General features: G+C 73.5%; 60 protein-coding genes and 1 tRNA gene (1 of these 61 cut by a window edge). 38 read left to right on the top strand and 23 right to left on the bottom strand.

The features are described from left to right. The first annotated feature begins 7 nt into the window (after positions 1 to 7). Positions 8 to 1,267 carry a CoA transferase gene (locus A3CO_RS34310; RefSeq protein ID WP_018335084.1) on the top strand — a complete coding sequence of 420 codons (1,260 nt, stop codon included), beginning with the start codon at positions 8 to 10 and terminating at the stop codon, positions 1,265 to 1,267. Here A3CO_RS34310 and A3CO_RS40265 read toward each other — a convergent pair. Next, entirely contained in the window at positions 1,258 to 1,737 is a 480-nt protein-coding gene (locus A3CO_RS40265; RefSeq protein ID WP_018335083.1) for a VOC family protein, read from the bottom strand. The two genes, A3CO_RS34310 and A3CO_RS40265, sit on opposite strands and share 10 nt — an antisense overlap. A 115-nt stretch (positions 1,738 to 1,852) precedes the next feature. Continuing rightward, entirely contained in the window at positions 1,853 to 3,718 is a 1,866-nt protein-coding gene (locus tag A3CO_RS0125425; RefSeq protein ID WP_018335082.1) for a glycoside hydrolase family 15 protein, read from the bottom strand. Positions 3,719 to 3,784: 66 nt separating this feature from the next. Between A3CO_RS0125425 and A3CO_RS0125420 the strand changes: the two genes are divergently transcribed. Continuing rightward, positions 3,785 to 4,570 carry a siderophore-interacting protein gene (locus A3CO_RS0125420; protein WP_018335081.1) on the top strand — a complete coding sequence of 262 codons (786 nt, stop codon included), beginning with the start codon at positions 3,785 to 3,787 and terminating at the stop codon, positions 4,568 to 4,570. Between the two features lie 463 nt (positions 4,571 to 5,033). Here A3CO_RS0125420 and A3CO_RS0125415 read toward each other — a convergent pair whose 3' ends face one another. Genes A3CO_RS0125415 through A3CO_RS0125405 form a run of 3 tightly spaced genes read right to left on the bottom strand, consistent with a single transcriptional unit; the run spans position 5,034 to position 6,660 of the window. Then, positions 5,034 to 5,885 (bottom strand): alpha/beta fold hydrolase, encoded by an 852-nt coding sequence (locus A3CO_RS0125415; RefSeq protein WP_018335080.1) that lies wholly within the window; start codon positions 5,883 to 5,885, stop codon positions 5,034 to 5,036. 12 nt (positions 5,886 to 5,897) lie between these two features. Beyond that, positions 5,898 to 6,287 (bottom strand): hypothetical protein, encoded by a 390-nt coding sequence (locus A3CO_RS34300; RefSeq protein WP_018335079.1) that lies wholly within the window; start codon positions 6,285 to 6,287, stop codon positions 5,898 to 5,900. Between the two features lies 1 nt (position 6,288). Next, positions 6,289 to 6,660: a hypothetical protein gene (locus tag A3CO_RS0125405; protein ID WP_018335078.1), complete on the bottom strand. Its 372-nt coding sequence runs from the start codon at positions 6,658 to 6,660 to the stop codon at positions 6,289 to 6,291. A 44-nt stretch (positions 6,661 to 6,704) separates the two neighbouring features. On the opposite strand from A3CO_RS0125405, the gene A3CO_RS0125400 reads away from it, so the two are divergent. Continuing rightward, a complete protein-coding gene (locus tag A3CO_RS0125400) occupies positions 6,705 to 8,378 on the top strand; it encodes an ABC-ATPase domain-containing protein (protein ID WP_018335077.1) in 1,674 nt (557 codons plus the stop codon). Positions 8,379 to 8,506: 128 nt separating this feature from the next. After that, positions 8,507 to 8,659 (top strand): hypothetical protein, encoded by a 153-nt coding sequence (locus tag A3CO_RS38455; RefSeq protein WP_018335076.1) that lies wholly within the window; start codon positions 8,507 to 8,509, stop codon positions 8,657 to 8,659. A 4-nt stretch (positions 8,660 to 8,663) separates the two neighbouring features. Here the strand turns inward: A3CO_RS38455 and A3CO_RS0125390 are convergent, their stop codons facing one another. After that, entirely contained in the window at positions 8,664 to 9,512 is an 849-nt protein-coding gene (locus A3CO_RS0125390; RefSeq protein ID WP_245561594.1) for an IclR family transcriptional regulator, read from the bottom strand. A 30-nt stretch (positions 9,513 to 9,542) separates the two neighbouring features. Between A3CO_RS0125390 and A3CO_RS0125385 the strand changes: the two genes are divergently transcribed. Then, complete coding sequence (locus A3CO_RS0125385; RefSeq protein WP_018335074.1) at positions 9,543 to 10,415, top strand: 4-hydroxyphenyl-beta-ketoacyl-CoA hydrolase; 873 nt, start codon at positions 9,543 to 9,545, stop codon at positions 10,413 to 10,415. A gap of 4 nt (positions 10,416 to 10,419) precedes the next feature. Here the strand turns inward: A3CO_RS0125385 and A3CO_RS0125380 are convergent, their stop codons facing one another. After that, positions 10,420 to 11,604 carry a CaiB/BaiF CoA transferase family protein gene (locus A3CO_RS0125380; RefSeq protein WP_026205002.1) on the bottom strand — a complete coding sequence of 395 codons (1,185 nt, stop codon included), beginning with the start codon at positions 11,602 to 11,604 and terminating at the stop codon, positions 10,420 to 10,422. A gap of 24 nt (positions 11,605 to 11,628) precedes the next feature. Here A3CO_RS0125380 and A3CO_RS0125375 point away from each other — a divergent pair, with 24 nt between their 5' ends. The 3 genes from A3CO_RS0125375 to A3CO_RS0125365 all read left to right on the top strand — a co-directional run bounded on the left by A3CO_RS0125375 (position 11,629) and on the right by A3CO_RS0125365 (position 14,107). Further along, on the top strand, positions 11,629 to 12,681 hold the full coding sequence (locus tag A3CO_RS0125375; protein WP_018335072.1) for a CobW family GTP-binding protein: 1,053 nt from the start codon (positions 11,629 to 11,631) through the stop codon (positions 12,679 to 12,681). Between the two features lie 205 nt (positions 12,682 to 12,886). Next, positions 12,887 to 13,843: a DNA polymerase domain-containing protein gene (locus A3CO_RS0125370; protein WP_026205000.1), complete on the top strand. Its 957-nt coding sequence runs from the start codon at positions 12,887 to 12,889 to the stop codon at positions 13,841 to 13,843. A 60-nt stretch (positions 13,844 to 13,903) separates the two neighbouring features. After that, on the top strand, positions 13,904 to 14,107 hold the full coding sequence (locus A3CO_RS0125365; protein WP_018335070.1) for a hypothetical protein: 204 nt from the start codon (positions 13,904 to 13,906) through the stop codon (positions 14,105 to 14,107). Between the two features lie 18 nt (positions 14,108 to 14,125). Here the strand turns inward: A3CO_RS0125365 and A3CO_RS34295 are convergent, their stop codons facing one another. After that, positions 14,126 to 15,028: an SAM-dependent methyltransferase gene (locus A3CO_RS34295; RefSeq protein WP_018335069.1), complete on the bottom strand. Its 903-nt coding sequence runs from the start codon at positions 15,026 to 15,028 to the stop codon at positions 14,126 to 14,128. Positions 15,029 to 15,089: 61 nt separating this feature from the next. Between A3CO_RS34295 and A3CO_RS36330 the strand changes: the two genes are divergently transcribed. Together A3CO_RS36330 and A3CO_RS0125350 are read left to right on the top strand one after the other, a co-directional pair. Next, positions 15,090 to 16,055, top strand: a complete 966-nt coding sequence (locus A3CO_RS36330) for an alpha/beta fold hydrolase (protein ID WP_018335068.1) — start codon at positions 15,090 to 15,092, stop codon at positions 16,053 to 16,055. A 30-nt stretch (positions 16,056 to 16,085) separates the two neighbouring features. After that, complete coding sequence (locus A3CO_RS0125350) at positions 16,086 to 16,520, top strand: PPOX class F420-dependent oxidoreductase (RefSeq protein WP_018335067.1); 435 nt, start codon at positions 16,086 to 16,088, stop codon at positions 16,518 to 16,520. Here the strand turns inward: A3CO_RS0125350 and A3CO_RS0125345 are convergent, their stop codons facing one another. The 11 genes from A3CO_RS0125345 to A3CO_RS34280 all read right to left on the bottom strand — a co-directional run bounded on the left by A3CO_RS0125345 (position 16,521) and on the right by A3CO_RS34280 (position 23,655). Further along, positions 16,521 to 18,263 carry a complex I subunit 5 family protein gene (locus A3CO_RS0125345; RefSeq protein ID WP_018335066.1) on the bottom strand — a complete coding sequence of 581 codons (1,743 nt, stop codon included), beginning with the start codon at positions 18,261 to 18,263 and terminating at the stop codon, positions 16,521 to 16,523. After that, positions 18,260 to 18,619 carry a sodium:proton antiporter gene (locus tag A3CO_RS0125340; RefSeq protein WP_018335065.1) on the bottom strand — a complete coding sequence of 120 codons (360 nt, stop codon included), beginning with the start codon at positions 18,617 to 18,619 and terminating at the stop codon, positions 18,260 to 18,262. The genes A3CO_RS0125345 and A3CO_RS0125340 overlap by 4 nt, the downstream gene beginning before the upstream one ends. After that, entirely contained in the window at positions 18,616 to 19,347 is a 732-nt protein-coding gene (locus tag A3CO_RS0125335) for an MnhB domain-containing protein (protein WP_018335064.1), read from the bottom strand. Before A3CO_RS0125335 ends, A3CO_RS0125340 begins: the two co-directional genes overlap by 4 nt. Beyond that, positions 19,344 to 19,586, bottom strand: a complete 243-nt coding sequence (locus tag A3CO_RS0125330; protein WP_018335063.1) for a DUF4040 domain-containing protein — start codon at positions 19,584 to 19,586, stop codon at positions 19,344 to 19,346. The genes A3CO_RS0125335 and A3CO_RS0125330 overlap by 4 nt, the downstream gene beginning before the upstream one ends. Next, positions 19,583 to 19,852, bottom strand: coding sequence for a monovalent cation/H(+) antiporter subunit G (locus tag A3CO_RS0125325; protein WP_018335062.1), 270 nt, complete (start codon positions 19,850 to 19,852; stop codon positions 19,583 to 19,585). The genes A3CO_RS0125330 and A3CO_RS0125325 overlap by 4 nt, the downstream gene beginning before the upstream one ends. After that, entirely contained in the window at positions 19,849 to 20,103 is a 255-nt protein-coding gene (locus A3CO_RS0125320) for a monovalent cation/H+ antiporter complex subunit F (protein ID WP_018335061.1), read from the bottom strand. The genes A3CO_RS0125325 and A3CO_RS0125320 overlap by 4 nt, the downstream gene beginning before the upstream one ends. Next, positions 20,100 to 20,567, bottom strand: a complete 468-nt coding sequence (locus tag A3CO_RS0125315; RefSeq protein ID WP_157647838.1) for a hypothetical protein — start codon at positions 20,565 to 20,567, stop codon at positions 20,100 to 20,102. Before A3CO_RS0125315 ends, A3CO_RS0125320 begins: the two co-directional genes overlap by 4 nt. 89 nt (positions 20,568 to 20,656) lie before the next feature. After that, positions 20,657 to 21,961 carry a glycosyltransferase gene (locus A3CO_RS36325; RefSeq protein WP_026204998.1) on the bottom strand — a complete coding sequence of 435 codons (1,305 nt, stop codon included), beginning with the start codon at positions 21,959 to 21,961 and terminating at the stop codon, positions 20,657 to 20,659. Positions 21,962 to 21,990: 29 nt separating this feature from the next. Continuing rightward, positions 21,991 to 22,062: transfer RNA gene (locus A3CO_RS0125305), tRNA-Arg, on the bottom strand. 61 nt (positions 22,063 to 22,123) lie between these two features. Beyond that, entirely contained in the window at positions 22,124 to 22,828 is a 705-nt protein-coding gene (locus A3CO_RS0125300; protein ID WP_018335059.1) for a DUF305 domain-containing protein, read from the bottom strand. Beyond that, positions 22,825 to 23,655 carry a thioredoxin-like domain-containing protein gene (locus tag A3CO_RS34280; RefSeq protein ID WP_084682181.1) on the bottom strand — a complete coding sequence of 277 codons (831 nt, stop codon included), beginning with the start codon at positions 23,653 to 23,655 and terminating at the stop codon, positions 22,825 to 22,827. Before A3CO_RS34280 ends, A3CO_RS0125300 begins: the two co-directional genes overlap by 4 nt. Positions 23,656 to 23,758: 103 nt before the next feature. Between A3CO_RS34280 and argS the strand changes: the two genes are divergently transcribed. The 6 genes from argS to rho all read left to right on the top strand — a co-directional run bounded on the left by argS (position 23,759) and on the right by rho (position 32,860). Next, on the top strand, positions 23,759 to 25,411 hold the full coding sequence (gene argS / locus A3CO_RS0125290; protein WP_026204997.1) for an arginine--tRNA ligase: 1,653 nt from the start codon (positions 23,759 to 23,761) through the stop codon (positions 25,409 to 25,411). Between the two features lie 4 nt (positions 25,412 to 25,415). Beyond that, complete coding sequence (gene lysA, locus A3CO_RS0125285; protein WP_018335054.1) at positions 25,416 to 26,873, top strand: diaminopimelate decarboxylase; 1,458 nt, start codon at positions 25,416 to 25,418, stop codon at positions 26,871 to 26,873. Between the two features lie 5 nt (positions 26,874 to 26,878). Then, the gene (locus A3CO_RS0125280) at positions 26,879 to 28,294 is read left to right on the top strand and encodes a homoserine dehydrogenase (protein WP_018335053.1); all 1,416 of its coding nucleotides are present in this window, start codon (positions 26,879 to 26,881) and stop codon (positions 28,292 to 28,294) included. 56 nt (positions 28,295 to 28,350) lie between these two features. After that, positions 28,351 to 29,367, top strand: a complete 1,017-nt coding sequence (gene thrC, locus A3CO_RS0125275; protein ID WP_157647848.1) for a threonine synthase — start codon at positions 28,351 to 28,353, stop codon at positions 29,365 to 29,367. A 54-nt stretch (positions 29,368 to 29,421) separates the two neighbouring features. After that, positions 29,422 to 30,282: a homoserine kinase gene (thrB, locus tag A3CO_RS0125270; RefSeq protein ID WP_245561593.1), complete on the top strand. Its 861-nt coding sequence runs from the start codon at positions 29,422 to 29,424 to the stop codon at positions 30,280 to 30,282. A 403-nt stretch (positions 30,283 to 30,685) separates the two neighbouring features. Beyond that, a complete protein-coding gene (rho, locus tag A3CO_RS0125265) occupies positions 30,686 to 32,860 on the top strand; it encodes a transcription termination factor Rho (protein ID WP_018335050.1) in 2,175 nt (724 codons plus the stop codon). 129 nt (positions 32,861 to 32,989) lie between these two features. Here the strand turns inward: rho and A3CO_RS0125260 are convergent, their stop codons facing one another. After that, positions 32,990 to 33,625, bottom strand: a complete 636-nt coding sequence (locus A3CO_RS0125260) for a class F sortase (protein ID WP_018335049.1) — start codon at positions 33,623 to 33,625, stop codon at positions 32,990 to 32,992. A 70-nt stretch (positions 33,626 to 33,695) separates the two neighbouring features. After that, positions 33,696 to 34,505 carry a hypothetical protein gene (locus A3CO_RS0125255; RefSeq protein ID WP_018335048.1) on the bottom strand — a complete coding sequence of 270 codons (810 nt, stop codon included), beginning with the start codon at positions 34,503 to 34,505 and terminating at the stop codon, positions 33,696 to 33,698. A 282-nt stretch (positions 34,506 to 34,787) separates the two neighbouring features. On the opposite strand from A3CO_RS0125255, the gene rpmE reads away from it, so the two are divergent. From rpmE to A3CO_RS0125155, 20 genes are all read left to right on the top strand, one after another. After that, positions 34,788 to 35,000, top strand: a complete 213-nt coding sequence (gene rpmE / locus A3CO_RS0125250; protein WP_018335047.1) for a 50S ribosomal protein L31 — start codon at positions 34,788 to 34,790, stop codon at positions 34,998 to 35,000. A gap of 102 nt (positions 35,001 to 35,102) precedes the next feature. Next, positions 35,103 to 36,191 carry a peptide chain release factor 1 gene (gene prfA / locus A3CO_RS0125245; RefSeq protein WP_018335046.1) on the top strand — a complete coding sequence of 363 codons (1,089 nt, stop codon included), beginning with the start codon at positions 35,103 to 35,105 and terminating at the stop codon, positions 36,189 to 36,191. Further along, positions 36,188 to 37,039 carry a peptide chain release factor N(5)-glutamine methyltransferase gene (prmC, locus tag A3CO_RS0125240; RefSeq protein ID WP_018335045.1) on the top strand — a complete coding sequence of 284 codons (852 nt, stop codon included), beginning with the start codon at positions 36,188 to 36,190 and terminating at the stop codon, positions 37,037 to 37,039. Before prfA ends, prmC begins: the two co-directional genes overlap by 4 nt. Positions 37,040 to 37,106: 67 nt before the next feature. Beyond that, on the top strand, positions 37,107 to 37,751 hold the full coding sequence (locus tag A3CO_RS0125235; RefSeq protein WP_026204994.1) for an L-threonylcarbamoyladenylate synthase: 645 nt from the start codon (positions 37,107 to 37,109) through the stop codon (positions 37,749 to 37,751). 55 nt (positions 37,752 to 37,806) lie between these two features. Beyond that, positions 37,807 to 38,268 carry a tRNA (adenosine(37)-N6)-threonylcarbamoyltransferase complex ATPase subunit type 1 TsaE gene (tsaE, locus tag A3CO_RS0125230; RefSeq protein WP_018335043.1) on the top strand — a complete coding sequence of 154 codons (462 nt, stop codon included), beginning with the start codon at positions 37,807 to 37,809 and terminating at the stop codon, positions 38,266 to 38,268. Then, positions 38,265 to 39,575, top strand: a complete 1,311-nt coding sequence (locus A3CO_RS37280; protein ID WP_018335042.1) for an L-threonylcarbamoyladenylate synthase — start codon at positions 38,265 to 38,267, stop codon at positions 39,573 to 39,575. The genes tsaE and A3CO_RS37280 overlap by 4 nt, the downstream gene beginning before the upstream one ends. After that, positions 39,568 to 40,578, top strand: coding sequence for a tRNA (adenosine(37)-N6)-threonylcarbamoyltransferase complex transferase subunit TsaD (tsaD, locus tag A3CO_RS0125220; RefSeq protein WP_018335041.1), 1,011 nt, complete (start codon positions 39,568 to 39,570; stop codon positions 40,576 to 40,578). Before A3CO_RS37280 ends, tsaD begins: the two co-directional genes overlap by 8 nt. 99 nt (positions 40,579 to 40,677) lie before the next feature. Next, positions 40,678 to 41,964, top strand: coding sequence for a serine hydroxymethyltransferase (locus tag A3CO_RS0125215; RefSeq protein ID WP_018335040.1), 1,287 nt, complete (start codon positions 40,678 to 40,680; stop codon positions 41,962 to 41,964). A gap of 15 nt (positions 41,965 to 41,979) precedes the next feature. Further along, a complete protein-coding gene (locus A3CO_RS0125210) occupies positions 41,980 to 43,134 on the top strand; it encodes a glycosyltransferase family 4 protein (RefSeq protein ID WP_018335039.1) in 1,155 nt (384 codons plus the stop codon). Between the two features lie 19 nt (positions 43,135 to 43,153). After that, positions 43,154 to 43,615: a Cg1360 family ATP-synthase-associated protein gene (locus A3CO_RS0125205; protein WP_018335038.1), complete on the top strand. Its 462-nt coding sequence runs from the start codon at positions 43,154 to 43,156 to the stop codon at positions 43,613 to 43,615. Between the two features lie 101 nt (positions 43,616 to 43,716). Next, positions 43,717 to 44,034 carry an AtpZ/AtpI family protein gene (locus tag A3CO_RS34270; protein WP_157647837.1) on the top strand — a complete coding sequence of 106 codons (318 nt, stop codon included), beginning with the start codon at positions 43,717 to 43,719 and terminating at the stop codon, positions 44,032 to 44,034. Further along, entirely contained in the window at positions 44,031 to 44,852 is an 822-nt protein-coding gene (atpB, locus tag A3CO_RS0125195) for a F0F1 ATP synthase subunit A (protein WP_018335036.1), read from the top strand. The genes A3CO_RS34270 and atpB overlap by 4 nt, the downstream gene beginning before the upstream one ends. Before the next feature lie 51 nt (positions 44,853 to 44,903). Further along, on the top strand, positions 44,904 to 45,113 hold the full coding sequence (gene atpE, locus A3CO_RS0125190) for an ATP synthase F0 subunit C (protein WP_018335035.1): 210 nt from the start codon (positions 44,904 to 44,906) through the stop codon (positions 45,111 to 45,113). Between the two features lie 50 nt (positions 45,114 to 45,163). Next, positions 45,164 to 45,754, top strand: a complete 591-nt coding sequence (gene atpF, locus A3CO_RS0125185) for a F0F1 ATP synthase subunit B (protein WP_018335034.1) — start codon at positions 45,164 to 45,166, stop codon at positions 45,752 to 45,754. Further along, on the top strand, positions 45,751 to 46,605 hold the full coding sequence (locus A3CO_RS0125180; RefSeq protein WP_018335033.1) for a F0F1 ATP synthase subunit delta: 855 nt from the start codon (positions 45,751 to 45,753) through the stop codon (positions 46,603 to 46,605). Before atpF ends, A3CO_RS0125180 begins: the two co-directional genes overlap by 4 nt. A gap of 64 nt (positions 46,606 to 46,669) precedes the next feature. Beyond that, the gene (atpA, locus tag A3CO_RS0125175; protein WP_018335032.1) at positions 46,670 to 48,307 is read left to right on the top strand and encodes a F0F1 ATP synthase subunit alpha; all 1,638 of its coding nucleotides are present in this window, start codon (positions 46,670 to 46,672) and stop codon (positions 48,305 to 48,307) included. A 4-nt stretch (positions 48,308 to 48,311) separates the two neighbouring features. Then, entirely contained in the window at positions 48,312 to 49,331 is a 1,020-nt protein-coding gene (locus A3CO_RS0125170) for a F0F1 ATP synthase subunit gamma (protein WP_018335031.1), read from the top strand. 25 nt (positions 49,332 to 49,356) lie between these two features. Continuing rightward, positions 49,357 to 50,811, top strand: coding sequence for a F0F1 ATP synthase subunit beta (gene atpD, locus A3CO_RS0125165; protein ID WP_026204990.1), 1,455 nt, complete (start codon positions 49,357 to 49,359; stop codon positions 50,809 to 50,811). A 2-nt stretch (positions 50,812 to 50,813) separates the two neighbouring features. Next, a complete protein-coding gene (locus A3CO_RS0125160) occupies positions 50,814 to 51,218 on the top strand; it encodes a F0F1 ATP synthase subunit epsilon (RefSeq protein WP_018335029.1) in 405 nt (134 codons plus the stop codon). Positions 51,219 to 51,260: 42 nt separating this feature from the next. Beyond that, positions 51,261 to 51,725: a DUF2550 domain-containing protein gene (locus A3CO_RS0125155; RefSeq protein WP_018335028.1), complete on the top strand. Its 465-nt coding sequence runs from the start codon at positions 51,261 to 51,263 to the stop codon at positions 51,723 to 51,725. 98 nt (positions 51,726 to 51,823) lie between these two features. On the opposite strand, the gene A3CO_RS0125150 is transcribed toward A3CO_RS0125155, so the two are convergent. After that, positions 51,824 to 52,423 carry a cob(I)yrinic acid a,c-diamide adenosyltransferase gene (locus A3CO_RS0125150; protein WP_018335027.1) on the bottom strand — a complete coding sequence of 200 codons (600 nt, stop codon included), beginning with the start codon at positions 52,421 to 52,423 and terminating at the stop codon, positions 51,824 to 51,826. 72 nt (positions 52,424 to 52,495) lie between these two features. Between A3CO_RS0125150 and murA the strand changes: the two genes are divergently transcribed. After that, a complete protein-coding gene (gene murA, locus A3CO_RS0125145) occupies positions 52,496 to 53,770 on the top strand; it encodes a UDP-N-acetylglucosamine 1-carboxyvinyltransferase (RefSeq protein ID WP_018335026.1) in 1,275 nt (424 codons plus the stop codon). Positions 53,771 to 53,813: 43 nt separating this feature from the next. On the opposite strand, the gene A3CO_RS0125140 is transcribed toward murA, so the two are convergent. Further along, positions 53,814 to 54,107 (bottom strand): hypothetical protein, encoded by a 294-nt coding sequence (locus A3CO_RS0125140; RefSeq protein ID WP_018335025.1) that lies wholly within the window; start codon positions 54,105 to 54,107, stop codon positions 53,814 to 53,816. Positions 54,108 to 54,206: 99 nt separating this feature from the next. Between A3CO_RS0125140 and A3CO_RS0125135 the strand changes: the two genes are divergently transcribed. Beyond that, a protein-coding gene (locus tag A3CO_RS0125135) for a protein meaA (RefSeq protein ID WP_018335024.1) crosses the window boundary here: on the top strand, positions 54,207 to 54,809 show its beginning. The gene runs 1,497 nt beyond the window's last position; only the first 603 of its 2,100 coding nucleotides appear in the window; the start codon lies at positions 54,207 to 54,209; its stop codon lies off the right edge, out of view.

Raw genomic sequence — 54,809 nt, 5'->3', positions numbered from 1 at the left:
AGCGCCCGTGATCGATGCCGCCGACCGGGCCCTGCACGACCTCTGGCGTGCCCTCGACACCGACCTCCCGGCCCCGGAGCCGCGCTGGACGGGCCCCTCCACCGGCCTCGCCTGCCCGATGCCGGTCGAGGCCCTCGCGCTCGGCGCCGTCGCCGCCGCGGCCGGTGCCGCCGGGCACCGCGCGCCGGACATCGACCCCGCCCGCGTCGGCAGCTCCTTCCGCGCGGACCAGCTCCTGCGCGTCGACGGCACGACGCCGGGCGGCTTCGCCCCGCTCTCCGGTTTCTGGCCCGCCGCCGACGGCTGGGTCCGCACCCACGCGAACTACCCCCACCACCGCGCCCGCCTCCTCGACGCGCTACAGGTTCCCGCCGATGAGGTGGGGCCGGCCATCGCCGCGCGCCCGGCACGCGAGGTGGAGGAGCTCGTCGTCGGGAAGGGCGGGATCGCGGTGGCCGTCCGGGATCGGCCGACCTGGGCCGCCACCGAGCAGGGGAGCGCCGTGGCGGCCGAGCCGCTCGTGACCGTGCAGCGCGCGGAGCGACCCGCACCCGTCGTCGGGACGCCGCGGGTGCTGGACCTGACGCGGGTGATCGCGGGCCCGGTCGCGACCCGGACGCTCGCGCTGACCGGCGCGGACGTGCTGCGCGTCGACCCGCCGTCGATGCCGGAACTGGCCGCGCAGCACCTCGACACCGGGCTCGGGAAGCGCACGACGGTCCTCGACGCGTCCGACCCCCGGCTCCGGGACCTGGCGGACACGGCCGACGTCGTCGTGACCGGGTACCGCCCCGGCGCACTCGACCGGTTCGGCCTCGCCCCGGAGGACCTGCTCGCGCGCCGGCCGGGACTCGTCGTCGTGCGGCTGGACGCCTGGGGCTGGACCGGGCCCTGGGCGGGCCGTCGCGGGTTCGACTCGATCGTCCAGGCCGCGTCGGGCATCGCCGTCGCGTGCGGGACGGACGAGCGGCCGGGCGCCCTGCCCGCGCAGGCGCTCGACCACGCGACCGGTTACCTCGTCGCGGCCGCCGCCCTGCTCGGGCTCGCGGAGCGGTCGACGCGGGGCGGCTCGATCCGGTCGCTGTCGCTGGCGCGCACGGGGGAGTGGCTGTGGGCGCACCCGGAGCTGGTCACCGACGCGCCGCCGGTCGAGCCGGTCCGGCAGACGCTGGGCGCCGTCGAGGTCCCGCCGCCGGTGTTCGGCGGGTCGTGGGCGGCGCCGGCGCACGAGCTCGGTGCCGACGCCCCGCGGTGGCGTCAGGTGTAGAGCTCGGGGCGCAGCTCGTCGACCTTCACCAGCAGCCCGTCGGGCGTGGTGAGCCGCAGCTGGCGCCCGAACGCCTCGTCGGTCGGGTCGACGCCGAGCCGACCGGCCAGGGCGTCGAGGTCGTCGGTCTGGAAGTTGAGCTCGACGGTGCCCTCGTCCTGCTCCGGGTTCGGCGGGTGCGCGAGCAGGCCGAGGCGCGAGCCGCCGAGCTCGAGCAGCACCCAGTCCCCGTCCCGGCTGCCGTGCACCACGGCCGCGCCGAGCTGCTCGTAGAACGCCACGGACGCGGCCATGTCCTCGACGTGCACCATCGGCCGGACCTCCACCCCTTCCCGACGACGGAGGCGGTCCTGCAGGGCCTCCGCCACCAGGTCCGAGAGGGAGAGCTGGACGTCGACGGCGTGGTGCTTCACCGCGCGGACGAGGTCGCGCGGGAGCGTCACGTTGAACTGCTGGCGGTCGTCGGGCACGAAGCTCAACCTAGACTCCTAGGGGCCTAGATCGCCAGGGGTCCCGTTCCGGTGACACCGGAGTGTCGTCGCTGCCACCGGGTGACAGCAACGACGCTCCGCTGTCACGAGGGGACTACCGCCGCGCCGCCCGCTTCTCGGCGCGCACGATGTTCATGACCGCCTGGATCAGACCCAGGTGCGTGAACGCCTGCGGGAAGTTGCCCAGGTGCCGCCCGGAGTGGGGGTCGATCTCCTCGGCGTAGAGGTGCAGCGACGATGCAGCACCGAGGAGCTTCTCGCACAGCGCGGTCGCCCGGTCCACCTCGCCGATCACGGCCAGCGCCGAGACCAGGGCGAACGAGCAGATCGTGAACGTGCCCTCCTCGCCGGAGAGCCCGTCGTCGGTGTCCTCGACGAGGTAGCGCAGCACCAGGTCGTCCTGGGTGAGCTCGTCGGCGATCGCGAGCACGGTCGCCCGGCAGCGCGGGTCGTCGGGGGAGAGGAACCCGACGATCGGCATGAGCAGCAGCGACGCGTCGAGCCCGGTGGTCGCGTAGTGCTGGCAGAGGACGCCGCGGTCGTCGACGGCGTGCGTGAGGACGTCCTCGCGGATCTCCTCGGCCGCCCGGCGCCAGCGGTCCTCGCGCTTCTCGTCCCCGCGCAGCGCGGCGAGTCGGGCACCACGGTCCGCGGCGAGCCAGCAGGCGATCTTCGACGTGGTGAAGTGCTGCGGCTCGCCGCGCACCTCCCACGGCCCGCGGTCGGGTCCGCGCCAGTTCTCCAGCGCCGCCTCGACCTGCGTCACGACGATCGACCACAGCCGGTCGTCGAGCCGGTCCCGGCTCCGGACGTACTGGTAGATCGCGCCGACCGCGGCACCCCAGACGTCGTGCTGGGCCTGGTCGTAGGCGCCGTTGCCGATCCGCACCGGGTAGGCGCCCTCGTACCCGTCGAGGTGGGCGAGCACCTCCTCGTCGAGCTTCGAGCGCCCGTCGACGCCGTACATGATCTGCAGGTGCCCGGCCGCCGCCTCGGCCGCCTCGGCGACGAAGTAGAAGAAGTCGTTGGCCTCCCAGTCGAAGCCCAGGGCGTACAGCGCCCAGAGCGCGAGCGCAGAGTCCCGGATCCACGAGTACCGGTAGTCCCAGTTCCGCTCGCCGCCCGGCGTCTCGGGCAGCGACGTCGTCGCGGCGGCCGCGATCGCGCCCGTCGGGGCGAACGTCAGGCCCTTGAGCGTCAGGGCGGAGCGCTGCAGGTAGGGCAGCCAGCGGTGGTCGGGGAAGTCGCCGCGGTCGAGCCAGTGCCGCCAGTGGTGCTCGGTCCAGGTGAGCCGCTCGAGCGCCTCGTCGACGTTCGCAGGCGGCGCGTGTTCGCTCCACGAGAGCGCGACGTAGCGCCACTCGCCCTCCTTGAGCAGCGTCCGCGACGTGGCGAGCGTCCCCTCGAACCCGATGTTGGTGTCGGTGGTCAGCAGCAGGTCCGAGCCGCCGCCGGACGCGCGCGCCGCGCGGTACCCGCCGTCGGGATAGCTCCACCGCGCGGGCTCGCGGCCGTAGTCGAAGACCGGCGCGCACTCCATCCGCAGCTGCACCTGCCCCGAGAGGCAACGGGCGACCCGCAGCAGGACGTGGTCGGCGTCGTAGTCGGTGGGCGCGCGGCGGTGCGAGCCCGACCGCTCCGTCTCGTGGTGCCACGGGCCCATCAGCAGCACGTCGAGGACCTGCAGCCAGCCCGACCGCGTGCACCACGTCGTCTCCAGCACCATCGTGCCGGGCACGTAGCGCCGGGCGGCGGGGACGTCGGCCCCGTCGGGGTGCAGGCGGAAGGTTCCGGCGTCGCGGTCGAGGATCGCCCCGAACACGCTCGGCGAGTCCATCCGCGGCAGGCACAGCCACTCGACGGCACCGTTCGGCGCCACCAGCGCGGTGGTCTCGCAGTCGGAGAGGAACCCGTAGTCGGCGATCGGCGGGAACGGGCTCCCGGTGCGCTCGTCGCTCATGGAGCGGGATCGTGCCGTACCACCGCTGCGACCGGCGCGGGGAGTCACCGATTACGGTGACCCGACATGGTCGTCCGCAACGCCCCCGTGATCTCCCCGCAGGCCCACGACGACGTCGAGCCGGTGCGGGTCGAGGTCGTCGGCGTGGTCGACCTGACGCCGCGGATGCGCCGGGTGCGGTTCGCCGGCGACGTCGACGGGCTGCCGGTCTCCGGCCCCACCGACCACGCCAAGCTCTTCTTCCCGACGTCGGGTGCCGAGGCCTCCCGCCCCGAGATCGGCCCGCGGGGGCTGGTGGCTCCGCTGCCGGGTCGGCCCCGCCCGTACCGGGAGTACACGCTGCGGTCGGTCGCCGACGGGGTCGTCGAGGTCGACTTCGTCCGGCACGGACACGGGCTCGCGGGCTCGTGGGTGGAGGACCCGGGCGGGGCGCTCTGGCTGTACGGGCCGCGGTCGTCCCTGCGCCACGACCCGCGCGACTGGTACCTCCTCGGCGGCGACGAGACCGCGTTGCCGGCCCTCGGTCGGTGGCTGCGGTCGTTGCCGGCGTCCGCGGTCGGCACCGTGTTCGTCGAGGTCGCGGACGCCGCGGAGGAACAGCCGCTGCCGGGCCCGGCGGGGATGACGGTGCAGTGGCTGCACCGGGAGGGCGCCGAGCCGGGGACGACGACCCTGCTCGGTGACGCGGTGCAGGCCTGGACCCGTCCCGAGGGGGAGGGCCTGGTGTGGATGGGCGCCGAGGCGTCGGCGCTGCGGCCCGTCCGTCGGCGCCTCCGTGACCTGCTGCCCACCGAGTGGATCGACCTCGATGGCTACTGGCGCCGCGGGGTGGAGGGCACCGGGCTCGGCTGATCCCCTGCGCGTGGCGCGCACAGTTCGGCGGGTCGACCGACCAGAGCCGGCGACTCCTACGCGTAGCGCACACATTCCGACGGTCTCGACGAACGACCTTGGCGACCCCTGCGCGTGACGCATACAGCGCGGCGGGTCGGGCGGCGACAGGTGGGTTCGCGAGCTACCACCGCACCAGCAGCACCACCGACCCTGACACTGAGGGTGACGTGGGGCAGGTCCCGGCGGCGGCGCGCCTGCCTGATGTGGACCTCGGCATCTCGGCGGCGGACCGCGACATGTGTCCGCGACGCGTCGGGGTGGCTGGAGTCGATCGTGCGGGGCGCCGGATTGTGTGCGCGACGCGTCGGAGTCGACGGGGTCGCTCGTCGGGTCCGCCGAATTGTGTGCGCGACGCGCAGGGGTGGCCGGAGTCGGTCGTCCGGGACGCCCGAGTGTGTGCGCGACGCGCACCGACCGGCCGTCAGGACCCGAGGACCTCGCGGAGTCGCACGGCGAAGGCCTTGGCCTGTCCCGGCCACGGCGCGTCCTCGGCGGCGAACCCGCCGTGCCCGCCCGGGAAGACGACCACGTCCTGGCCGAGCTGGTCGGCGAGGGCGCGGGTGGTGCGCCCGGTAAAGGTGTCGCCGGTCTCCTCGCCGACCGCGAGGATCACGCGCGTGGGCGCGGCCGCCAGTGCCTCGAGGTCCGGCCGGTACCGGACGATCGCGAGGGCGCGGTCGCTGAGCAGCGGGTCGTCGCGGGACCCGTCGTCGGAGCTCGGCATGCCGAACATCGCCGGGTCGGGGGCGGGCCGCGAGAGGTACTCCTCGGTGTACTCGCCGGACCAGGACGTGTACGCGACGAAGGCCGCCATCCCCGCACCCCAGCCGCGCTCGGCATAGGCGCGCCGGACGGCGTCGTGGCCCCGCTCGGCGGCCTCGGCGTCGGGGAGCACGGTGAGCAGCGGCGGTTCGTGGGCCACGAGCGTCGCGACGTCGTCGGGGTGGGCGGCCACCCACGCCAGGGCGGTCACCGCCCCGCCGCTGGAGGCGAGCACGTCGACCGGGCCGGCATCCAACGACGCGACCAGCCCGTGCAGGTCCTCGGCCTGGACCTCCGGCACCGACGTGTCGTCCCCGTCGGAGCGCACCGACCGGCCGAGCCCGCGGGGGTCATACAGCACGACGCGCCGCTCCGGCAGGTGCCCGGCGAGGGCGTGGAAGCCCTCCGCCGTCATCGGCTGGCCGATCATCACCAGCGGCCGCCCGTCGGCGGCGCCCAGCACGTCGTGGACGAGCTCCACCCCGGGCAGCGACAGCGTGTGCGTGGTCACATCGGTACGGTATCAGGACCGATCGGTGGACCGGAACAACCAGAGCAGGCCCAGCACCGGCAGGATCAGTGGGAAGAGGCCGTAGCCGATCCCGAAGTCGGTCCAGACCGTGTCGTCGGCGAAGTCCTGCGGCGCGAGCAGCGTGAACAGCCCGATGCCGATCACGCCGACCAGCTCGATCCACACCGCGACCAGGGCCAGCCGCCGCCGTCGCCGCCCGATCGCCACCGCGGCGAGGATGTAGACCGCGGCCGAGAACGCGGAGAGCAGGTAGGCGAGCGGGGCGAGCGAGAACTGGGTCGCGATCTGATAGAGCGCCCGGGCGCCCGCCGAGATCGCGAACAGCACGTAGACCGCCAGCAGGACCTTCCCGGGCCCGCTGTTGAGGCGGCGCTCCGTCACCTCAGACACCCGTCACCTCCCACACCTGCGTGGTCCGCAGCACCAGCACCGCGAACGTCACGCCCGCGATCGCGAGCACCACCGAGCCGTACCGGTTGCGCTCGCCGTAGGCCAGGGCCGCGCCGATCGGCAGCACCACGAGCAGGGCGATGAGGTAGCCGACGATCTCCGCGACCGCCCCGGCCGACCGTCCGGGCGCCACCACCAGCAGGACGACCGCGATCACGACCTGCGCCAGCGCGAGCACCTCTAGGGCCACGAGGGCGAGGCGGTGGTAGTACGTCGGCGCCTGGTCCACCAGGGCCGACACCCCGCACCAGAGCGCCCAGCCGAGGCCCGCCACGCCGAGCACCCAGGCGAGGAGAACGATCACGGTCCCCAGTATGGCCGCCGCGGGCGTCGGGCACTCTCGCGCCCATGTCCCGACGTGACCTCGCCGCCACCCTCCGCGACCTCGACGGCCAGAGCTACGGACGGTACAGGTCGCTGGTCGGGAGCTGGGACGTCGACGGCGGGACCCTGGAGGTCCTCCGCGCCCAGGCCGACCCGTTCGCCCCGCCGTCACGCGTCCGGGTCACCCTCCCCGGCGCCGCCCCCGACGAGCTGACCAGCACGGCCGACCGGCGCCGCGCCCACGCGTCGTTCCTGCTCCGCCGCCTCCACCGGCAGCTCCGGGGGACGCCCCTGCAGCTCGACGCGGGCGGCCAGGAGGTGCTCGACCGGACGGCCGGGCGCGTGCACCCCGACGGCACGGTCGTCGTCGAACTCGGCGCGCCCCTGCCCGGCCCGAGACGGCGCATCCTCGGCCGCGAGGCCGCGACGCTGCTCGGGGAGACGTTGCCGGCCGCGGTCGCCACGCTGCGCTGGGAGGGCCTTCCCGACGACGACCGCGGTGCGGCTCGCGCGTTCGCCGCCACGGTCGAGGACGCGGTCGCCCTCCGCGGCGCGCTGGCCGACCGGGGACTGGTCGCGTTCGTCGCCGACGGCGCCGTGCTGCCCCGCCGCTCGGGCATCGACGACCGCCCCCTGGAGCGCGCGGTTCCGATCGCGGCGCCCGAGGGCCTCCGGGTGACGCTGGCGACGCCGAACGCGGGACCCGTCGTCGGGATGGGGATCCCGGAGGGCGTGACGCTGATCGTCGGCGGCGGCTACCACGGGAAGTCGACGCTGCTGCGCGCGATCGAGGCCGGCGTGCACGACCACGGGCCGGGCGACGGGCGCGAGCAGGTCGTCGCGCGGGTCGACGCCGTGAAGGTGCGGGCGGAGGACGGGCGCAGCGTCGTGCGCAGCGACGTGTCCGCGTTCGTCTCGCACCTGCCGTCGGGGGAGCCGACCGACGACTTCTCGACGACGAACGCGTCGGGCTCCACGAGCCAGGCGGCGTCGATGGTGGAGGCGATCGAGGCCGGGGCGGGCGTGCTGCTCGTCGACGAGGACACGTCCGCGACCAACATGATGATCCGCGACGCCCGCATGCAGCAGCTCATCGCGACCGAGCCGCTCGTGCCGTTCGTGGAGCGCATCCGTCCGCTGCACGCCGAGCGCGGGGTGTCGTCGGTGCTGGTGATGGGCGGGTCGGGCGACTACCTCGGGGTGGCCGACACCGTGATCATGATGTCGTCGTACACCGCGAGCGAGGTGACGGCGCGGGCGCACGAGATCGCCGCCGCGACCCCCGGCCGCACGCAGGAGCACTCCGGGTTCCCGGCCGTCGCCGCGCGGGTGGTCGACCCGGGCTCGCTGGACCCGTCCGGGCGGCAGGGGAAGCGGCGCATCACCGCCCGTGGGGTGGACACGCTGACGTTCGGCGAGGACGACGTCGACCTGTCCGCCGTGGAGCAGGTCGTCGACCGCTCGCAGGTGACCGGCATCGGGCGCGCGATGGCACTGCTGGGCGACCACGTCCTCGACGGCGACATCACGCTCGCCGAGGGGCTCGACCTCGTCGACGCCCAGATCGCCCGCGAGGGGGTCGACGCGCTGCGGGACGGCCCGCGGGACCCGGCCGACCTCGCCCTGCCGCGCCGCCACGAGATCGCGGCGGCGCTGAACCGGCTGCGGTCGCTGCGGGTGCACGCCCTGCGTCGATAGACGCTCCGTGGCCGGAAGGTCTGATTGCGATGGGCTGAACGAGTGACGACCGACCAGTAGGGCGCGCGACTGTGGAACGCTCTGCGACGGCGGGGGGCTGCCGAGGGGGAGTGCGGAGGGGGCGGGTCGTGGGCGCGATGCCGATGGAGACCAGGGACGACGAGCGGCGGTGGGAGTTCTACCGCACCGCGATGGCGGCCTGGGTCGAGGCGGCCGGGCGCGCGCCCGTCCCCTCGCCGCGCGAGGCCCCGGAGGAGGCCCTGCGCCACGTCCCGCGGTAGCGGATCAGCCCACCCGCAGCGGGCGCCCGACCGGTCGTGCGGGGGTCGTCCCGACGACGGGTGTGGCCGGCTCCCCGTGCCCCGCGGCCTCGAGGGCGCGCCGGATCCGCGCGGCCACGGCGGTCAGGACGGCGGGCAGCTCGCCCGGTGCGGTCTCGTCGTCGTGCACGACGAGGCTCAGGGCGGCGGTGACGTCGCCCCGTTGGTCGTGGACGGGCACGGCGACCGCGAGGGCACCGTCGGTGAGTTCCCCGCGCAGTACGGCGACGCCGTCGCGGCGGACGCGGGCGAGGCGGGTCCGCAGCAGGTGCGGGTCGACCAGCGTGCGCGCCGTGTAGCGGGCGAGCGGACGGGCGAGGACCTCGTCGACGTCGGCGGGGTCGGCGTGGGCGAGCAGGACCGTGCCCGTCCCGGTCGCGTGCAGCGGCCAGCGGTCGCCGACGCGGCTGGTCACGGGGGCGCTGCGCCGCGAGCGCAGGGTCTCGACGTAGACCACCTCGTGCCCGTCGCGCACGCCGAGGTGGACGTTCCCGACCGTCGCCCGGTGCAGGTCGTCGAGGTGCGGGAACGCGATCTCGCGGAGCCCGAGACCACGCGGGGCGAGGGCGGAGAGCTCGAGCAGGCGCAGGCCGATCGAGAACCGGCCGTCCTCGCCGCGCTCCAGCCCGCCCCACGCGGACAGCTCGCCGACCAGGCGGTGCGTGGTCGACAGCGACAGGCCGGCCCGGCGCCCGATCTCGGAGAGGCTCAGGGCGCGGTGCTCGGGCCCGAAGGCGCCGAGGACGTCCAGGACGCGGCTCGCGGCGGTGCGGTGGGGCATCGCCTGCGATGTGACCACATCGGCGAGGTGCATCACAAGGTTCCTTGATGGTGTGGTGGGCGCATGGACAGCTCCGCCCTCGATGCCCTGGACGCGATCGACGTGCACGTGCACGTCGAGGCCGACGCGCACGGTCACTGCTCGCTCGACCCGGAACTGCTCGACGCGTCGGCCGGCTACTTCAAGGCCGGGGAGAACCGGACCCCGACCGTCGAGGACATCGCCGCGTACTACCGCCAGCGGAACACCGCGGCCGTCGTCTTCACCGTCGACGCGAGCAGCGCGACCGGCCACCCGGCCCTGTCGAGCGAGGAGATCGCCGACCGCGCCGCCGCCCACGCCGACGTGCTGATCCCGTTCGGCTCGGTCGACCCGCACGGCGGGGCCGCCTCGGTCCGGCGCATCCGCACGCTCGTCGCCGACCACGGTGTGCGGGGCTTCAAGTTCCACCCGAGCCTGCAGGGCTTCGAGCCGCACGACCGCCGGTACTACCCGCTCTACGACGCGATCACCGAACTCGGCGTCCCGGTCGTCTTCCACACCGGTCAGACGGGGATCGGTGCGGGCCTGCCGGGCGGGCGCGGCATCAAGCTGCGCTACTCCGACCCGATGCTGCTCGACGACGTCGCGGCCGACTTCGCCGAGCTGACGATCGTCATGGCCCATCCGAGCGTGCCGTGGCAGGACGCCGCCATCTCGATCGCCACGCACAAGGCCAACGTGTTCATCGACCTCTCCGGGTGGTCGCCGACGTACTTCCCGCCGCAGCTCGTCCGCGCGGCCGGACGCTGGTTGGCCGACAAGGTCCTGTTCGGATCCGACTACCCGGTGCTCACGCCCGACCGTTGGCGGCGCGACTTCGCCACGCTCGACCTCCCCGACGAGGTCCGCCCGCGCATCCTCAAGGACAACGCCCGCCGGCTGCTGAGACTGTGAGACCTCAGAAGCGCGCGATCTCGTCGTCGGTGTAGCCGAGCTCACGGAGTACCTCGGACGTGTGCTGCCCCATCGTCGGCGGCGGCCCGGACGGCGCCGGCGGGGTGGCGGCCTCGCCGGAGACGTGGACGGGGAAGCCGGTCCCGACGTACGTGCCGATCCCGGGCTGCTCCAGCGTCACGTGGTGGCCGCGCTCCTGCGACCACGGGTCGGCGTAGAGGTCGTCGAGGGTGTTGATCGGGCCGGACGGCACCCCGGCCGCCTCGAAGCGCTCCGCCCAGTGCGCGACGGGCTGCTGCGTCATGACCTTCTCGACGACGGCCATCAGCTCCTCGCGCCGCCCGGCACGGTCGGCGTTGGTGGCGAAGCGCGGGTCGTCGACCAGTTCATCGAGCGCGAGCACCCCGCAGAACCGCCGCCACAGCCGCTCGCTGCCCACGGCCACCACCAGCGTGCCGTCGGCGCACGCCATCGGCTGGTAGGGCACCACCGTCGGGTGCGCCGCGCCGAGCCGCCGCGCCCGCGGGGCGTCGTGGAAGACGTTCTGCGCGGCCCACGTGTGCCACACGGTCTGCGCGTCGAGCAGGGACACGTCGAGGTACTGGCCGCGTCCCGTGGTGTGCCGGGCGTGCAGGGCCATGAGGACCCCGACGATCGCCCACGTGCCGGCGTTGAGGTCCGCGACGGGCAGCCCGATCTTCGTCGGCGGACCGTCGGGCTCCCCGGTGACGCTCATGATCCCGCCCATGGCCTGGGCGAGGACGTCGTAGCCGGGCTTGTCGCGGTACGGCCCGGTCTGCCCGAACCCCGAGATCGCGAGGTGGATCAGCCGCTCGTTGCGCGCGGTGAGGGTGTCGTAGTCCAGCCCCCATCGCTCCAGGGTGCCGGGGCGGAAGTTCTCGACGAGGACGTCGGCGCGGTCGGCGAGCCGTCGCGCGGCGTCCTGCCCGTGCTCGGTGGACAGGTCGAGCACGATGCCGCGCTTGTTGCGGTTGGTGGACAGGTAGTAGAGCGACAGCCGGTGCTCGTCGTCGCCGAGGAACGGCGGACCCCACCCGCGGGTGTCGTCGCCGTCCGGGGGCTCGACCTTGATGACGTCGGCGCCCATCTCGCCCAGCCACTGCGTGGCGAAGGGGCCCGCCAGCACCCTCGACAGGTCCAGGACACGGATGCCTTCCAGAGGACGCACGATCACCGACCCTATGCTCGATGCATGCAGCACCGAGGGTCCGGCTCCGTTGCGCTGGGCGTCCGGTCCGTCCCCGTGGTCCTCGTCGCGGGCCACCTCGGGGTCGGGAAGTCCTCGCTGGTCAACCACCTGCTGCGCCACGCCGACGGGACACGGATCGGCGTGGTGGTGAACGACTTCGGCGCCCTCGGGATCGACGCGATGCTCGTCGCCGGGCAGGCCTCGTCGGTGACCGCGCTGTCCAACGGCTGCCTGTGCTGCGTGACCGACGCGGACGGGCTCTCCGGGGTGCTCGCCGACCTCGTCGCGCCCGAGACCGGGCTCGACCTCGTCGTCGTGGAGGCCAGCGGTCTCGCCGAGCCGCGCGAACTGGTGCGGCTGCTGCTCGCCTCGCCCGACCCGCACGCCGTGTACGGCGGCCTCGTCGCCGTGCTCGACGCGTGCGCACCGGACCTCGACCACGCCCGCCTCGCCGACCTCGCCGTCGTGAACGGGTTGGACCGGCCCGGGTCCTCGGGCGCCGTCGAGGCCGTCCGCGCCGTGGCGCCGGGCGCCGTCGTCGGGACCTCGCACGGGGCGCTCGACCCGGCCCTGTTCGTCGACCCGGTGCGCCGCCCGCAGCCCGCGCAGCTGACCCTCGACGTCCTGCTCCGCGAGGCCGACGGCGAGCACCCGCACATGGCCGCCTCCAGCGTGTCGTTCGCCGCGGAGCGTCCGCTCGACGCCGGTCGGCTCGCCGCGCTCCTCGAGTCCGGTCCGGCCGGTGTGGTGCGCAGCAAGGGGATCGTGCGGCTTCCCAACGGAGCGACGGGGGAGGAGGAGCGCGGGGGTGGCGTCCTGTCGGAGACCCCGGACGTCTGGGAGGTGCAGACGGTCGGCACCGCGATCCGGGTCCGCCCGGCGCCCGGACGCCTGACCACCCGCGGCGCGCGTCTCGTGTTCATCGGCACCGACCTGGACGAGCCCGCGCTCCGGGCGTCCCTCGAGGCGTGCGTGGTGCGCGAGGACGAGCCGGCGCCCTCCGAACACGCGGCCCTGGCCCTGACCCGCTACCGGATCGACCTGACCTCGGCCTGACCCACGCCGGCCGCAGGGGCGGACCGAGCCGCCCGCCGGAAACGCCCCCGTCCTCCGGAACCCGCCATGATCACGTCGAGTGGACGGTCAGTGCTGACGTCGCTCGCCGCGACAGCACCGACGGTCCACTCGACGTGATCACGGCCGCGGCACCCCGAGGGACCCCGGCTTGACCGGCTCCGCCCCGCCGTCCACCGTCTCCGAGGTGGCGAGCGAACCGGACGAGACGCGCGACGGCGTCGGGCTGACCCATCTCGACCAGGCGCTGCTGGCGGACGACACGGTGACGAAGCGGCAGCTCGTCGACCACCTCGACGCCGTGGCCGACCGCATGCTCCCGCTGCTCGGCAACCGCCCCCTGTCGGTGGTGCGCGCCCGCGGCGACCAGCGGTTCATGCAGAAGAACCTGCCCAAGGGCGCGCCCGACTGGATCCGCTCCGTCACGTTCTGGTCCGAGAGCTCGCAGCGCGACGTCCACTACGCGCTCGCCGGGGACCGGGCGACGCTGCTGTGGTTCGCCAACCAGCGGGCGATCGAGTACCACGTCCCGCTGACCACGGCCGACGAGCCGGGCACGCCGACCCACCTCGTGATCGACCTCGACCCGCCCGAGGGTGCCGACCTCGCGCCGGTCGTCGCGGCCGCCCGCGCGGTGCGGAGCGTGCTGCAGCAGGCCGGGTTCGAGCCCGCCGTCAAGACCTCCGGCGCGAAGGGGCTGCACGTGGTGACGCCGATCCGGCCCGCGGCCATGGAGGACGTGCACGCGGCCACGCGGGCGGTCGCCGCGCGGGCCGAGAAGCTCGAGCCCGACACCACGACCACCGCGTTCATCCGGGCCGACCGCGGCGGCAAGGTGTTCCTCGACGCCACACGGGCGGGCGGGGCGACGGTCGTCGCCGCCTACAGCCCGCGGGTCCGGCCCGGCCTGCCCGTGAGCTGCCCGGTGGACTGGGACGACCTCGACACCGTGATCCCGCGGGAGATCACGGTGCGCACCCCGGAGCGGTTCCTCGAGGGCCCGACCTGGACCGAGCGGCTCGGGGACGCCCGGCCGATCCCGCAGGACCTGATCGACGAGGGGCACACCATCCCCGTCGCCCGCGTTGCGGCGATGCACGAGGGGAAGCGCCGCAAGCGGGCGGCCGAGCGGGGTGACAGCTGACGGAACCCCGAGTATCAGGTACCTTCGGTATCGACTACACCGTCGTACCGAGGAGGAACCGTGCTCGGAGACCTGGCCGGGATCGGCCCCGTCAAGGACGCGCTCATCATCACCAACGCCCTGCTCGAGCGGGTGCTCGCGGAGCTGAAGGTCACCAACGTGACGCAGCTGGAGGCCGTGGTCACCGAGCTGCGGGCCGTCCGCGAGTCGGTGGACCGGCTCGTCGCCCTCCAGGAGCCCGGGCCGCAGGTCGCGGCGGGCTGACCCGACGACGGGTCGGCCTCAGCGGCGGGCCACCACGAACTCGCTGTCCAGCGTCGTCCCCGTCGCCATCGTCGGCAGCGGCCGGCCCCACTGCGCGGCCACGTCGACCGCCGGCGTGACCTTCGTGTCCCAGCCGTCGCGGCGCAGCTCGTCCGCCGGGTGCGGCCGCGGCTCGGTCATGTCGACGAGCCCGACCATCTCGACGCCGAACGGGCGCCCGAAGCGCGGCAGCACCGGGTCGTGCCGGAGCTGGGCGAACGCACTCGCGAAGTTCTCGACGACCACGGTGCTCCCGGGCGCGGTCAGGGTCCCGACGCGGTGCAGCAGGTCGGACTCGGCCGCCGCCGGCAGGAACGGCAGCAGGCCCTCGGCGAGGAACGCGGACGAACGGGTGTCGTCGAAGCCCGCCGCGCGCAGGGCGCCGACCCAGTCGTCGCGCAGGTCGACGGGCACCGCCACGCGCCGGCAGCGCTCCTGCGCCCCCGCCGTCGTCAGGACCTCGTCCTTGAAGGCGAGGACCTGGTCCTGGTCGATCTCGAACACGGTCGTCCCGGCGGGCCAGTCGACGCGGTAGGCCCGGGCGTCGAGACCGGCGGCGAGCAGGACGACCTGGTCGACCCCGGCGTCGAGCAGGGCACGGTCGAAGAAGCGGCTGCGCACGCCCTGGTAGGTCGACATCAGGGCCCAGAACTCGTCGACCCCCGTCGTCTCGTCGCCCACGCGCTCGGGGTCCGGCCACGGCTGGTCGGGCCGCGTGGGCACCGGCTGCGGGGTGTCCGCCCGCGCCACGAAGAGCTCGGCGTAGGGGTCCTCGACCAGGGGGTCGGGGCGGTGGCTCTCGACGGCCCGCCCCGCCGCCACCATGAGCGCGGTCCAGCCCACGCTCGAGACGATGTCCCACCGGTCGTCCGCGGTCCGCATGATCGCGGGATACCCGGTACTTGTGCAGCCTAACAATCTCCCGGACTGGCAGGGTGGGCCGGTGCGCTGGCTGCGACGGATCGGGATCACGCTGCTGACGGTCGTGATCGTGCTCCTCGCGGCGTCCGGGCTCTACCTCGCGTGGGACGACCTCGCCCCCGTGCGGGTGGCGGTCGACGTCCCCGGCGCCACGGTCGACGCGGCCGGCGTGCCCACCCACGTCGAGCACTGGCCGGCGCTGCACCCCTCCGGCAAGGCCCCCCTCGTCCTGGTGCCGGGCTTCGCGGAGTCGACCTACGTGTTCTCCCGGCTGGGCCCGCGCCTCGCCGCCGACCGAGACGTCTACGCCTACGACGTCCGCGGCTACGGCTTCACCGCCCACGTCGGGCCCTACACGCTCGCCTCCGACACCGACCAGCTCGCCGGGCTGATCGGCGCCCTGCACCTGACCCGGCCCGTCGTCCTGGGTCACTCCCTCGGCGCCGCCATCGCCCTCTCGCTCGCACTGCGGAACCCGACGGCACTGGGAGGGGTCGTCGCGGCCAACGGCGACGGCACGCCGTACTTCGGCACCGACCGCAGCAGCCCGGGCGGCGGGGGCCTGCGCACGGCCCTGACCCTGCCGCCGGTGGGACCCGCGGTCGTCACCGCGATCGTGCGGCACCGCGGCCCGGTCCGGAGCCTCGTCGAGAACCAGTGCGGGTCGGGGTGCCCCGTCGACGACGCGGCGATCGACCGCTGGCGCGCACCCTTCCTGACGCCGGGCGGGGTCTCCGCACTGCTCGCGATCGCGCGCCAACCGCTCATCGGGCTGACCGACGACCAGGAGCGGCAGGTCCGCGTCCCGGTCGCGATCGTGTTCTCGTCCCTGGACACGAGCTTCGACCGCGGGAACGCGGCGGCGATGGCGGACCGGGTGCACACGACCCTGGTGACCGAACTGCCCGACGCCCGCCATCTCGCCCTGCTCGGGGAGCCCGACCGCTTCCAGGCGGCCGTCACACCGCTGCTCGATCGGCTCGGGTGAGCGGACGGGTCGGGTGGGCACCCGGGCCGCATGGCTGACACCCGCAACGGTCCCGACCTGCACCCCATGACCAAGGAGCTCGCGTCCGGCGCGAACTTCGCCGCGGTCTCCACGATCCTGCCCAGCGGCCTGATCCAGTCGCAGATCCTGTGGGTCGCGATCAAGGACGGCCGCCTCGTCCTCAACACCGAGACCCACCGGAAGCGCTACCAGAACCTGCAGCGCGACCCGCGGATCACGGTGCTCATCCGGGACGAGAAGGACCCCTACCGCTACGCCGAGGTGCGCGGCGAGGTCACCGAGTTCACCACCGGCGACGAGGCCCGCAAGCACATCGACGAGGTGGCCCGCAAGTACTTCGGCAAGGACTACCCGCCGGAGGCCATCAAGTCCGAGCGCGTCATCCTCTGGATCACCCCGCACCGCCAGACGATCATCGACCAGAACGTCGACACCAGCGACTGATCACCCCAGCAGCACGAGCGCGCCGAGCGCGGTGATCCCGACGAACACCCAGGCGACGTAGTCCCCGACGTGCCCCGAGTGCAGGCGCTCGAGCCCGAGCACCGCGCGGTTCTGCCGGGGCACCCGGCGTCGCAGGACCGTCGGCAGCCGCCCGGCGTACACGGCGCCGAGGGCGAGGAGCACGGCGACGACGGCCGCGGCGGTCCCGACCACGAGTCCCGACGCCGACCACGCGACCTCGGCCGGCGGCGTCGTCGGGGGGACGCCGCCGAGCACGAGGTCCCGGTACCCGGCGCCGTCGACGAGCGCCGTGCCGGCGGCGCCGAGCACACCCGGCGTCAGGAGCCCGACGGCGAGCGAGCCGCCGAGCAGCAGCACCGGCCCGGCGAGCATCGTCACCGGGAGGCGCTCCAGCCGGCGGGTCTCGCGCTCCTCGCCCTCACCGGTCGTGCGTACGTCGTCGGCGCGGTCGGCAGGGAGCGGGCCGATCCCGACGAGGCGCAGCGCCACCCGTAGCACCGCCGCGCCGGTGAGGACCGCGACGAGCGTGAGGACCACGGCGACCGGCACGGGGACGGCCTGCTCGATCAGGCCCTTGCCGAGCGCCGACCCGAAGGGCGGGAGTCCGGCCAGGGCCAGCCCACCCAGGGCCATGAGCGCGGCGATGCCGCGGGACCGACGGCACGACCCGCCGAGCTCGATCTCGTCGACGCTGCCGTGCCGGGCCAGCAGGACCCCCACCAGCAGGAACAGGGCGCCCTTGACGCCGGCGTGGCCCACCACGTCGGTCAGCCAGCCCGCCGACGCCTCCGGGGACGAGACGGCGACGGCCACGACGAACGTGCCGATGTGCGCGATCGTCGAGTAGGCGAGCAGCCGCTTCACGTTGCGCTGGAGCACGCACATCACGGCGCCGAGCACCGCGGTGACGAGGCCGAGCACGGTGAGCGCCACCGTCACGTCGAGCGCGCCGAACACCACCGCGTGCACGCGGGCGAGGCCGTACACGCCCAGCGGCGCCATCACGCCCGAGAAGAGCACGCACACCGGGGTGGGGGCGACGGCGTGGGCGTCGGCGAGCCAGAAGTGGAACGGGACGACCGCGGCCTTGACCAGCCACCCCGTCGACACCAGGACGAAGGCGGCCACGGTCGCGGTGTCGGCCGGCAGGTGCGCCGCGCCGAGCGGGGCGAGCCCGAGCGTGCCGGTGCGGGCGTAGAGCAGGCCGATGCCGCAGAGCGTCAGGTACGCGCCGAGGGAGTTGACGATCCCGAACGTCAGCCCGCCCTGCAGCGAGCGCGCCTCCTCGATCTTGTACGCCGCCAATGCGAACCCGCAGGCGCCCATGAGCTCGAAGAACACGAGCATGTCGAAGAGGTCGCCGGAGAGGGCGAAGCCGCCGAGCCCCGCGACGAACAGCAGGACGAGCCCCTGGAAGTGGGCCTCGACGTCGGAGAAGTAGCGCCACGAGAAGAGCAGGGCGACGGTCGCGAGCGTCCCGACGAGGGTGACGAGCACGCGGGAGGCGCCGTCGACGACGAGCGGGATGCCGACCCCCGCCGGCCAGCCGCCCGCGGTGACCGCACCCGGCGTCAGGAAGGCGCCGGAGACCCCGACGGCGGCCGTGGTGAGGATCGCGACCCCGTCGACGACGGGGCGGGGCAGCCACCGCCCGCACACCAGCAGGAGGGCCGCGACGACGATGGGGCCGGCGACGACGCCCACCGGCGAGAGCGTGGTCATCCCCGCAGCTCGCGCAGCGCGTCCGGGTCGACGGTGCCGTGCCGCTTCGCGATCTGCACGGTGAGGGCGAGCAGGAGCGCGGTGACGGTCGCGGAGACGACGACGTCGGTGAGGGTCATCGCCTGCACCACGGGGTCGACGATCGGCGTGCTGCCGGCGCCGCCCGCGCCGAGGATCGGGATCGTCGCGTCGCGCTGGTAGCCGACGGCCAGCAGCAGGATGTACGTGCCGGACTGCGCGACCGACAGCGACACCACCGCGTGCACCAGGTCGTCGCTGCGCAGGATGCCGTACGCACCCACCACCACCAGCCAGAACGCCGTGCCGAACGCGACGACCGTGAGCAGCGTCGTCACCGGACCAGCACCTCCTGGCGCAGGAACTGGGCGACCAGCACCACGAGCCCGAAGCCGACGCCGATCCCCACCGCGACGTTGAGCAGGATCACGGTCGGGCTCGACAGCGGGTCGCCGAGCGTGCCGAACGGCAGCACCCCGCCGAGGAACCCGACGCCCGCGACCGAGCCCGCGACGCCGAGCCCGACGAAGCCCAGCGCCCCGACGGGCTCGGCGACCGGTGCCCACCGTCGCGGCCGGAGCCGTTCCAGCGCGGCGAAGCTGCCCGCGAGGTAGAGCAGGTGCACCGCCGTGGCGAGCACGACGCCGCCCTGGAACCCCCCGCCGGGCGTCAGGTGGCCGTGGAGCACGACGTCGAGGCCGACGAGCAGGGTCGCCGGGAGCAGGAGCCAGCCGGCGAGTCGGGTCGCGGGGGAGCGGGACCGGACGACGTCGGGTGGGGGCACGTCGACCCGCTCGTCGTCGGCGGGGCGGAGCAGGGCGACGGCGGCGGTCACCGAGGCGAGCAGGATCGTCTCCTCGCCGAGGGTGTCGAGGGCGCGCTGGTCGTAGTTCACGGTGGAGACGACGTTCGCGGTCGCGTGGGCGAGCGCCCCCGCGACGGCCGCGTCGCGGTAGGGGTGGACGTCGGTGCCGACCGGCGGGGCGCCGAGCACCGCGAGCACCCCCGTCGTCAGGAACCCGGCGGCGCCGAGGAGGAACAGCACGAGCCGGACCCGCGGGCTCATCGCTGCCGCCGGCGCACGGTGCGGACGGTCAGCATCACCAGCAGCGGCACGATGGCGGCGCCGATCGCGAGCTGCGAGAGGGCGACGTCGGGCGCGTCGAACAGCACGAACGTGACGCCGAGCAGGAGCCCGAACGCCGAGAGCGTCACGGCCTGCTTCTCGGGGTCCCGGGTCAGGGCGACCACGCCGCCCGCGACCGCGACGCCGAGCAGGGCGACCAGCAGCAGGACCGGGCTCACGACGGCGGATCCGTCCGCGCGAGCGCGACCTGCAGCACGGGAGCGGCGACCGCGAGCAGCACGACGATGACGAGCACGCCGAGCGAGGACGTCGACACCCCGAGGCTGAGCACGCAGGCGAGGCCGAGCAGCGGTCCGGCCACCGTGGTCAGCGGGGTGACCACGTGCAGGCGCTCGGCGGTCGTGGACACGAGAAACGCACCGACGCAGACGCCGATCACCACCAGGCAGGCGAGGGCGACGAGCACCCAGATCACGACGGTCACGAGCGGCGCCGGAGCAGGCGGGTGAACACGAGCGTCCCGGCGAACGCGAGGAGCACCAGGACGAGCGGGACGATGAGCATGCTCGTCTGGCCGAAGGCGACGGACAGCACCGTGAGCAGCAGGACCGTCAGCGCCGTCGCGAGCTGGAGCCCGACGAGCCGCTGGGCGGCGGTGCCGCGCGCGCTCAGCAGCAGGGCGGGGCCGACGAGGGCGAGCAGCAGGACCCCGGCCGCGACCTCGAAGGGGCTCACCGGGCGACCGCCCGCTCCAGCGCGGTGGGCTCGTCGCCCAGCGCGTGCAGCTCGAGGCTGCCCTTCTCGTTCTCCTGCACGTAGCTGCCGGGCGTCGCGCCGATCGCGATCGTGCCGAGCGCCCGCCGGGCGTCGGCCCGCGCGTGGTGCTCCTCGGGCAGCGTGAGCGTGCGCGTCGTCCCCAGCGGCGTCCCGTCGCGCCGGGCCCGGACGATCCCGACGACGAGCCGCCCCAGGTCCCCGACGACGGCTCCCGGCAGGTACCGCAGCCACCCGAGCCACGCCCACCGCGGTCGTTGCGCGATGCCGAGCGTCCGCCGCGTGGCCAGCCCGACGCCCGCGCACACGAGGGCGCAGACCGTTCCGGCGACCAGCTCGACGACGTTGACGGTGGTGAGGGTGGAGACCCACAGCACCACGAGCAGCGCCGTCCCCGTGACCACGCCGGCGCCGGTCCTCAGCATGGGCGCGGACTTGCCCACTCCGGCGTGAGGGGAACCCTCGCGCCACAAGAGCGCTCGGATCCTCCCCTCACGATTCGGGCCGCGCCGGTTCAGCCTCCGGTGAGCCGGTCCACCTCGGTGAGCAGGTCCGAGACCTGCCGGACGACGCTGAACTTCTCCCGGGCGTAGGCCGCGGCCCCCGGGCCCTTCGTGTGCTTCCAGTCCTCGTCGAGCGCGCGGTCGATCGCGGCGACGAGGGAGTCGGCGAGGGCCTGCCGGTCGTCGGTCTCGGGGACGAGGACACCGACCTCGGGGGTGACGAAGTCCCGCGGGCCGCCGGAGTCCGCGCCGATCACCGGGGTGCCGCACGCCATGCACTCCAGGAACACGAGGCCGAACGGCTCGCGGTAGGAGGGGAACACCCCGACGTCGGCGGCGGCGAACATGGTCGCGAGGTCCTCCTGCTGGCGTGGCCCGAGGAACACGACGCGCTGCAGGTCGAGCTCGGCGACGAGGTCGCGCATGGCGCGCTGCTGCTCCTCCGGCCCGCCGCCGGCGACCACCGTGACGATGCGGCGGTCCTCCTGCTCGTACTGTGCCGCGGCGCGCAGCAGGGCGTCCAGACGCTTCCAGTCGGCGAACTTGCCGCAGAAGGCCACGACGGCCTCGAAGTCCGGCACGTCGTCGGCGAGCTGGGCGAGCGCCTGCGCGGGATCGGTGTCGGACTCGCGGAAGACGCGGTCGTTGTAGCCGTTGTGCGAGAGCACGATGCGGTCGCGCGGGAAGTCCGGGAACACGTCGGCGAAGGCGTCGATCTGTTCGGACGAGATCGACGCGACGACGTCCACGCCGCCGGGGAAGATGTGTTCCTGCTGCATGAACGGCAGGAACCGCAGCGGGAACTCCTCGGGTTCCTGTCCGGCCTGCTCCTTGTGGAACATCTTCAGCTCGGTGCCGTGCACGAAGCACACGAGCGGGATGCGAGGCTTGCCCGCCTCGACGCGCGCGGCGATGACGTCCCGCATGACGACGGGGTTCATGAAGGCGTGGTGGGCGATCGCGAGGGTGAACTCGTCGCCGGTCGACGCCTCGACCTCGTCCATGAACGCCGTGACCTCGCGGGTCAGGCGCGCGCGGTAGGCGTCGACCTCGTCCGGGCCCATCCCGTGCCAGCGGTAGCTCGAGACGGGGGAGACCGACTCGCAGATCGGGATGTCGTGGTCGAGTTCGAAGACGCGGACGTCCTCCTCGCGGAACCGCTGCACGCGCGAGGGGTACATCGAGTAGGCGCGGACGCCGTCGATCTCGTTGTAGGCGCGGTGGTGCGCCTCGTGGAGAATTCCCGACCCGGGCGCGAACTCGCCGCCGCGCTGCCAGTTGTTGGTGCCGAGCTGGAAGATCAACCGGTCGCCCATGCGGCGATCGTAGAGAACTGCGGTGTGGGTGCCCCCGGCAGGATTCGAACCTGCGCTCCCGCCTCCGGAGGGCGGTGCTCTATCCCCTGAGCTACGGGGGCGGTACCGGCGTCGACAGTACTGCATCGGCTCCGGTGATCACGCGGGTGGGGCCCGGGCCGATCACATCGGCAGGGGTGCAGCACCCCGCTGCGCGAGCAGCTGCGTCATCGTCGTCGCCTCCGCGGTCTGCGACGCGACCATCGAGGACGACAGCGCCTGGACCGCGGGGACCGACGCCCCGGCCGCCGCGGCCTGCATCATCGACAGCCCGCCCCGGTGGTGGCGCAGCATCAGCTGCAGGAACGCGACGTCGAGCTGCGACCCCGTGGCCGCCCGGAAGCGCTGCAGGTCCGCCTCGGAGGCCATGCCCGGCATGGACGGCACGGGCATGCCCATCCAACCCATGTAGTTCCCGGGCGCCGACTCGGTCGGCTGCGCCCACAACTGCAACCAGCCCTGCATCATGCCCAGCTGCTGGGTCTGCGAGGACTCGATGTCGAAGGCGAGCTGCCGCAGCGCCGGGTCGGTCGTGTTGGACCGCTCCCACACCGCCATCTGGATCGCCTGGCGGTGGTGGACGCTCATGTCCTGCAGGAAGCCGACGTCGATCGAGCCCGCCGCCGGGCCGTAGGTCGGGGCGGTGCGCTGCCCGATCACCGCCCCTGCGAGACCGCCGGCCAGCAGCAGGATCAGCACCACACCGGCGGCGAGCACGCCCTTGGCCCAGCCCGGCGAGTTCGACCACCAGCCGCCGCCGTCGCCCTCGTCGAACTCGTCGTCGACGACGGGCGGCTCGGGCGGGGAGCTCACGGACGAGGCCGTCATCCGGTGCCTCCCATCCCGCCGGCGCCGGAGGTGCCCTGGTAGTTCATCGGCAGCGCGTTCCGCGGGTAGGGCGGCGGGTCGAATGCGGGCGGGTTCGCCGGGTCGAAGTAGCCCGGGCCGAGGGCGTCGCAGCTGGCGCCGACCTCGGGGTACACGCCGTTGGGGTTGCCCTTCAGCGACGTGATGAACTGGTCGATCCGCGGGTCGTTCGCGTCGGTGACCTTGAGCTGGTGGCCCCACGACTGCAGCGAGATCGGCTGGTCGAGGCCGGGGTAGGGCGACATCATCATCTGGTTCTGGCCCTGCACCTTGGCGGTCAGGGTGTCGAGCGCGGCGCCGCTGACCCGCGTCGGGTCGTAGGCGATCCACACCGCGCCGTGCTCCAGGGAGTGCACCATGTTCTCGTTGCGCACCGGCTGCGAGTAGACCTGCCCGTTGCAGGCCGCCCAGTACCCGTCGTGCGGGCCGCCGAACGGGGGCAGCCGGTCGTAGGCGACCCGCTGCTGCGGCGTCACGTGGTGCTGGCCCTGGTAGGACTGCGTGACGATCCCGGGAATGGCCAGCGACGGGTCCTTGTTGTCGCTGCTCGGGCGCCAGGGGCTGATCTGCGCGGACCGGTCGAAGAGGAAGAACCCGATGCCGCCGATGAGGGCGAGGACGACCACGATCGCGCCGATCAGCAGCCAGGGCACCTGCCGGTTCTTCGGCGCCGCCCGCCCGGCCGAGGAGGTCCGCCGCCGCGCCCCCGCGACGGGGTTCTTGCCACGTTGCGGTGGACGACCACCCTTGCCACGCTGCGGGGTCCCCGTGGAGCGTCCACTCGCCATGTCTCCCGAGTCTAGGGATGAGCTGAGCGTGAGTTCCCCCTACCCGGGGTGATCGGCGGCCACCGGCGTACCCGCTGGCAGGCGCTCCCTAGACTCGGTGGACGTGACACCCGCTGCGCTCGCCGATCTCCTGCACGCCGTCGCCGTCGACGTGCTGACCGAGCGCGGGCTGGACACGGGGGCGCTGCCCGACGAGGTGACCGTCGAACGCCCGCGCAACCCCGAGCACGGCGACTACGCCACCAACCTCGCCCTGCGCAGCGCGAAGAAGGCCGGCGTGAAGCCCGCCGACCTCGCCGGATGGCTCGCCGAGCGGCTCGAGTCCACCGACGGGGTCGCCGCCGCGGAGGTCGCCGGCCCCGGCTTCCTCAACCTGCGGCTCGCCGCCGACGCCCAGGCCGGGATCGTCGCGGAGATCCTCGACCAGGGCGAGGGCTACGGCCACGGCGACGCGCTGACCGGGCAGGCGATCAACCTCGAGTTCGTCTCCGCGAACCCCACCGGCCCGATCCACCTCGGCGGCACCCGGTGGGCGGCGGTCGGCGACGCCCTGGGACGCGTGCTCGAGGCCCAGGGCGCGGCCGTGACACGGGAGTACTACGTCAACGACGCGGGAGCGCAGATCGACCGGTTCGCCGAGTCGCTCATCGCCGCCGCCCAGGGTCGTCCGGTGCCGGAGAACGGCTACGGCGGCGCCTACGTCGCCGAGGTCGCGGCCCGGGTCGTCGAGACCGAGCCCGGGATCCTCGAGCAGCCCGAGGACCAGCAGCTCCAGGCGTTCAAGCGGCTCGGCGTCGCGGTGATGCTCGACGAGATGCGCACGTCGCTGGAGTCCTTCGGCACCCACTTCGACGTCTGGTCGTCCGAACTGGCGCTGCACGCCTCCGGCGCGGTCGAGGACTCGGTGCAGAAGCTCAAGGACGACGACGCCCTCTACTTCGCCGACGGCGCCTGGTGGCTGCGCTCCACCGAGCACGGCGACGACAAGGACCGCGTCGTCATCAAGTCCGACGGCCGGCCCGCCTACATCGCGGGTGACATCGCCTATTACCGCGACAAGCGGGCGCGCGGCGCCGACCTCGCCATCTACATGCTCGGCGCCGACCACCACGGCTACATCCACCGCCTCAAGGCCGTGGCCGCCGCGTTCGGCGACGACCCGGCGCGGGTCGAGGTGCTCATCGGGCAGCTGGTGAACCTGCTGCGGGACGGCGAGCCGGTGAAGATGTCGAAGCGGGCGGGCACGATCATCACGCTCGAGGACCTGGTCGACGCGGTCGGCGTCGACGCCGCCCGCTACACGCTGACCCGCTCCAGCGTCGACCAGGTGCTCGACATCGACCTCGACCTCATCAGTCGGCGCACGAACGAGAACCCGGTGTTCTACGTGCAGTACGCGCACGCCCGGCTCTCCGCCCTGGCCCGCAACGCCGCCGACCTGGGGGTGGGCCGCGAGGACCCCGACCTCGCGCTGCTCGTCGAGCCCCGCGAGGGCGACCTCATCCGCACCCTGGGCGAGTTCCCCCGGGTGCTGGCCTCGGCCGCCGCGCTGCGCGAGCCGCACCGGGTCGCGCGCTTCCTCGAGGAGCTCGCCGGCGCCTACCACCGCTTCTACGACACCTGCCGCGTGCTGCCGCAGGGCGACGAGGAGCCCGGCCCGCTGCACACGGCCCGCCTGGCCCTCTGCGAGGCGGCCCGGACGGTGCTCGCGTCCGGGCTCGGCCTGCTCGGTGTCTCCGCCCCGGAACGGATGTGACCGCATGACCCGCGCCCACCCCGCCGGGCCCCGGCACGCCGACGTCCTGCCGGCCCACGACATCCCCGGCCCGGTCCCGCGCACCGGCGCCGACCTCGACCTCATGCCTGAGGTCGTGTGGCCCCGGCACGCGGCCCGGCACGACGACGGGGTCGTGCGGCTCGCCGGCGTCGACGTCCGGGACCTCGCCGAACGCCACGGCACGCCGCTGTTCGTCGTCGACGAGGCCGACTTCCGCTCCCGCTGTCGCGACCACGCCGAGGCCTACGGCGACCCCGCGCTCGTGCACTACGCCTCGAAGGCATTCCTGTGCACCGAGGTCGCCCGCTGGGTGGCCGACGAGGGTCTGGGCCTCGACGTCTGCAGCGAGGGCGAGCTCGCGACGGCGCTGCGGGCCGACTTCCCGCCCGAGCGGATCGCGATGCACGGCAACAACAAGTCGGTCGCCGAGCTCGACGCCGCCCTGGCGGCCGGCGTCGGCAAGATCGTCGTCGACTCGTTCGCCGAGATCGCCCGCCTGGACGACCTCGCCCGTCGTCGGGACGTCACCGCGGACGTGATGGTGCGCGTGACGGTGGGCGTCGAGGCCCACACCCACGAGTTCATCGCGACCGCGCACGAGGACCAGAAGTTCGGCTTCTCGCTCGCGGGTGGGGACGCCGCCGAGGCGGCGCGCCGCGTGCTGAAGTCGCGCGGGCTGCGCCTGGTGGGGCTGCACTCGCACATCGGGTCGCAGATCTTCGACGCCGGCGGCTTCGAGCTCGCCGCACGGCGCGTGGTCGGGCTGCTGGCCGAGATCCGGGCCGAGCACGGGGACCTCGCCGACACCGCGAGCGCGCTGATCGACCTCGGCGGCGGGATGGGCATCGCCTACACCACCGCCGACCAGCCCCGGACGGCGTCGTGGCTGGCCGGCGAGCTGCACGCGATCGTCGGGCGCGAGTGCGAGCGGGCGGGCATCCCGGTGCCGCGGATCGCGGTCGAGCCGGGCCGGGCCATCGCGGGACCGGGGACGGTCACGCTCTACACCGTCGGCACCCTCAAGGACGTCGAGCTGGGCGGAGGAGCGCGCCGCCGCTACGTCTCGGTCGACGGCGGGATGAGCGACAACATCCGCACCGCCCTCTACGACGCCGCCTACGACTGTCGGCTGGTGTCACGGTCCGCGGTGACGGCGGAGCCCGGCGCTGCGAATCCGGGCGGGGACACCCCCGTGCTCTGCCGGGTGGTCGGGAAGCACTGCGAGTCCGGCGACGTCGTGGTCCGCGACTGCTGGCTGCCCGCCGACCTCGCGCCCGGCGACCTGCTGGCCGTCGGCGCGACCGGGGCGTACTGCTACGCGATGGCGAGCGCGTACAACAAGGTCCCGCGGCCGCCCGTCGTCGCGGTCCGCGACGGGGCGGACCGGACGATGCTGCGCCGCGAGACCCTCGACGACCTGGCGCGCCTGGAGGTGCTGTGAGCGGGATGGGACGCAGCGAGGCGAGCGCAGCGACGGGCAGCGTCGCAGCGGAGCGGAGCCGGACCGGTGAGATCGGGGCGGTCAAGGTCGCCCTGCTCGGCTGCGGGGTGGTCGGCTCGCAGGTCGTGCGGCTGCTCGACGAGCAGGCCGAGGAGCTCGCCGCCCGGGTCGGCGCCCCGGTCGAGCTCGCGGGGATCGCGGTCCGCCGTCCCCAGCGTCACCCCGAGGTCCCGTCCGAGCTCCTGACGACGGACCCGGCGAGCCTGGTCTCGCGGCCCGACGTCGACGTCGTCGTGGAGCTCATGGGCGGCATCGAGCCCGCCCGCGACCTGCTGCTGGACGCGTTGAAGAACGGCCGCTCGGTGGTCAGCGCGAACAAGGCCCTGCTCGCGGAGGAGGGCGAGGCGCTGGCCGCGGCCGCCCGCGAGTCCGGGGCCGACCTCTACTACGAGGCCTCGGTCGCGGGCGCGATCCCGCTGCTGCGCCCGATCCAGCAGTCCCTGGCGGGCGACCGCATCCGCCGGGTCGCGGGCATCGTCAACGGCACCACCAACTTCATCCTCTCGGCGATGGAGTCCACGGGCGCGGGCTACGCCGACGCGCTGGAGGAGGCCGGCCGGCTGGGCTACGCCGAGGCCGACCCGACCGCGGACGTCGACGGCTACGACGCCGCGTCCAAGGCGGCCATCCTCGCGAGCCTCGCGTTCCACACCCGGGTGACCGCCGCCGACGTGCACCGCGAGGGCATCCGCGACGTCACGGCCGCCGACATCGCCTCGGCCCGCGCCCTCGGGTGCACCGTGAAGCTGCTGGCGATCTGCGAGCAGGTCGACACCGCCGACGGCCCCGCCGTCTCGGCCCGCGTGTACCCGGCCATGATCCCGCGGTCGCACCCGCTGGCCTCCGTGTCGGGCGCCTTCAACGCGGTGTTCGTCGAGGCGGACGCCGCCGGCCCGCTGATGTTCTACGGCCAGGGGGCGGGCGGCCCGCAGACGGCGAGCGCCGTGCTCGGCGACCTCGTCGCGGCGGCCCGCAACAAGGTGATCGGCGGTCGTGGCCCCCGCGACTCCGCCTACGCCCACCTGCCCGTGCAGCCGATGGGCGACGTCCGCACCCGCTACCACGTCAACCTCGACGTGCACGACCGTGCCGGCGTGCTCGCGGCGGTCGCCGGGGTGTTCTCCGACCACGACGTCTCGATCGCGACCGTCAAGCAGGAGGGCGGACGGCGCGACCCAGGTCATGGCGGCGAGGAGGACACGCCCGCCACACTGGTCGTCGTGACCCACGAGGCCCCCGACGCGGCCCTGCGGGCCACCGTGGAGGCCCTGTCGGGCCTGGAGTCGGTCCGCGGTGTCGCCAGCATCCTGCGCGTGGAGGACCTCGGCCGTCCCGTCAGCGCCCTCGGAGGACCCCAGTGAGTCTGCTCGGTACCCACGTCGAGTGGCCCGGCATCATCCGGGCCTACCGGGACCGCATGCCGCACGTGAAGGACGGCTGGGACGTCGTCACGCTGCGCGAGGGCGGCACGCCGCTGCTCCCCGCGCCGCACCTGTCGGCCCTGACCGGCTGCGAGGTCCACCTCAAGATCGAGGGCGCGAATCCGACCGGGTCGTTCAAGGACCGGGGCATGACGGTCGCGATGACCGAGGCGGCCGCGAGCGGGGCGAAGGCGGTCATCTGCGCCTCCACCGGCAACACGTCCGCGTCGGCGGCCGCCTACTCCGCCCGCACCGACATGACCTGCGCGGTGCTCGTTCCGCAGGGCAAGATCGCGCTGGGCAAGCTCGCCCAGGCCACCGCCCACGGCGCCCGCATCCTGCAGCTCGAGGGCAACTTCGACGCGTGCCTGGAACTCGCCCGCAAGGCGGCCGAGGAGTACCCGATCGCGCTGGTGAACTCCGTGAACCCCGCGCGCATCGAGGGCCAGAAGACGGCGTCGTTCGAGATCTGCGACCAGCTCGGCCGTGCGCCCGACCTGCACGTCCTCCCGGTCGGCAACGCCGGCAACATCACCGCCTACTGGCGCGGCTACACCGAGTACCACCGCGACGGTGTCGTCGAGGCCACCCCCGAGATGCACGGGGTGCAGGCCGAGGGCGCCTCGCCGCTGGTCTCGGGGGCGCCCGTGAAGCACCCGGAGACGATCGCGACCGCGATCCGCATCGGGTCGCCCGCCTCCTGGCACGGGGCGATCGCCGCCCGCGACGAGTCCGGCGGGCGCATCACCGCGGTGGACGACGACGCGATCCTCGCCGCCTATCGGCTGCTGGCCGCCCGGGAGGGCGTCTTCGTGGAGCCCGCCTCGGCCGCGTCGGTGGCGGGCCTGCTCGCGCGCTCCGCGGCCGGCGAGCTGAGCCCGGGCCGGCTGGTGGTCTGCACCGTCACCGGGCACGGCCTGAAGGACCCGGGGACCGCCCTGGCCGACGTGCCCGAGCCCGTCGTCGTCCCGGAGCGGGTCGACGCGGTGGCCGACGCGCTCGGGCTGGGCTGAGTGATCGCGGCGGGCGCAGCGACCGGCGTGGGTGCGGGGAGGGTCAGGGTCCGGGTGCCGGCCACGTCGGCCAACCTCGGGCCGGGCTTCGACTCGCTCGGCCTCGCGCTGGGGCTGCACGACGAGATCGAGCTGGCCGAGCTCGACGCGGGCCCGAGCACCGTCGAGGTGCACGGCGAGGGCGCCGGCCGGGTGCCCCGCGACGAGCGGCACCTCGTGCTCAAGGCGGCCTGCGCGACCTACGACCTCGCCGGGGTCGACCGGCCGCCCCTGCACCTGACCTGCCACAACGTCATCCCGCACAGCCGCGGGCTGGGCTCCTCGGCGTCCGCCGCGGTGGCCGGCATCGTCGCGGCCTGCGCGCTGCTCGGCCCCGGCAAGGCTCCCGACGACGAGGCCGTGCTCGACCTGGCGGCACGCTTCGACGGCCACGCCGACAACGTGGCGGCGTGTCTGTACGGCGGGCTGGTCGTCACGTGGTGCACGGCCGGGTCGTACCGCGCGGCGCACCTCGAGCCGCACCCCGACGTGGTGCCGGTCGCGTTCGTCTCCGAGCACTCCAGCTCCACCGAGGCCACGCGTGGCCTGCTGCCCGACCGGGTGCCGCACGGCGACGCGGCGTTCACCGCCTCGCGGTCCGCCCTCGTGGTGCACGCGCTCACTCGCGCGCCGCACCTGTTGCTCCCGGCCACGGAGGACCGGCTGCACCAGCCCTACCGCCGGCCGGCCTACCCGGCCACCGCCGACCTGGTGGACGCCCTGCGCGCGGCGGGCGTCCCGGCCGCGGTCTCGGGCGCCGGGCCGACGGTGCTCGCGCTCACCACGGGCGAACCGCTCCCGGACGACCTCCCCACCAGCGGGTTCGAGACGGTCCGGCTCCCGATCGACACCGCCGGTGCGGTCGTCACCGACTGATCGGGACCCGATCCCCCTCGTGCGACCCGGTTGTTGCCCACCTGTGTCGCTGGGGCTAGTGTGAGCACCGACAGCGACCAGCGTGATCCGCGCCGGTGCCACGTCCCGGGGATCCCGGGACGGTCTTCCCCGCTCCGCTTCTCGGACGGGTCGTGCACGGTCGTTGCCTCTCAGAAGTTCCGCAACGTGCCTGCTCCGGGGACGCCGATCCACCTCGTTCTGCTCCCTCGACGCGGCGTTGCAGTGGATTCGCGCGCCCGAATGCGTGCGGACACGTCCGCTGGCCCGGGATGAGGAGTCCCCGGCCGGTCCAGGAAGGACCTGCGTGACCGAAACCGACGTCATCACCCCCGACGCCGCCCCCGCCGGCACCGAACGTCGCCGCCGTGGAGGTGTATCCGGGATGGTGCTCGCCGAGCTGCGCGAGCTCGCCGGGACGCTCGGCGTCACCGACACCACCGGCATGCGCCGGGGTGACCTCATCGAGGAGATCAAGAAGCGGCAGGCCGGCGCCGCCCAGCTCCCGCTCGGGGAGGGCCCCGTCGAGCAGGCCGCCGCCGAGGAGGCTCCGGCCGAGGCGGCCCCGGCCGAGGAGAAGCCCGCCCGCCGCCGCGCGAGCCGGCGCCGGGCCGTGACCCCGGACGCCGAGCCGGAGCAGCCCGCCGAGGCGCTGAGCACCGCGGACGCGGTCACCGCCGCCACCGACGCGCCCGCCGCGGACGCCGACGCGGCGCTCGGGCAGCCGGCGGCCGAGCCCGCCGCTGCCGAGCCGGTCGCTGCCGACGCGACCGCCGAGGACGCGCCGTCCGACAAGCCGTCGCGCCGTCGGCGCAGCGCACGACGCGACGCGGGGCCCGCGGCCGGGTCCGAGGACGCCGCCCCGGCAGGGGCCGAGCCCGAGGTGAGCGCCGTCGCGGCACCGGCCGAGGCGCCGGAGCAGGCGCCGCGCGAGGACGAGGGCCGCCAGGACCGTCGTGCGACGGAGCAGGACCGGGGCGACCGGAGCGGCCGCGACCGCCAGCAGGGCCGCGGCGACCGCGGCCAGGGCCGCGACCAGCAGGGCCGCGACCAGCAGCAGGGCCGTGATCAGCAGGGCCAGGACCGCGACCAGGGGCCCGACCGCGACGCCGACGGGGACGACGACGGCGACCGCGGCGGCCGGCGCCGCAACGGCCAGGGCCGCGGCGACCGCCAGCAGAACCGCGACCAGCAGCAGCGGGACCAGCAGGGCCGGGACCAGCAGAACCGGGACCAGCAGGGTCGCGACCAGCAGGGTCGCGACCAGCAGGGCCAGCAGCGCGTGGACGACGACGAGGACGAGGACGGCGGTGGCCGTCGGCGCGGTCGGCGCTTCCGCGACCGTCGCCGCAACCGCAACGAGCGCGGGGGCGGGCAGGACGGCCCGCAGGACACCCGCGAGCCCGAGGTCCGCGACGACGACGTCCTCATTCCGGTCGCGGGCATCCTCGACGTGCTGGACAACTACGCGTTCGTCCGCACGTCGGGCTACATGGCCGGCCCGAACGACGTCTACGTCTCGCTCTCGCTCGTGCGCAAGTACGGGCTGCGCCGCGGCGACGCCGTCACCGGTCAGGTCCGCCAGCAGCGTGAGAACGAGCAGAACCGGCAGAAGTTCAACCCGCTGGTCCGCGTCGACTCGATCAACGGGCTGGACCCGGAGCAGGCGAAGCGCCGTCCCGAGTTCACCAAGCTCACGCCGCTCTACCCCAACGAGCGGCTGCGCCTCGAGACCGAGCCGCACCTGCTGTCCACCCGCGTGATCGACCTGGTCATGCCGGTCGGCAAGGGGCAGCGCGCCCTGATCGTCTCGCCGCCGAAGGCCGGCAAGACGATGGTGCTGCAGGCGATCGCCAACGCGATCACCACGAACAACCCCGAGGTCCACCTCATGGTCGTGCTCGTCGACGAGCGCCCGGAGGAGGTCACCGACATGCAGCGGACGGTGAAGGGCGAGGTCATCGCCTCGACCTTCGACCGGCCGCCGTCGGACCACACCTCGGTCGCGGAGCTGTCGATCGAGCGGGCGAAGCGCCTGGTCGAGCAGGGCCACGACGTCGTCGTGCTGCTCGACTCGATCACCCGCCTCGGCCGGGCCTACAACCTGGCCGCGCCGGCGTCGGGCCGCATCCTGTCCGGCGGTGTCGACTCGACCGCGCTCTACCCGCCGAAGCGGTTCCTCGGGGCGGCGCGCAACATCGAGGACGGCGGCTCGCTGACCATCTTCGCGACGGCGCTGGTCGAGACCGGCTCGACGATGGACACGGTGATCTTCGAGGAGTTCAAGGGCACCGGCAACGCCGAGCTCAAGCTCGACCGGAAGCTCGCCGACAAGCGCATCTTCCCGGCGATCGACCCGGACGCCTCGTCCACGCGCAAGGAGGAGCTCCTCCTCTCGCCCGACGAGCGGGCCGTGACCCACAAGCTGCGCCGGGTGCTGGCCGCGCTCGACTCGCAGCAGGCCATCGAGCTGATCCTCGACCGGCTGCGCAAGACGCGGACCAACATCGAGTTCCTCATGTCGGTCGCGAAGACGATGCCGACGAAGGACGACGAGTAGTCCGTCCCTCCCACGACGACGGGCCCTGCCGCAGCTGCGGCAGGGCCCGTCGTCGTGCGGGTACTCCCCGGTGACAGCGGAGCGTCAATGCCGGCGTCCAGTGGCGGGTAAGCCACATCGGGGCGGCGCTCAGGCGATCCGGCTCGCGTAGACCACCGTGTTGTCCCGGTAGGACCGGGTGCTGTCGTCGAACGCCCCACCGCAGGTGATGAGCCGCATCTCGGGCCGCGGGGTGGGTCCGTAGACCTCCTGGCTCGGGAAGGCGTCCTTCGGGTACTGCTGCACCGAGTTGACCCGGAACACCAGCACCACGCCGTCGGCCCGGGTCACCGTGAACTCGTCGAGCGGGCGCAGCTGCGCGAGCCGGTAGAACACCGACGGCCCGTTCTTCGCGGAGTCGATGTGTCCGAGGATCACCGAGGGGCCGTCCTGGCCGGGGGAGGCGGAGCCGGTGTACCAGGCCGCCTGGTCGTAACGCGGGCCCGGCGCCGGCACCTGGAGCGTCCCGTCCGGGTTCAGCCCGCTCGGGTTGACCACGGAGTCGACGCCGATCGCCGGGATGGCGATCCGCGTCGGCGGTGATGCCGGCAGCCGTACCGGGGCGGGAGGCGGGGTGGCCGACACCGTGACCGGCGCGCGGGTCTCCGCGGTCGCCACCGGGGCGGCGCTGCGCGGACCCGCCGTCAGGCCGAGGACCACGAGGACCACACCGACCATGCCCACCACGGCGAGCAGCGCGATCACGATGCGGCTGCGGACGGTCATCGGGGTGCTCCAGGGAGAAACGGACGACGGGTGCCCCGGCCGGGACACCCGTCGTCAGGAAGGGACTCGATCAGCCGCGGGCGCCGGCACGGCGCCGGACGACCACGAGCGCCCCGCCGACCACCGTGAGGGTGAGCACGCCGCCCGCGAGCAGCGCGGGGTCGATGCCGCCGGTGGCCGTGCTGCCGCCACCGGTCTCGGCGCCGCCCTGCGGCATGGCACCGGGCATGCCCGAGCCGCCCTTCGAGCCCGGCAGGTTCACGACGATGGTCGCGATGCCGACGGTGAGCCCGCCCTTGATCGCGTCGGTGGAGAAGGCCTTGCCCAGCGCGGCGGCGGCGTCGTTCGACAGGCGCACGGTGGTGCCGGTCAGCGTGGCGGTGCCGGCCGAGGCGTCGGTGGTGATCGGCTTGAGGGTCGAGCCGTCGAGGTCGAACAGGGTGACCGAGTCGGCCACGGTCTGGCCGTTCGCAAGGACCTTGCCCTTGAGGGTGGCCGGCTGACCCGGGTCGATCACGAAGTTCTCGAGGGTGACCTTGGTGTCGCCCTTGGTCAGGGACAGGCCCGAACCGTCGTGCATGATCATCCCCTGGACGTAGGGGGTGACCTCGCCCGGCTTGTAGACGGTGACGTTGCCGCCGGTGATCGGGAACGAGGCGACGCCGTCCTTGACGGTCGCGTTGCCGGTCGGTGCGGGGGTGACGCCGAGCGAGGACAGGGCGCCGGTGAAGCCGGAGTCGAGCTTCACCGAGGTGCTCTGTCCGGTGAGGCTGGGGATGGTCGCGACCGGCGGCGGGGTCTGGGCGAGCGCCGGGGTGGCGGCGAGCCCGGTGAGGGCCAGGGCGGCCAGCGTGGCGACGGCGGTGGTCCGCAAGGACATGTCGTGCTCCCTGAGTCGGTCCCGGCGTCGGCGCCGGGTGTCGCCCCTACTTCCGGCCCAGCGCCCTGACCTGTTCGGGTCAGGTAAACCGTCACAAATCGCGAACCGGACCGGGGCCGGGAGCGAAGGCGCGCCCGGGAACAACGCCGGGGGCGGGCCGGTTACAGGGACCAGCGGGCAGTCCTGAGAGAATGCCCGGTGGCACAGTTGCCTCCGGTTCACCCCACGAGCACTCACGCGCTCCCTGGGGACCCGGCGGCCCATGATGAGAGGACCAGCCACATGAAGTCCGGGATCCACCCCGAGTACGTCGACACCACGGTGCTCTGCAGCTGCGGGAGCTCGTTCACCACGCGCAGCACCAAGGCGGGCGGCAACATCACCGTCGAGACCTGCTCGGCGTGCCACCCGTTCTACACCGGCAAGCAGCGCATCCTGGACACCGGCGGCCGCATCGCCCGCTTCGAGGCGCGGTACGGCAAGCGCTCCAAGTAGCTCCCTCGACGCCCGTCGTCGTCCCGCCTCCGGGCGGGCGGCGGCGGGCGTTCGTGCGTTCACAGGACACCCGCGGGGGAGCAGGAGAAGACCATGACATCGGTGGCCGACAACTCGGTCCGGGCGCTCGTCGAGGAGCACGCCGGGCTGGAGGCACGCCTGGCTGACCCCGACGTGCACGCCGACCAGGCCCTGGCCCGTCGGCTGGGGCGCCGCTACGCCGAGCTCGCGCCGATCGTCAGCACCGCCGGCGAGCTCGAGCGCGCCGAGGCCGACCTCGCCGACGCCCGGGAGCTCGCCGGGGAGGACCCGGCGTTCGCGGCCGAGGCCGACGCGTTGCACGGGACCGTCGAGACGCTGCGCGACCGCCTCTCCGAGCTGCTCGTCCCGCGCGACCCCGCGGACTCGCACGACGTGGTCGTCGAGGTGAAGTCCGGCGAGGGCGGCGAGGAGTCCGCCCTGTTCGCGGGCGACCTGCTGCGGATGTACTCGCGCTACGCCGAGCGACGGGGCTGGAAGGTCGCGGTGCTCTCCGCGACGGAGTCCGACCTCGGCGGGTTCAAGGACGTCACGGTCACCGTCACCGCCCCGGGCAACGACCCCGACGGGGTCTGGGCCTGGTTCAAGTACGAGGGCGGCGTGCACCGCGTGCAGCGGGTGCCCGTCACCGAGTCGCAGGGCCGCATCCACACCTCCGCGGCCGGCGTCCTGGTGTACCCGGAGGCCGAGGAGGCCCCCGACGTCGAGATCGACGAGAAGGACCTGCGCATCGACGTGTTCCGCTCGTCGGGCAAGGGCGGGCAGGGCGTCAACACCACGGACTCCGCCGTCCGGATCACCCACCTGCCGACCGGCGTCGTCGTGAGCTGCCAGAACGAGCGGTCGCAGCTGCAGAACAAGGCCCGCGCGATGGACGTGCTGCGGTCCCGGCTGCAGGCGATCGCCGACGAGAAGCAGGCCGAGGCGGCGTCCGCCGACCGCCGCAGCCAGGTCCGCACGGTCGACCGCTCCGAGCGGGTGCGGACCTACAACTTCCCGGAGAACCGCATCTCCGACCACCGCATCGGCTACAAGTCCCACGACCTCGACCGGGTGCTCGACGGCGAGCTGGGCGGGGTCCTCGACGCGCTGCGCGCCGCGGACCGGGCCGAGCGGCTCGCGACGGCCGCGAGCGAGGAGGCGCGGGGGTGACCTCGTCGACGGGGACCCACCCGACCCGGACGCGCGTCGCGGCCGCGGCGGCGCGCCTCGCGGCGGCCGGGCTCGACAGCCCCCGCGTCGACGCCGAACTCCTCGCCGCCCACGTGCTCGGCATCCCCCGCACCCGGCTGGTGCTGGCCCCCGATCTCGACGACGAGGCCTCCCGCCGCCTCGACGAGCTGGTCGCGCGGCGGGCGGCGCGGGAGCCGCTGCAGCACGTCGTGGGGTCGGCGGTGCTCGGACCGGTGTCGGTGGCGGTGGGTCCCGGGGTGTTCGTCCCGCGGCCCGAGACGGAGGTGCTGCTCACCGAGGGCGTCGCGAGCCTGCGGGGCACCGCGACCCCCGTCGTCGTCGACCTCTGCACGGGCTCCGGCGCGCTGGCCCTCGCGCTGGCCGTCGCCCGTCCCGACGCCGCGGTGTGGGCCGTCGAGGCCGACCCGGCCGCGCTCACCTGGGCGGACCGCAACCTCGCCGGGTCGGGCGCGACCCTCGTCGAGGGCGACGTGACCGCCCCGGACACGCTGGCGGACCTGGACGGCACGGTGGACCTCCTGGTGGCCAACCCGCCCTACGTGCCCGCCGGCACCCCGGTCTCGCCCGAGGTCGGCCACGACCCCGCCCGGGCCGTGTTCGGCGGGGCCGACGGGCTCGACGTGATCCGACCGCTCGCCCTGACGGCGGCCCGGCTGCTGCGGCCCGGGGGCCGCGTGGCCGTGGAGCACGACGAGTCGCACGCCGACGACGTGCTGGCGGTCCTCCGCGCCGCGGGCTTCACCGCCCTGGGCACCCGCCTCGACCTGACCGGACGGCCGCGGGTGGCCGTGGGCACGCGGGCCTGAGCGGTCCCCGGCCATGATCACCGGTCGGGCCGCCATCCACGCGCCCGCGATCGCTAGGGTCGGCCCCGTGACGACGTTCGACTGCCGCATCCCCGACACCCGTGCGGCCGGGCTCGCGGCGGCGCAGTCGGCGGTCCGGGCCGGGCGGCTCGTCGTCGTGCCCACCGACACCTCCTACGGCGTCGGCGCGGACGCCTTCGACCAGAACGCCGTGCGCGAGCTGCTCGTGGCCAAGCGGCGTGGGCCGGAGACGCCGGTGCCGGTGCTCGTCGGGAGCTGGTCGACGATCGACGGGCTCGTGTCGGTGGTGCCGAGCACCGCCCGCGACCTCATCGAGGCGTTCTGGCCCGGCGGCCTGAGCCTCGTCCTGCCGCACGCCCCGTCGTTGGCCTGGGACCTCGGGCGCACCCGGGGCACCGTGGTGCTGCGCATGCCGCTGCACCCGGTGGCGCTGGAGCTGCTGCGCGAGTGCGGGCCCATGGCGATCACCGGCGCGAACGCCGCCGGGGGAGCGGTGCCGCACACGTGCGCCGACGCGTACTCGCAGCTGGGGGACCTGGTGGAGGTCTACCTCGACGGCGGGCCGATGGCCACGGACGCGGGGTCGACGATCGTCGACCTCACCGGCACCGACCCCGTGGTGCGGCGCGAGGGCGCCGTGAGCCTCGCGCAGATCGCCGAGGTGCTGGGGCGGCAGCCCGTCGTCGCCTGAGGGTCCGAGGGCACGCCGTCGGACGGTCGGCGTGGGCTCCTATCATGGAGTCGCGATGAACGAGGTGACCTTCTCCAGCGGCGGACCGGACGACACGGCGCGCGTCGCGGCGGCCATCGCCCCCCACCTGCGCGCGGGCGACGCCCTGCTGCTGACCGGGGACCTGGCGGCCGGCAAGACGACCTTCACGCGCGCGCTGGTGGCCGCGCTGGGTTCCGACGCGGCGGTGACCAGCCCGACGTTCTCCCTGGCCAACTTCTACGACACCCCGGGGCCGCGGGTGCTGCACGTCGACACCTACCGGCTCGACGACGTCGCCGAGTTCCGCGACCTCGGGCTCGACGAGTACCTCGACGAGGTGATCGCGGTGATCGAGTGGGCCGGCCTCGTCGCCTCGGAGTTCCCCGAGCCGCTGAACCTGACCTTCGCGAAGCACGGCGACACGGGGCGGACGATCACGCTGACCGGCGCCGGCCGGTGGGACGCGGTCCTGAACGCGGTGGCGGTGCACGCGTGACCCTCACCCTCGCCGTCGAGACCTCCTCCCGCGTCTACGGCGTCGCCCTGCTCGACGACGACGAGGTGCTCGCCCGGGCGAGCGCCGACCGCTCCGACCCCGGCTTCGTCGACGTCGGCGTGCTCGCGAGCTCCGTCATCGCCGAGGGCGGACGCACGGTGGCCGACCTCGACCGACTCGCCGTCGACGTCGGCCCCGGCAATCTCGCCTCGGTGCGCGCCGGGATCGCCTACGTCAACGCCGTCGCGTTCGCCCGGGAGATCCCGGTCATCGGCCTCGACGCGCTCGCCCTGCTGAGCCGGGGCGGGCCCACGCTCGCCCTGCGGATGGCCGGTGGTACCGCCGTCTATGCGGCCCTGACCCGCGCCGACGGCACCGTCGCGACCCGCCACGGCGACCTCGCGGTCGTCCTGAAGGACCTCTTCCCGACGCCGGGCGCGGTCACCTCGGGCACCTCCGCTGCCACGAACGGCCCGTTCGTCACGGAAGAGGGTGACGAACGGGCCGTTCGTCCGAATCCGGGCGTCGGCCTCCGCGTCGCCGGGGCCAAGCGACCGCAGGCACTGGCCCTGCTCGCCGATCTCGGGGTCGAGGCGACCGACGCCGGGATCGACGCGCCCGAGATCGACGACCTCGTCGCCGCGCTGCGGTGCGGTGACCACGAGCCGCCCGTGGTCAGCGCCGCGCCGCTCACCGAGTCGAGCGTGCGGTTCCGCGGCGACGCCTGGGCCGCCGCGCGGGAGGCGCTGCTCGCGGGCGGCGTCGCCCTGCTGCCGACCGACACGGTGTACGGGCTGGCCGTCCACCCGCGCCGTCGGGAGGCGATCGACACGCTGTTCGCGCTCAAGGCGCGACCGCGGACCCGGGAGCTGCCGATCATGGTGGCCACCCCCGACGAACTGCCGAGCCTCGGCGTCGAGGTGCCCGACACCGCGCGGCGGCTGCTCGGCGCCTTCTCCCCGGGACCGATCACCGTGGCGCTCGGCATCGACGACACGGCGCCCGCGTGGCTGGCCGGGCGCGCCGAGGTCGGCGTGCGCGTGCCGGCCGACCCCGACCTGCGCGCCCTGCTCTCCGACGTCGGCGCCCTGCTCGTGACCAGCGCGAACGCGCACGGCGAACCGACCGCCCAGGCGACCGGCCCCATCCTCGCCCAGCTCGCCGGCCGCCCCGACGCCGTCGTCGACGGCGGGGAGCGCTCGGGGGTGCCGTCGACGGTCGTCAACTGCCACCTGGAGACGCCGCGCATCGAGCGCGAGGGCGCGATCCCGGCGGCGGAGATCGAGAGGGTGCTGACCCATGGCTGACCCGATCGCCCCGGACGAACTCATGCTGGGCATCGAGACCTCGTGCGACGACACCGGTGTCGCGATCGTCCGGCCCGACGGCACGGTCGTCGCGTCGGCGGTCGCGAGTCAGGTCGAGCTGCACGACCGCTACGGCGGCGTCTACCCCGAGATGGCGAGCCGCGCGCACGTCGACGCGATCCTGCCGACCGTCCGCAAGGTGCTCGACGACGCCGGGCTCACCCCGGCCGACCTCACCGCGATCGGGGTGACGCGCGGTCCGGGGCTGATCGGCAGCCTCGTCGTCGGGACGAACTCCGCGGTCGGGCTGGGCGACGGGTGGGGCCTGCCGGTGTACGGCGTGAACCACCTGCGCGGGCACCTACGTTCGGCCGACCTCGACGAGCAGCGCGTGACGTACCCGGCGATGGTGCTGCTCGTGTCCGGCGGCCACACGCTGCTCGCGCACGTGCAGGAGAACGGGGACGTCGCCCTCGTCGGGTCCACGCGCGACGACTCGGTGGGGGAGGCCTACGACAAGGTCGCCCGCATGCTCGGCCTCGGCTACCCCGGCGGCCCGGCGATCGACCGGCTCGCGAAGACCGGGACCCCCGACGTCGACCTTCCCCGCCCGGGCAGGGACCTGGAGCTGGACTTCTCCTTCTCCGGGCTGAAGTCCGCGGTGTCGCGGTTCCTCGCGGCGAACCCGGACCACCCGCCGGCCGACGTCGCGGCGAGCTTCGTGGAGGCGTGCCTCGACGTGCTGCTGTCGAAGTGCCGCAAGGCGCTGGAGCGGTACCCGAGCCGGTGCCTCGTCGTCGTGGGCGGGGTGGCGGCGAGCCCGCAGCTGCGCGAGCGGGCGGCGGCGCTGTGCAGCGGGACCGGCGTCGAGCTGTGCCTGCCGCCCCTGCGCTGGTCCACCGACAACGGCGCGATGATCGGGCTCGCGGCCTGGGACTACCGGGCCCGTGGCCTGCAGGAACGCCCGCGACCGAGCACGTCGCTGACGATCGCCGACTGGTGACGAGGCGGTGACAGGGCGCACAAAGCACCCGGTCCGTCCGCCGAACGGCGGGTACCGTCGATCGACGCCGACATCCCGACCTGAGTGAGGTACTGCACCGTGGCAAGCACCGACCACTTCTGGGGCCCGGACTTCGGGTCCCTCTCCGCCGTCGACCCCGAGATCGCGCAGGTCCTCGACGACGAACTCGGTCGGCTCCGCGGCGGACTCCAGCTCATCGCGAGCGAGAACCTGACCAGCCCCGCGGTCCTCGCGGCGCTCGGGTCGACGCTGTCGAACAAGTACGCCGAGGGCTACCCCGGCCGCCGCTACTACGGCGGCTGCGAGGTCGTCGACCGCGCCGAGGAGATCGGCATCGAGCGGGCCAAGGCCCTCTTCGGCGCCGAGCACGCGAACCTGCAGCCGCACTCCGGCGCGAACGCGAACCTCGCGGTGTACGCCGCGTTCTGCCAGCCGGGCGACAAGGTGCTCGCCATGTCGCTGCCGCACGGCGGCCACCTCACGCACGGCGCGAAGGTGAGCTTCTCGGGCAAGTGGTTCGAGCCCGTGCCCTACACGGTGCGCGAGGACGACCACCTCATCGACTACGACCAGGTGCGCGACCTCGCGCTCGAGCACCGGCCGAAGATGATCGTCGCGGGCGCCACGGCGTACCCCCGCCTCATCGACTTCGCGCGGTTCCGCGAGATCGCCGACGAGATCGGCGCGATCCTCTGGGTCGACGCGGCCCACTTCATCGGGCTCGTCGCCGGCCAGGCGATCCCCAGCCCGGTGCCCTACGCCGACGTCGTCACCTTCACCACCCACAAGGTCCTGCGCGGCCCGCGCGGCGGCATGCTCGTCTCGAAGGCCGAGCACGCGAAGGCCCTGGACAAGGCAGTCTTCCCGTTCCTGCAGGGCGGGCCGCTCATGCACGCCGTCGCCGGCAAGGCCGTCGCCCTCGCCGAGGCCGCGACCCCGGAGTACCAGCAGTACGCCCGGACGGTCATCGAGAACGCGCAGGCCCTCACCGCGGGGCTGGTGGAGCACGGGATGCGCGCCATCTCCGGCGGCACCGACACCCACCTGTCGCTGCTCGACCTGTCGCCGCTCGGGGTCACCGGCAAGGAGGCCGAGGCCCGCAGCGGGCTCGCCGCCATCACGCTGAACAAGAACGCGATCCCGTACGACACGCAGCCCCCGATGGTGGCCTCGGGCATCCGCGTCGGCTCCCCGTCGATCACGACGCAGGGGATGACGCCGGCCGAGATGCCGGAGGTCGCGCGCCTCATCGCGGCGGCCGTCACCGCCGACGAGACCACCGAGGACGGCAAGCGCACGCTCGCCGACACCCGGGACGCCGTGTCGGCCCTGGTGGGGCGCTTCCCGGCCTACCCCCGGGGCTGACCTAGTCTGACGGTCGTGGACCCGTCGCCACCGTTCGCCCCGCAGGGCCTGCCGATCCGGGAGTACCTCCTGGTGGCGCTCTGCGCGGCGGTGGTGACGTTCCTGGTCACCGGCGTCGTCCGGCGGCTCGCCATCCGCGCCGGGGCCATCGCGGTCCCGCGCGGGCGCGACGTCCACACCGTGCCGGTCCCGCGCCTCGGCGGCGTCGCCATGTACATCGGCGTCCTCGCCGGGGTGTTCGTGGCCTCGCAGCTGCCGGTGCTGCGGCGCGCCTTCGACTACTCGTCGGAGACCCGGGCGGTCATCGTCGCCGGGGGACTGATCTGCCTGGTCGGCGCGCTGGACGACCGCTTCGGCGTCGACGCCCTCACCAAGCTCGCCGGGCAGGCCACGTCGGCGGGCGTCATGGTCCTGCTCGGGGTGCAGTGGCTCATCCTGCCCGTTCCCGACGGCGGGTCGGGCACGTTGCTCATCCTCGGTCCCGACCAGGGCGTCATCCTCACGGTCTTCCTCACCGTGGTGCTGGTGAACGCGATCAACTTCGTCGACGGCCTCGACGGGCTGGCCGCGGGCATCGGCCTGATCGCCGCCCTGGCGGTCCTCGCGTACTCGCTCGGGCTGCTCGGCCAGCGCGACGGGGACGTCACCGCCTACCCGCCCGCGCTCATCGCCGCCGTCCTGGCGGGGGCGTGCGCGGGGTTCCTGCCGCACAACTTCCAGCCCGCCCGCATCTTCATGGGCGACTCCGGCTCGATGCTGATCGGCCTGATGCTGGCCGCGGCCACCACCACGGCGTCGGGCCGGATCACCTACTCCGACTCCGCACCGCGCAACGCGGTCGCCCTGCTCGCGCCGATCGTGGTGGTCGCCGCCGTGGTCCTGGTGCCGCTGGTCGACCTGCTGCTCGCCGTGGTACGCCGGACGCGGGCCGGGCGCAGCCCGTTCGCCCCGGACAAGATGCACCTGCACCACCGCCTGCTCGAGTTCGGGCACTCGCAACGGCGGGCCGTGCTGCTGATCTACCTGTGGGCCGGGGTGTTCGCGTTCGGCGCAGTCGCCCTGGCCCTCATCACCGACGTCTTCCTCGTGGTCTGGCTGGTCGCCCTCGGGCTGCTGGTGGCCCTGCTCGCCTCGGCGGTGCCGCGCCTGCGCCGGACCGCCCGTCCCTGATCCTCCCGGAGAGTCACCGATGAACGAACCGAGCGCCGGCGTCGAGCCCGGTGCGGAGGACCGGCTCGCCGCCGCCGTCGGCGTCCAGGTCCAGCAGGTCAGCGGCGCCATGCTGCGCGGCGGTCTGATCCCCGCCGTCGTCGTGGCCGTCGTGGTCGTGGTCCTGGCGGGCGTCCTCGCCGGTGGAGCCGGGCTGGGCACCGCGGTGTTCGGGGCCGTCGTCGCCCTCGTCGTCTGCGCCCTCGGGCCGCTGGTGATGCGCTGGACGGCGAGCTCCGCCCCCGTCGTCGTCATGGGCATCGCCATGATCAGCCTCGTGACGAAGCTGGCGGTGCTCGCGGTGCTGCTGATCGTGCTCGACCGGCTCGCGCTCGTCGACACCCGGATCTTCGCGCTGGCCCTCGGGCCGGTGGCGCTCGTCTTCGTGCTCGGCGAGACCGTGGCGTTCGCGCGGGCCAAGATTCCCACCATCGCCACGTGACCGGTCCGTCCGCTTCATCCGGTTGGTCACCCGATGGTGGGGCGTGTGACCTCCGACAGTCCGTAGTCGACTGTCGTGATCGCCCTGATATGGTGCGCGCGATGGCGCAGGACAGCCTCCGCGGTGATGCGGGTCGCACCCCTCAGGGTGCTGCCGCACACCCTCCGGTGGCCGAAGGTTGGACCGTCCTGTCGCACCTCCTCGCCGGTTTCCTCCTCTTCGGTGGTATCGGGTGGGGGATCGACCTTCTGTTGGGTACACGCTGGGTGCTCCTCGTCGGGCTGTTGCTCGGCGGGGCGGCGTCCTTCGCGCTGATCTACATCCGCTACCTTTACGTTCCGCCGGACACCCGTCCGGCCCAATCACCCTCGCGTTCCGGTGAACAGACCGGGCAGCAGGACCGGAAGGAGCCCGGGTGATCTCGTCGTTGCCGACGTGGCTGTCGCAGGCGCCTCAGCCGCCGGCCCCCGGCTTCAAGGCCCCGAGCGGCGAGGACTTCAACATCCCCCCGATGTTCCAGGGGGTGCCGGTCCTCGAGTACGTCGACAAGCCCGTCATCCAGCTGATCTTCAGCGTGGTGCTGATCCTCGGCTTCTTCGCGATCGCCACGCGTTCCGCGCAACTGTTGCCGGGACGGACGCAGTGGCTCGCCGAGAAGTTCCACGTGTTGGTGCGGGACTCGATCGCCCGCGACAACATCGGGCCCGAGTTCCGCAAGTTCGTGCCCTACCTGGTGGCGCTCTTCGCGTTCCTCGTGGTGAACAACCTCTTCGGGATCATCCCGCTGATCCAGTTCCCCACGTTCTCCCACCCGGGCATGGCCTACGCGATGGCGATCCTGACGTGGTTGATCTACAACATCGTCGGCATCCGCAAGCAGGGGTTCGGCGGCTACATCAGGCTCATGACGTGGCCCCCCGGCGTGCCGGGCTGGGTCCGCATCATCCTCACCCCGATCGAATTCCTCTCGAACATCCTGCTGCGTCCGGTGACCCTCGCGTTCCGGTTGTTCGGGAACATGTTCGCGGGTCACCTCGTGCTGCTGCTGTTCGTCTTCGGCGCCGAGTACATGCTGCTCATCGCCGACTCGGTGCTGCTGAAGGTGCTCTCCGTCGGCTCGTTCGCGATGGCGCTGGTCTTCACCGGGTTCGAGGCGTTCATCCAGCTCGTGCAGGCCTACATCTTCACGATCCTCACGGCGTCCTACATCGGCGCCTCCCTGGCCGACGAGCACTAGCTCGCCGGTCACACCACCGAACCTCCTCCCGCACCGCGAAAGGACGCTGGAATGCTCTCCGGAAACCTCAACGTCGTCGGTTACGGTCTCTCGGCCATCGGCCCGGGTATCGGCGTCGGCATCGTCTTCGCCGCCTTCATCAACGGCGTCGCCCGCCAGCCCGAGGCCCGTGGCCAGCTGCAGTCGATCGCCTTCATCGGCTTCGCCCTCTCCGAGGCCCTCGCCATCCTGGGCCTGGTCCTCGCCTTCGCCCTCCAGTGAGCCGACCCCCGCGCATCGCGGGCTGACTCCCTGACAGGCGGAGGAAGCACATGAACGTCATCGTGGTGGTGGCGCAGGAGGCCGGCGAGCCCGGTGCCGCGCTGCCGCACCTGGCCGAGATCGTCGTCGGCTTCATCGCGTTCGCCGTGCTCGTCTTCATCATCGGCAGGTACGCATGGCCGAGCCTCGTCCGGTCCCACGACCAGGACGTGACGCGGTTGCGCGACGGGATGGAGCGGGCGAAGTCCGAGTACGACGACGCCCAGGCGCAGCTCGAGCGTTCGCGCGCCCGGCTGGGCGAGGTCGACAACGAGGCCGCGCGGATCCGGGACGACGCCCGGGCCGACGCGGAACGCATCAAGACCGATCTCGCGGAGAACGCGGCCGAGGAGGCCGAGCGGATCAAGGCGCAGGGCCGGCAGAGCGTGGACGCCTCCCGGGCGCGCACGGTCTCCGAGCTGCGCTCCGAGGTCGGCGCGGGCTCCGTCGAACTGGCGCGGCGCATCGTCGCCGCGTCGCTGTCCGACGACACCGCGAAGTCCCGGTCGGTCGACTCGTTCCTCGACAACCTGGAGTCGATGTCGAGCCGGTCGAACGGATCGGCAGCGAGTACGAACACGGGGAACGGAGTAGGCGCATGACCGCGGCGACGGGTACGGCCGCGCTGGTCGCGGACTTCCGCGCCACCAGCCGGGAGTCGTTGCAGGGCGTCCGCCGCCGCTTCGACGAGGTCACCCGCGACGCCTCCTCCGACGACCTGGTGACCACCGGCGAGCAGCTCGACGCCGTGGCCGACCTCCTCGACCGCGAGGCCGTGCTGCGCCGCACGCTCGCGGACTCGTCGACGGACCCGGAGGCCCGCGAGGGGCTCGCCGGGCGCGTGTTCGACAACCAGGTCGGCCGCCCGGTCGCCGACGTCGTGAAGGCGGCGGCGAAGGCCTCCTGGTCGAAGCCCGCGGACCTCGTCCAGGCGCTGCGCGTCGTCGGGCGGGAGGCGCTGCTGGCGGCCGCCGAGGCCGACGGCCGCCTGGACGCGGTGGAGGACGAGCTCTTCCGCCTCGGCCGGATCGTCGGCGGGCAGCCCGACCTCGAGCGGCTGCTCGGCAGCCCGTCCGCCGACCCGACGGGCAAGCAGAAGGTGCTCGACGACCTGCTGGAGAACAAGGCGGAGCCGATCACCCGTCGGCTGGCCTCGCAGCTCGTCGCCCACCCCCTGACCCACCACATCTCCACGGGGCTGGAGCGGCTCGCCGAGCTGGCCGCCGACCGGCGCCAGCGGTCCGTCGCCACCGTGCGCTCCGCGGTCGAGCTGTCGGCCGAGCAGCAGGAGCGGCTCGCCGGTGTGCTCGCGCGCATCTACGGGCGTGACATCACCGTGCACCTCGAGGTCGACCCGCAGCTGCTCGGCGGCCTGGTGATCCAGGTCGGCGACGAGGTCATCGACGGCAGCGCCGCGGGACACCTCGACGACCTGAACCGCCGGCTCGGGTAGTCGGTACCGAACAGAAGCCTTCCACTAGCACCACGTTCTAGGACATCAAGCGAGAGCGGGAACCATGGCCGAGTTGACCATCTCCTCCGACGAGGTCCGCAGTGCGATCGAGGACTACGTGTCCTCCTACTCCGCGGACGCCTCCCGGCAGGAGGTCGGCATCGTCACCTCGACGGGTGACGGCATCGCGTACGTCGAGGGCCTGCCCTCGACGATGACCAACGAGCTGCTCGAGTTCCCCGGGGGCGTGCTGGGCCTGGCCCAGAACCTCGAGGAGCGCGAGATCGGCGTCGTGATCCTGGGTGAGTACGAGACGATCGAGGAGGGGCAGCAGGTCACGCGGACCGGCCGCGTCCTCTCGGTCCCGGTCGGCGACGGCTTCCTCGGCCGCGTCGTGAACCCGCTCGGCCAGCCCATGGACGGCCTCGGTGACATCGAGTCCGAGGAGAACCGGGTCATGGAGCTGCAGGCCGCCACGGTCGTGCAGCGCAAGGAGGTCAAGCAGCCGCTGCAGACCGGCATCAAGGCGATCGACGCCATGACGCCGATCGGCCGCGGCCAGCGCCAGCTGATCATCGGTGACCGCAAGACCGGCAAGACCGCGGTCTGCACCGACACGATCATCAACCAGCGTGAGGCCTGGGAGACCGGCGACCCGGAGCAGCAGGTCCGCTGCGTCTACGTCGCGATCGGTCAGAAGGGCACCACGATCGCCGGTGTGCGCCAGGCCCTCGAGGAGGCCGGCGCGCTGGAGTACACGACCATCGTCGCGGCCCCGGCCTCCGACCCGGCGGGCTTCAAGTACATCGCCCCGTACGCCGGCTCGGCCATCGCCCAGCACTGGATGTACCAGGGCAAGCACTGCCTGATCATCTTCGACGACCTGTCGAAGCAGGCCGAGGCCTACCGCGCGATCTCCCTGCTGCTGCGCCGCCCGCCGGGCCGCGAGGCCTACCCGGGCGACGTCTTCTACCTGCACTCGCGGCTGCTCGAGCGTTGCGCGAAGCTCTCCGACGACCTCGGGGGCGGCTCGCTGACCGGCCTGCCGATCGTGGAGACCAAGGGCAACGACATCGCGGCCTACATCCCCACGAACGTCATCTCGATCACCGACGGCCAGTGCTTCCTCGAGTCCGACCTGTTCAACCAGGGCCAGCGGCCCGCGCTGAACGTCGGTAACTCGGTGTCGCGCGTCGGTGGTTCCGCGCAGATCAAGGCCATGCGCTCCGTCGCCGGCCGCCTGCGCGTGGAGCTGGCGCAGTACCGCGAGCTGGAGTCGTTCGCGGCCTTCGGCTCCGACCTCGACGCCACGTCGCAGGCGCAGCTCGACCGCGGTGCCCGCCTCATGGAGCTGCTCAAGCAGGGCCAGGGCGAGCCGTACCCGGTCGAGGAGGAGGTCGTCGGGATCTTCCTCGGCACCCGCGGTCACCTCGACTCGGTGCCCGTCGAGGACGTCGCGCGCTTCGAGACCGAGTTCCTCGAGTTCGTCCGCCGTGACGGCGGCGTGCTCGCGGAGATCCGCGACACCGGCCAGCTCTCGGACGAGAACGAGGAGCGCCTGAACAAGGCCGTCTCCGAGTTCAAGGACCAGTTCGAGACCAAGGACGGCGACAACCCGGCCGACGACGGCGGCTCGGGTGAGATCGGCGGCGAGGACTCCTCCGAGGAGTCCTCCGACGAGTCCTCCGACTCGGAGAGCTAGTCGCATGGCAGCCAATCTCCGCGTCCTGCGACGACGCATCCGGTCGACCAAGAACATCGCCCAGATCACCAAGGCGATGGAGATGGTCGCGGCGTCGCGCATCTCGAAGGCGCAGGCCCGCGTCGAGGCGTCGCGGCCCTACGCCGACGAGTTCACGCACGTGCTGCGGACGGCGGCGAAGGCGGGCGCGAGCGACCACCCGCTGCTGACGCCCCGCGAGGAGCCGAAGCGGGCCGCGATCGTCGTCGTGACGAGCGACCGCGGCCTCTGCGGCGGCTACAACGCCAACGTCCTGCGCGAGACCGAGCGGCTCATCCGCCGGCTCTCCGACGAGGGCAAGGAGTCGACGCTCTACGTCATCGGCGGCAAGGGCACGGCGTACTTCCGCTTCCGCAACCGCGAGATGTCGGGGCAGTTCACCGGCTTCTCCGAGGTGCCGGACTACGCGAACGCGGCCCACGCGGCCGACCACCTCACCGCGGCGTTCCTCGCCGGCGGCGAGAACGAGGTGTCGGTCGAGCACGACGACGACGAGCAGGGCGAGTCCGGCGGCGAGCGCACGGTCATGTTCCGCGCGCCGGAGGACGCCGAGGGCAAGCCGGGCGTCGACGAGATCCACGTCGTCTTCACCCAGTTCCGCTCGATGCTGACCCAGACCGCGATCGCGCTGCAGGTGGCGCCGCTGGACCTGGAGTCGGAGGAGGACGACGAGGGCTCGGAGTCGAGCTCGTCGTCGGAGGACTCCGACGGTTCGGACCGCGAGGCGGAGTACGCCTTCGAGCCCGAGCCCGAGGTCCTGTTCGACAGCCTGCTGCCGAAGTACGTGCGGGCCCGCGTGTTCGCCGCGATGCTCGACGCGGCGGCCTCGGAGTCCGCGGCGCGGCAGCGGGCCATGAAGGCCGCGACCGACAACGCGAACGACCTGGTCGACAACCTGGTCCGCGAGTCGAACCAGGCCCGGCAGGCCCAGATCACGCAGGAAATCAGCGAGATCGTCGGTGGCTCCGACGCGCTCGCCCAGTGAGCGAGCAGATCCCACGGGAGTGACCATGACCCAGTCCACCGCCACGGCCGAGTCCGGCCGCGACGAGCAGCAGTCCGGGGCCACCGGCCGGATCACCCGCATCCTCGGCCCCGTCGTCGACGTGGAGTTCCCGCGCGGCGAGGTGCCGGACCTGTTCAACGCCCTCAAGCTCCCGCTGGAGCTGAACGGCGAGACGAAGACCCTGACCCTCGAGGTCGCGCAGCACCTGGGCGACAACCAGGTCCGCACCATCTCGATGCAGCCCACCGACGGTGTCGTCCGCGGCACCGAGGTCCAGGACAGCGGCAAGCCGATCTCCGTCCCGGTCGGTGACATCGTCAAGGGCCACCTGTTCAACGCCCTCGGCGACTGCATGGACGAGCCGGGCTACGCCGAGGACGCCGAGCACTGGGGCATCCACCGGCCGCCGCCCCCCTTCGAGCAGCTCGAGGGCAAGACCTCGGTGCTCTGGACGGGCCTCAAGGTCGTCGACCTGCTGACCCCCTACGTCGAGGGCGGCAAGATCGGCCTGTTCGGCGGCGCGGGTGTCGGCAAGACCGTGCTCATCCAGGAGATGATCCAGCGCATCGCCCGGAACTTCGGTGGCACCTCGGTGTTCGCCGGCGTCGGGGAGCGCACCCGTGAGGGCAACGACCTCTGGGTCGAGCTCGACGAGGCGAACGTCCTCAAGGACACCGCGCTCGTCTTCGGGCAGATGGACGAGCCGCCGGGCACGCGCATGCGCGTCGCCCTGTCGGCCCTGACGATGGCGGAGTACTTCCGCGACGTGCAGGAGCAGGACGTGCTGCTCTTCATCGACAACATCTTCCGGTTCACGCAGGCCGGCCAGGAGGTCTCGACGCTGCTGGGCCGCATGCCCTCGGCGGTGGGCTACCAGCCGACCCTGGCGGACGAGATGGGTGAGCTACAGGAGCGCATCACCTCGACCCGTGGCCGGTCGATCACCTCGATGCAGGCGATCTACGTCCCCGCCGACGACTACACCGACCCGGCGCCGGCCACGACGTTCGCCCACCTCGACGCGACCACGGAGCTCTCCCGTGGCGTGTTCGCGAAGGGCATCTTCCCCGCCGTGGACCCGCTGACGTCGACGTCGACGATCCTCGACGCGCAGTACATCGGCGAGGAGCACTACCGCGTGGCCCGCGAGGTCATCCGCATCCTGCAGCGGTACAACGACCTCCAGGACATCATCGCCATCCTCGGTATCGACGAGCTCTCCGAGGAGGACCGGCTCACCGTCGGTCGCGCCCGTCGCATCGAGCGGTTCCTCGGCCAGAACATGTACGCCGCGGAGCAGTTCACCGGCGAGCCCGGCTCGACCGTGGACGTCAAGGACACCGTCGAGGCCTTCGACAAGATCGCGAAGGGCGAGTACGACAACGCCCCGGAGCAGGCCTTCCAGATGTGCGGTGGCCTCGACGACGTCGAGGCGAACATCAAGAAGTACTCGGAGTAGTCGTGGCCGAGATGCAGGTCGACGTCGTCGGCGTGGAGAAGAAGATCTGGTCCGGGACGGCCGGCTTCGTCTCCGCCCGCACGGTCGAGGGGTCGATCGGAATCCTCCCCGGCCACGAGCCGCTCATCGCGCAGCTGCGCGAGGCGGGCGTGGTCCGGGTGGACCCGACCGACGGCGAGCCCTTCCACGTGGCCGCGTTCGGCGGCTTCCTCTCGGTGACCGCGGAGTCGGTCACCGTGCTGGCGGAGCTCGCGGAACTGGCCTCCGAGATCGACGTGGCCCAGGCCAAGGACGATCTCCGCGAGGCCGAGCACTACATCGGCGACTCCGACGACCAGGAGTGGCGCGTGGCGCGCGACCGGGCCCGCGCCCGCCTCCAGGCCGCCGGGGAGTCGGTGGAGCAGTAGGGGCGCACGGAGGGTGCAGGACCGCACACGGGACGACGGCGTATGACGACCGGGGGGATGACGGTCGAGATCGCGCTCGTCGTCGTGGCGGCGGTCCTGCTCCTGCTGGCCCTCGTCGCGCTGCGTCGCCTCCAGTCGCTGCGCCGCGGCGGGGTCGACGTGGCCCTGCGCCGGGCCCTGCCGGTCGACGCGGTGTCCGCGGCCGACGACCAGCGCGGCTGGCACTCCGGGATCGCCCGCTACCGCGGGGACCAGTTCCGCTGGTACCGCGTGAGCGGGCTCCGGTCCGGCCCCAACGTGGTGCTCGACCGGTTCGAGGTCGAGATCGTCGACCGGCGCGCACCGCGACCGACCGAGCTGCACGCCCCCGGCTCGACGGTGCTGCGCTGCCGCACCGGGGAGGGCACCTTCGAACTCGCGATGGGCGCCGACGTCGTCACCGGGTTCTCGTCCTGGCTGGAGTCGACGCCTCCCGGCCGGTCGACCGGCTACCGCCAGGCGTCGTAACCCGCTCCGGAACGAGCGGCACTGTCGCGTATCGATGCTGCGGACGTGCCGTTCGCTCGTTCCCGGGGAGCCGTCGGACGGGCTCGTCCTGCTGCGCTTCAGCTTCCCCCGTCGCTGCGCTCGCCCGCTTCCGGCCCGCCCGGCACCCACAGGACGTCCCCGTCGGGGTTCGCGACCCGCCCGAGGATGAACAGCAGGTCCGACAACCGGTTGAGGTAGCGCGCCGGCAGCGGGCCGGTGCGCTCCGGGTCGGCCTCGAGCACCGCCCAGGTGCTGCGCTCGGCGCGGCGGCAGACGACGCGGGCCACGTGCAGGTAGGCGGCCCCGGGCGTGCCGCCCGGCAGGATGAACGAGTCGAGCTTCCCCAGCTCCTCGTTGAACTCGTCGCACCAGCCCTCGAGCCGCTCGATCTGCGCCTCGGTGACGCGCAGCGGGGGGTACTCGGGGTTCTCGACGACGGGGGTGGCGAGGTCCGCCCCGACGTCGAACAGGTCGTTCTGGACCTGGCGCAGCGGCCCCGCGACCCGCTCGGGCAGGTCCCCGACGGCGAGCGCGACGCCGATGGCCGCGTTGGTCTCCTCGGAGTCGGCGTAGGCGCCCAGCCGGGGGTGCGTCTTGGGGACCCGGGAGAAGTCGGACAGGCCGGTCGTCCCGTCGTCGCCGGTGCGCGTGTAGATGCGGGTGAGGTGGACGGCCATGCGCGGAGTCTAGGCGGCCCGGGCCCCGCCCCGGCGTCGTGCGTCCGGGCCCGGCCGGTAGCGTCGCGGGACGTGAACGAGCACTTCGTCGTCCGCCCGGCCGACTCCCTCTCGGGGACGGTGGACGTGGTCGGCGCCAAGAACAGCGTGCTCAAGCTGATGGCCGCGGCGCTGCTCGCCGAGGGCCGGACGACGATCACGAACTGTCCGCAGATCCTCGACGTCCCGCTGATGGGCGACGTGCTGCGCAGCCTCGGGTGCGAGGTCGTGATCGACGGCGACACGGTCGTCATCGACGTCCCCGCCGAGCTGAACCCGGAGGCCGACTACCGGTCGGTGTCGCGGCTGCGGGCGTCGGTCTGCGTCCTCGGCCCGCTGGTCGGCCGGTGCCGGCGCGCGGTGGTGCCGCTGCCCGGGGGCGACGCGATCGGGTCCCGCCCGCTGGACATGCACCAGGCGGGCCTGCGGCTGCTCGGGGCCCGGTCGGAGATCTCGCACGGCTGCGTGATCGCGGAGGCCGGCGGCGAGACACTGCGCGGCGCCCAGATCTGGCTGGACTTCCCGTCGGTCGGGGCCACCGAGAACATCCTCATGGCCGCGGTGTTCGCCGAGGGCACCACCGTGATCGACAACGCCGCGCGGGAGCCGGAGATCGTCGACCTGGTGCGGATGCTGCAGGAGATGGGCGCGAAGATCTCCGGTGGGGGCACGTCGACGCTCACCGTGCAGGGCGGCGCCGATCTCACCCCCACCACCCACCGCGTCATCGGGGACCGCATCGTCGGCGCCACCTGGGCGTTCGCGGCCGTGATGACCGGCGGCGACGTCACCGTGCGCGGCGTCGACCCGCACCACCTCGACCTGGTGCTCGACAAGCTGAGCCAGGCCGGCGCGACCACCGAGATCGTGCCGGAGGGCTTCCGGGTGCGGGTCGACGACCGGCCGCGCTCGGTGGACTGGGTGACGCTGCCCTACCCGGGGTTCGCGACCGACCTGCAGCCGATGGCGATCGCCGTGTCCGCCGTCTCCGAGGGCACGTCGATGATCACCGAGAACATCTTCGAGGGGCGCTTCCGCTTCGTCGAGGAGATGGTGCGGCTCGGGGCGGACGCCCGCACCGACGGCCACCACGCCGTGGTGCGCGGGGTGCCGCGGCTCTCCAGCGCCCCGGTGTGGGCCTCCGACATCCGGGCCGGCGCCGGCCTCGTGCTCGCCGGCCTCGTGGCGGACGGCGAGACCGAGGTCTGGGACGTCGCGCACATCGACCGCGGCTACCCGCTGTTCGTCGAGAACCTCCGGGCCCTCGGCGGCGACGTGGAGCGGGTGAACGCGCCGCCGGTGCGCTGACGCGCATGTGAGCACTTTCCGTGGCTGGCGCCACGGAAAGTGCTCACATGCGCAGCACCACCCGCGCGTCGTCGGCGTCGCCGGGGAAGACGAGCAGGTTCCAGCCCTCCTCGCCCTGCGCGATGGTCGCGCGCACCTTCTCGCGGGCCAGCCGGGCCGCGAGCACCTCGGCGGCCTCGCGGGTCGGCACCGTCGCGACCGTCTCGAGCAGCCCGACGTCGCCACCCCGGCTGGGCAGCGCCCCCGACGGGCCGGAGCCGAAGGTGTAGCGCAGGAAGCCCGCCAGCAGGATGACGGCCGCGATCGCCGTCAGGATCTCGCCGATGGAACCCACCACGGGTCCATCGTGACCGATCCTGTGAAAAGCAGCATGTGCAGCGCCGACGCGACCCGCCGGTAACCTCGGCGGGTCCGGTCCCTGCTCGGAGGTTCACCCATGCCGTACCCGACCGACGACTCGCGTGACCGCCCGTGGGTCATGCGGACCTACGCCGGGCACTCGTCCGCCAAGGCGTCGAACGAGCTGTACCGACGCAACCTGTCCAAGGGACAGACGGGCCTGTCGGTCGCCTTCGACCTGCCCACGCAGACCGGGTACGACCCCGACAACGAGCTCGCCCGCGGCGAGGTCGGCAAGGTCGGGGTCCCGGTGTCGCACATCGGGGACATGCGGGCGCTGTTCGACCGGATCCCGCTGCACGAGGCGAACACCTCGATGACGATCAACGCGACGGCGATGTGGCTGCTCGCGCTCTACGTCTCGGTGGCCGACGAGCAGGCGGTCGCCGACGGGCGGGACCCGCAGGCGGAGCGGGCCAAGCTGGCGGGCACCACCCAGAACGACATCGTCAAGGAGTACCTCTCGCGCGGGACGTACGCGTTCCCACCCGGGCCGAGCGTCCGGCTGATCACCGACATGATCGCGTGGACGGTCTCGAACGTCCCGAAGTGGAACCCGATCAACATCTGCAGCTACCACCTGCAGGAGGCCGGGGCGACGCCGACGCAGGAGGTCGCCTACACGATCTCCACCGCGATC

Source organism: Actinomycetospora chiangmaiensis DSM 45062, assembly GCF_000379625.1.
GTDB lineage: Bacteria > Actinomycetota > Actinomycetes > Mycobacteriales > Pseudonocardiaceae > Actinomycetospora > Actinomycetospora chiangmaiensis.
Note: the sequence above shows the minus strand (reverse complement) of the source record. Positions and strands in the feature narration are given on the sequence as shown.

Excerpts from the sequence above, each read along its gene's own strand:
- A3CO_RS0125425 (WP_018335082.1), bottom strand. The coding sequence starts at position 3,718 with ATGAGCGACGAGCGCACCGGGAGCCCGTTCCCGCCGATCGCCGACTAC.
- A3CO_RS0125420 (WP_018335081.1), top strand. The coding sequence starts at position 3,785 with ATGGTCGTCCGCAACGCCCCCGTGATCTCCCCGCAGGCCCACGACGAC.
- A3CO_RS0125400 (WP_018335077.1), top strand. The coding sequence starts at position 6,705 with ATGTCCCGACGTGACCTCGCCGCCACCCTCCGCGACCTCGACGGCCAG.
- A3CO_RS0125390 (WP_245561594.1), bottom strand. The coding sequence starts at position 9,512 with ATGCACCTCGCCGATGTGGTCACATCGCAGGCGATGCCCCACCGCACC.
- A3CO_RS0125385 (WP_018335074.1), top strand. The coding sequence starts at position 9,543 with ATGGACAGCTCCGCCCTCGATGCCCTGGACGCGATCGACGTGCACGTG.
- A3CO_RS0125375 (WP_018335072.1), top strand. The coding sequence starts at position 11,629 with ATGCAGCACCGAGGGTCCGGCTCCGTTGCGCTGGGCGTCCGGTCCGTC.
- A3CO_RS34295 (WP_018335069.1), bottom strand. The coding sequence starts at position 15,028 with ATGCGGACCGCGGACGACCGGTGGGACATCGTCTCGAGCGTGGGCTGG.
- A3CO_RS0125350 (WP_018335067.1), top strand. The coding sequence starts at position 16,086 with ATGGCTGACACCCGCAACGGTCCCGACCTGCACCCCATGACCAAGGAG.
- A3CO_RS0125345 (WP_018335066.1), bottom strand. The coding sequence starts at position 18,263 with ATGACCACGCTCTCGCCGGTGGGCGTCGTCGCCGGCCCCATCGTCGTC.
- A3CO_RS0125335 (WP_018335064.1), bottom strand. The coding sequence starts at position 19,347 with ATGAGCCCGCGGGTCCGGCTCGTGCTGTTCCTCCTCGGCGCCGCCGGG.
- A3CO_RS0125315 (WP_157647838.1), bottom strand. The coding sequence starts at position 20,567 with ATGCTGAGGACCGGCGCCGGCGTGGTCACGGGGACGGCGCTGCTCGTG.
- A3CO_RS36325 (WP_026204998.1), bottom strand. The coding sequence starts at position 21,961 with ATGGGCGACCGGTTGATCTTCCAGCTCGGCACCAACAACTGGCAGCGC.
- A3CO_RS0125300 (WP_018335059.1), bottom strand. The coding sequence starts at position 22,828 with ATGACGGCCTCGTCCGTGAGCTCCCCGCCCGAGCCGCCCGTCGTCGAC.
- A3CO_RS34280 (WP_084682181.1), bottom strand. The coding sequence starts at position 23,655 with ATGGCGAGTGGACGCTCCACGGGGACCCCGCAGCGTGGCAAGGGTGGT.
- lysA (WP_018335054.1), top strand. The coding sequence starts at position 25,416 with ATGACCCGCGCCCACCCCGCCGGGCCCCGGCACGCCGACGTCCTGCCG.
- A3CO_RS0125280 (WP_018335053.1), top strand. The coding sequence starts at position 26,879 with ATGGGACGCAGCGAGGCGAGCGCAGCGACGGGCAGCGTCGCAGCGGAG.
- thrC (WP_157647848.1), top strand. The coding sequence starts at position 28,351 with ATGCCGCACGTGAAGGACGGCTGGGACGTCGTCACGCTGCGCGAGGGC.
- rho (WP_018335050.1), top strand. The coding sequence starts at position 30,686 with ATGGTGCTCGCCGAGCTGCGCGAGCTCGCCGGGACGCTCGGCGTCACC.
- A3CO_RS0125260 (WP_018335049.1), bottom strand. The coding sequence starts at position 33,625 with ATGACCGTCCGCAGCCGCATCGTGATCGCGCTGCTCGCCGTGGTGGGC.
- A3CO_RS0125255 (WP_018335048.1), bottom strand. The coding sequence starts at position 34,505 with ATGTCCTTGCGGACCACCGCCGTCGCCACGCTGGCCGCCCTGGCCCTC.
- rpmE (WP_018335047.1), top strand. The coding sequence starts at position 34,788 with ATGAAGTCCGGGATCCACCCCGAGTACGTCGACACCACGGTGCTCTGC.
- tsaE (WP_018335043.1), top strand. The coding sequence starts at position 37,807 with ATGAACGAGGTGACCTTCTCCAGCGGCGGACCGGACGACACGGCGCGC.
- tsaD (WP_018335041.1), top strand. The coding sequence starts at position 39,568 with ATGGCTGACCCGATCGCCCCGGACGAACTCATGCTGGGCATCGAGACC.
- A3CO_RS0125205 (WP_018335038.1), top strand. The coding sequence starts at position 43,154 with ATGAACGAACCGAGCGCCGGCGTCGAGCCCGGTGCGGAGGACCGGCTC.
- A3CO_RS34270 (WP_157647837.1), top strand. The coding sequence starts at position 43,717 with ATGGCGCAGGACAGCCTCCGCGGTGATGCGGGTCGCACCCCTCAGGGT.
- atpE (WP_018335035.1), top strand. The coding sequence starts at position 44,904 with ATGCTCTCCGGAAACCTCAACGTCGTCGGTTACGGTCTCTCGGCCATC.
- atpF (WP_018335034.1), top strand. The coding sequence starts at position 45,164 with ATGAACGTCATCGTGGTGGTGGCGCAGGAGGCCGGCGAGCCCGGTGCC.
- A3CO_RS0125180 (WP_018335033.1), top strand. The coding sequence starts at position 45,751 with ATGACCGCGGCGACGGGTACGGCCGCGCTGGTCGCGGACTTCCGCGCC.
- atpA (WP_018335032.1), top strand. The coding sequence starts at position 46,670 with ATGGCCGAGTTGACCATCTCCTCCGACGAGGTCCGCAGTGCGATCGAG.
- A3CO_RS0125170 (WP_018335031.1), top strand. The coding sequence starts at position 48,312 with ATGGCAGCCAATCTCCGCGTCCTGCGACGACGCATCCGGTCGACCAAG.
- atpD (WP_026204990.1), top strand. The coding sequence starts at position 49,357 with ATGACCCAGTCCACCGCCACGGCCGAGTCCGGCCGCGACGAGCAGCAG.
- A3CO_RS0125155 (WP_018335028.1), top strand. The coding sequence starts at position 51,261 with ATGACGACCGGGGGGATGACGGTCGAGATCGCGCTCGTCGTCGTGGCG.
- A3CO_RS0125150 (WP_018335027.1), bottom strand. The coding sequence starts at position 52,423 with ATGGCCGTCCACCTCACCCGCATCTACACGCGCACCGGCGACGACGGG.